The 57,671-nt window shown below is 61.4% G+C and carries 34 protein-coding genes (2 of these 34 running past the window's edge); 10 read left to right on the top strand and 24 right to left on the bottom strand.

The features are described from left to right. The 3 genes from Uis1B_RS01900 to Uis1B_RS01910 form a co-directional block, all read right to left on the bottom strand. Positions 1 to 178 carry the beginning of a DUF2318 domain-containing protein gene (locus tag Uis1B_RS01900; protein ID WP_101615014.1) on the bottom strand. 1,091 nt of this gene lie to the left of the window's left edge, so only the first 178 of its 1,269 coding nucleotides appear in the window; the start codon lies at positions 176 to 178; the stop codon falls past the left edge of the window. Between the two features lie 423 nt (positions 179 to 601). Further along, the gene (locus Uis1B_RS01905) at positions 602 to 1,279 is read right to left on the bottom strand and encodes an iron transporter (protein ID WP_101615016.1); all 678 of its coding nucleotides are present in this window, start codon (positions 1,277 to 1,279) and stop codon (positions 602 to 604) included. Positions 1,280 to 1,424: 145 nt separating this feature from the next. Next, the gene (locus Uis1B_RS01910) at positions 1,425 to 3,161 is read right to left on the bottom strand and encodes an FTR1 family iron permease (RefSeq protein WP_243390218.1); all 1,737 of its coding nucleotides are present in this window, start codon (positions 3,159 to 3,161) and stop codon (positions 1,425 to 1,427) included. A 579-nt stretch (positions 3,162 to 3,740) separates the two neighbouring features. Here Uis1B_RS01910 and Uis1B_RS01920 point away from each other — a divergent pair. Further along, complete coding sequence (locus Uis1B_RS01920) at positions 3,741 to 4,796, top strand: FAD:protein FMN transferase (protein ID WP_243390206.1); 1,056 nt, start codon at positions 3,741 to 3,743, stop codon at positions 4,794 to 4,796. 1,374 nt (positions 4,797 to 6,170) lie between these two features. Here the strand turns inward: Uis1B_RS01920 and Uis1B_RS01925 are convergent. After that, positions 6,171 to 8,291, bottom strand: a complete 2,121-nt coding sequence (locus Uis1B_RS01925) for an InlB B-repeat-containing protein (protein WP_165782678.1) — start codon at positions 8,289 to 8,291, stop codon at positions 6,171 to 6,173. Positions 8,292 to 9,108: 817 nt separating this feature from the next. After that, positions 9,109 to 10,260 carry an alpha/beta fold hydrolase gene (locus Uis1B_RS01930; protein WP_101615026.1) on the bottom strand — a complete coding sequence of 384 codons (1,152 nt, stop codon included), beginning with the start codon at positions 10,258 to 10,260 and terminating at the stop codon, positions 9,109 to 9,111. Between the two features lie 455 nt (positions 10,261 to 10,715). Here Uis1B_RS01930 and Uis1B_RS01935 point away from each other — a divergent pair, with 455 nt between their 5' ends. Next, complete coding sequence (locus Uis1B_RS01935) at positions 10,716 to 12,500, top strand: zinc ribbon domain-containing protein (protein ID WP_101615027.1); 1,785 nt, start codon at positions 10,716 to 10,718, stop codon at positions 12,498 to 12,500. 285 nt (positions 12,501 to 12,785) lie between these two features. Here the strand turns inward: Uis1B_RS01935 and Uis1B_RS01940 are convergent, their stop codons facing one another. From Uis1B_RS01940 to Uis1B_RS01955, 4 genes are all read right to left on the bottom strand, one after another. Next, the gene (locus Uis1B_RS01940) at positions 12,786 to 13,787 is read right to left on the bottom strand and encodes a class C sortase (protein WP_243390207.1); all 1,002 of its coding nucleotides are present in this window, start codon (positions 13,785 to 13,787) and stop codon (positions 12,786 to 12,788) included. Between the two features lie 215 nt (positions 13,788 to 14,002). Then, the gene (locus Uis1B_RS01945; RefSeq protein ID WP_101615030.1) at positions 14,003 to 15,628 is read right to left on the bottom strand and encodes a SpaH/EbpB family LPXTG-anchored major pilin; all 1,626 of its coding nucleotides are present in this window, start codon (positions 15,626 to 15,628) and stop codon (positions 14,003 to 14,005) included. 204 nt (positions 15,629 to 15,832) lie between these two features. Continuing rightward, positions 15,833 to 19,462 (bottom strand): Spy0128 family protein, encoded by a 3,630-nt coding sequence (locus Uis1B_RS01950; protein ID WP_101615032.1) that lies wholly within the window; start codon positions 19,460 to 19,462, stop codon positions 15,833 to 15,835. Positions 19,463 to 20,268: 806 nt separating this feature from the next. Beyond that, positions 20,269 to 21,741 carry an amino acid permease gene (locus tag Uis1B_RS01955; protein WP_101615034.1) on the bottom strand — a complete coding sequence of 491 codons (1,473 nt, stop codon included), beginning with the start codon at positions 21,739 to 21,741 and terminating at the stop codon, positions 20,269 to 20,271. Positions 21,742 to 21,985: 244 nt separating this feature from the next. On the opposite strand from Uis1B_RS01955, the gene Uis1B_RS01960 reads away from it, so the two are divergent. The 5 genes from Uis1B_RS01960 (at position 21,986) to Uis1B_RS12195 (ending at position 30,288) form a co-directional block, all read left to right on the top strand. Continuing rightward, positions 21,986 to 22,450: a MarR family winged helix-turn-helix transcriptional regulator gene (locus Uis1B_RS01960; protein ID WP_101615036.1), complete on the top strand. Its 465-nt coding sequence runs from the start codon at positions 21,986 to 21,988 to the stop codon at positions 22,448 to 22,450. Between the two features lie 750 nt (positions 22,451 to 23,200). Next, entirely contained in the window at positions 23,201 to 24,949 is a 1,749-nt protein-coding gene (locus Uis1B_RS01965; RefSeq protein ID WP_423734847.1) for an ABC transporter ATP-binding protein, read from the top strand. 500 nt (positions 24,950 to 25,449) lie between these two features. Further along, positions 25,450 to 27,279, top strand: a complete 1,830-nt coding sequence (locus Uis1B_RS01970; RefSeq protein ID WP_423734848.1) for an ABC transporter ATP-binding protein — start codon at positions 25,450 to 25,452, stop codon at positions 27,277 to 27,279. A 469-nt stretch (positions 27,280 to 27,748) separates the two neighbouring features. Continuing rightward, complete coding sequence (locus Uis1B_RS01975) at positions 27,749 to 28,771, top strand: aldo/keto reductase (protein WP_101615042.1); 1,023 nt, start codon at positions 27,749 to 27,751, stop codon at positions 28,769 to 28,771. Between the two features lie 23 nt (positions 28,772 to 28,794). After that, positions 28,795 to 30,288 carry an alcohol dehydrogenase catalytic domain-containing protein gene (locus tag Uis1B_RS12195; RefSeq protein ID WP_207763357.1) on the top strand — a complete coding sequence of 498 codons (1,494 nt, stop codon included), beginning with the start codon at positions 28,795 to 28,797 and terminating at the stop codon, positions 30,286 to 30,288. A gap of 180 nt (positions 30,289 to 30,468) precedes the next feature. Here Uis1B_RS12195 and Uis1B_RS01990 read toward each other — a convergent pair whose 3' ends face one another. From Uis1B_RS01990 to Uis1B_RS02015, 7 genes are all read right to left on the bottom strand, one after another. Further along, positions 30,469 to 31,734: an MFS transporter gene (locus tag Uis1B_RS01990; protein ID WP_165782679.1), complete on the bottom strand. Its 1,266-nt coding sequence runs from the start codon at positions 31,732 to 31,734 to the stop codon at positions 30,469 to 30,471. A gap of 110 nt (positions 31,735 to 31,844) precedes the next feature. Further along, entirely contained in the window at positions 31,845 to 34,010 is a 2,166-nt protein-coding gene (locus Uis1B_RS01995; RefSeq protein WP_165782680.1) for a beta-galactosidase, read from the bottom strand. A 1,513-nt stretch (positions 34,011 to 35,523) separates the two neighbouring features. Further along, positions 35,524 to 36,540: a LacI family DNA-binding transcriptional regulator gene (locus tag Uis1B_RS02000; protein WP_101615048.1), complete on the bottom strand. Its 1,017-nt coding sequence runs from the start codon at positions 36,538 to 36,540 to the stop codon at positions 35,524 to 35,526. 235 nt (positions 36,541 to 36,775) lie between these two features. Beyond that, positions 36,776 to 38,245, bottom strand: coding sequence for an amino acid permease (locus Uis1B_RS02005; protein ID WP_101615050.1), 1,470 nt, complete (start codon positions 38,243 to 38,245; stop codon positions 36,776 to 36,778). A 199-nt stretch (positions 38,246 to 38,444) separates the two neighbouring features. Further along, positions 38,445 to 39,509, bottom strand: coding sequence for an ATP-binding protein (locus Uis1B_RS02010; RefSeq protein ID WP_243390208.1), 1,065 nt, complete (start codon positions 39,507 to 39,509; stop codon positions 38,445 to 38,447). A 51-nt stretch (positions 39,510 to 39,560) separates the two neighbouring features. Continuing rightward, the gene (locus Uis1B_RS12265) at positions 39,561 to 39,869 is read right to left on the bottom strand and encodes an AlbA family DNA-binding domain-containing protein (RefSeq protein ID WP_243390209.1); all 309 of its coding nucleotides are present in this window, start codon (positions 39,867 to 39,869) and stop codon (positions 39,561 to 39,563) included. A 304-nt stretch (positions 39,870 to 40,173) separates the two neighbouring features. Then, a complete protein-coding gene (locus Uis1B_RS02015; RefSeq protein ID WP_101615051.1) occupies positions 40,174 to 41,580 on the bottom strand; it encodes an ABC-2 transporter permease in 1,407 nt (468 codons plus the stop codon). 160 nt (positions 41,581 to 41,740) lie between these two features. Between Uis1B_RS02015 and Uis1B_RS02020 the strand changes: the two genes are divergently transcribed. Then, on the top strand, positions 41,741 to 42,544 hold the full coding sequence (locus tag Uis1B_RS02020; RefSeq protein WP_101615053.1) for a TetR/AcrR family transcriptional regulator: 804 nt from the start codon (positions 41,741 to 41,743) through the stop codon (positions 42,542 to 42,544). 41 nt (positions 42,545 to 42,585) lie between these two features. Here the strand turns inward: Uis1B_RS02020 and Uis1B_RS02025 are convergent, their stop codons facing one another. The 3 genes from Uis1B_RS02025 to Uis1B_RS12270 form a co-directional block, all read right to left on the bottom strand. Continuing rightward, positions 42,586 to 45,369, bottom strand: coding sequence for a S9 family peptidase (locus Uis1B_RS02025; RefSeq protein WP_101615098.1), 2,784 nt, complete (start codon positions 45,367 to 45,369; stop codon positions 42,586 to 42,588). Between the two features lie 147 nt (positions 45,370 to 45,516). Continuing rightward, on the bottom strand, positions 45,517 to 46,881 hold the full coding sequence (locus Uis1B_RS02030; protein WP_243390210.1) for a glycerate kinase family protein: 1,365 nt from the start codon (positions 46,879 to 46,881) through the stop codon (positions 45,517 to 45,519). A 327-nt stretch (positions 46,882 to 47,208) separates the two neighbouring features. Continuing rightward, entirely contained in the window at positions 47,209 to 47,505 is a 297-nt protein-coding gene (locus Uis1B_RS12270) for a hypothetical protein (RefSeq protein WP_243390211.1), read from the bottom strand. Between the two features lie 57 nt (positions 47,506 to 47,562). Between Uis1B_RS12270 and Uis1B_RS12275 the strand changes: the two genes are divergently transcribed. Then, positions 47,563 to 48,144: a DUF559 domain-containing protein gene (locus tag Uis1B_RS12275; RefSeq protein WP_243390212.1), complete on the top strand. Its 582-nt coding sequence runs from the start codon at positions 47,563 to 47,565 to the stop codon at positions 48,142 to 48,144. Between the two features lie 382 nt (positions 48,145 to 48,526). Here Uis1B_RS12275 and Uis1B_RS02045 read toward each other — a convergent pair whose 3' ends face one another. The 3 genes from Uis1B_RS02045 to ilvC (Uis1B_RS02055) form a co-directional block, all read right to left on the bottom strand. After that, positions 48,527 to 49,930, bottom strand: a complete 1,404-nt coding sequence (locus Uis1B_RS02045) for a glycosyltransferase family protein (RefSeq protein WP_133124799.1) — start codon at positions 49,928 to 49,930, stop codon at positions 48,527 to 48,529. A gap of 6 nt (positions 49,931 to 49,936) precedes the next feature. Next, the gene (locus Uis1B_RS02050; RefSeq protein WP_101615058.1) at positions 49,937 to 50,941 is read right to left on the bottom strand and encodes a glycosyltransferase family 2 protein; all 1,005 of its coding nucleotides are present in this window, start codon (positions 50,939 to 50,941) and stop codon (positions 49,937 to 49,939) included. Between the two features lie 749 nt (positions 50,942 to 51,690). After that, positions 51,691 to 52,743: a ketol-acid reductoisomerase gene (ilvC, locus tag Uis1B_RS02055; RefSeq protein ID WP_101615060.1), complete on the bottom strand. Its 1,053-nt coding sequence runs from the start codon at positions 52,741 to 52,743 to the stop codon at positions 51,691 to 51,693. Positions 52,744 to 53,457: 714 nt separating this feature from the next. Here ilvC (Uis1B_RS02055) and Uis1B_RS02060 point away from each other — a divergent pair. Further along, positions 53,458 to 54,711, top strand: a complete 1,254-nt coding sequence (locus Uis1B_RS02060) for an ATP-binding protein (RefSeq protein ID WP_243390213.1) — start codon at positions 53,458 to 53,460, stop codon at positions 54,709 to 54,711. Positions 54,712 to 54,890: 179 nt separating this feature from the next. Here Uis1B_RS02060 and ilvC (Uis1B_RS02065) read toward each other — a convergent pair whose 3' ends face one another. Together ilvC (Uis1B_RS02065) and Uis1B_RS02070 are read right to left on the bottom strand one after the other, a co-directional pair. Continuing rightward, positions 54,891 to 55,943, bottom strand: coding sequence for a ketol-acid reductoisomerase (ilvC, locus tag Uis1B_RS02065; RefSeq protein WP_101615062.1), 1,053 nt, complete (start codon positions 55,941 to 55,943; stop codon positions 54,891 to 54,893). 567 nt (positions 55,944 to 56,510) lie between these two features. After that, positions 56,511 to 57,671, bottom strand: the 3' portion of a protein-coding gene (locus tag Uis1B_RS02070) for an MFS transporter (RefSeq protein ID WP_423734846.1). The gene runs 192 nt beyond the window's last position; the window shows 1,161 of its 1,353 coding nt (coding positions 193-1,353); the start codon falls outside the window, past its right edge; it ends in the stop codon at positions 56,511 to 56,513.

Genomic DNA, 57,671 nt, shown 5'->3' on the forward strand with positions numbered 1-57,671 from the left:
AACGCAGCGCGGCGAAGACGACGGCGGCGACGAGACCGATGGAGAACCCCCATAGGCGCCATCGTGAGCTGATGGGTTTGTCCTTGCCCTCGCCGACGGTGAGCATGACGCTCAGGCACATCACCAGCAGCGCTACTGGCAGGGTGCCGGGCATGACCGCCACAAACTGTTTAAGCATTCGATCTCGCTTCTTTCCTAGGCGTTCCCTGGTTGGGCGTTCCCTGTTTCCCTGATTTGCGGTTCCTGATTTCCTGATTCCCGGCCCCGCGCCAAAACACGAAAACCCTTCTGCCCGGAATCACGCCGATTCCAGGCAGAAGGTTTCGCATATCATAGCCTTCCCCTGCGGAGAAGGTGGTCGGCTCGGCCGGACAGCCACCCAATGCCTTCCCCTTAGGCCGAGCCGTGAAGAAAATGCCAGAGGCATTTCCAGGCGAGGGCTCGCCGACAGGCGAGCAGAAAAGCCGCGGCCACAGGCCGTCCACTCTTGCGAAGAAGGTGGCCGACGCAACCGACCAGCACTCAGCAGCCTTCCCCTCCGAGGGGAAGGTGGCCGGCGAAGCCGGACGGATGAGGTGGAGGCGCAGCTCCGATCAGAATCTCACCACTGACGCGGGGTGTAATCCCAGTTGTCGAAGGTGACCTCGATCGGCTCGGTCCAGAACTTGTGGTTCTTCACACCGGTTTCGGGATCGACGTGCAGCATCCAGCCCTTCTTCTCGGGGGACTGGATCGAAAGCTTCAGCTGGTAGGTGCCGGCCTTGTCGAGCTTCACGTTGGCGCCGTAGTGCGGGCCGTCGGAGGCGTTCATCTGCATGAAGGTTCCGGAGGTGGCGGTGCCTTCGACCTGCTTGCCGGTGGCCTTGTCGATGATCTGGTAGTTCACGGTCAGATCGGGGACGAAGTCGCCCTTGCCGTAGCCATAGTCGACGCCTTCCTGGCTGGCGTGGATATCGGCCTCAAGGTGGAAGCTCGCGTCGGCGGCCTTCAGGCCCATGCCGGCGGGCTCCATGTCGATGGGCTGGAAGTACACGGCGCCGACGGTCAGCGGGCCGGCTTCCTTGTCCTGCTCCTCAGCGGTGCCGGACGGGCCCACCGGGACCTCTTCGAAGCCGGCGGTGTCGCCGGGGGCGGCGGCGGAGCTGTCGGACGAAGCGGAGGACGAGCTATCGGACTTGGCGGAGCTGGAGCTCGAAGAGCTGGAGTTGCCGCAGCCGGACAGGGCGAGCGCACCGGAGAGGATGATGGCGGCGAGGGCCATCAGCTTGCTTTTCTTCATTTCTCTATCCTTTTTACTTATTGATTCTTATTGCGGGGGGGGGGTTGGTAAATTTCTTTGCCAAAATCTGTAATGTTCGGTTACCGGAATCGGTGTCGTCTGATCACCGTTGCGATCACTGCCGTCGCGATCATTGCTGTTGCGATCACTGCCCGGCAGCCGCCTCAAGGCGGGCCTTCTCCCGATGCTTCCTGATGAACCCGACCGCGAAGAGCACGATCACGGCGATGGCCGCGATCACCTGAGCCACGATGGATTCAACGTACGGGTAGAGGCCGATCCAATCGTTCGTCGGCACGCCCGGCAGGTACATCGCAGGCAGCAGATCACCCTCGATGAGGGCATGCACGCCACCACCGGCGAACACGACCACCAGCACGGACATCAGAATCGACGTGACCATGAAGAACGGGCCGATCGGGATCTTCACCGACGTGAAGCGGATGATCAGGAAGATGATCACCAGCACGATCGCAGCGGCGATACCGCCGATCCACATGCCCTTCGTATCCTGACTCATCGTGTAGATCGACTGGTAGAAGATCACGGTTTCGGCGCCTTCGCGGAACACGGCGAGGAAGCTCAGCATGGCCAGCGACACCACGGTGCCGAACGCCACATCGTGACCGGCCTCCGCCTGCGACGAGGCGGACGCCACTGCGGATTCGGTTTTGTTGCGGATGTACCTGTTCCAGGCCTCGACGGAGGACTTGTTCAGCATCCAGTTGCTGGTCCACAGCAGCATGCACATGGCGATCAGCGCGCAGATGCCTTCCATGATCTCCTGCTCCTCGCCGGCACCACCGAAGAGGAGCGTGAAGATGATGGCGATCACGCCCGAACCGGCCAGACCGGCGACCACGCCCACGTAGATCCACTTGGTGAACTGCTTGTTGCCGGACTTCACCAGATAGGCGATCACGGCGGCGACGACGAGCAGCGCCTCCAGACCCTCGCGGATCAGAATCAGGAACGCCTGACCGACCGCGCTGGTGAGGAACTTGAGCGCTCCACCCTCCTGATCGGCGGCACCGCCGTCAAGCTTGGCAGCATCGGTGGTGAGCATGGTCTTCAGGTCTTCGACGTACTGCTTCACCTCGGAAGCGGGCTTGCCCGTGTTCATCGAGGAACGGGAAAGCTTGAACTGGTATTCGACCTCCGACACGCGGTTGCCGCTGATCGCGCTCAGCACCGTCTTCTCGAAGCCGAGCTTCTCGTAATGCTGGTAGTAGGCGTCGTTGACCAACGTGGCGCCCTTCGCGGCGTCACCCTGCTCGTAGGCCTTCACGGCATCGTCGAGAATCGGGATCATCGCGTCGGCGACGTCCTTCCACGTCTTGGCCGTGGTCGTGGTCTTCTTCTTTTTCGCATCGAGGGCCTTGCGTTCCTTGGCGGTCTGCTCGGCGCGCGCCTTCGCATAGGCGGCCGGCTTGAGCAGCTTGGCATTGCCGTCGAGCGTGGCGGCCGAGGCGTTCAGATCGGCGGAAAGCCTGCTGATCCTGGAAGCGATGTCCTTCGCATTGCCGGCGGTGTAGGCGCTGGTCTGCAGATCCTGGAACTGCTGGGTCTGGCTCTGATATTTCGCGGCGCCGATGGTATCGTTCACCACCTTGCCGAAGTTCGCGGCCTCGTACACGGACCACTGGGCGGACTGGAACTCCGACGCCGCACCGGCATTATCACCGGACTGGTAGGCCTTCTGCCCGCTGGCCAGCTCATCCTCGATGGCCTTGGCCACGGCGTTCCATGTGGCGTAGTCCGTCGACGACGAACCGGCATCGCCCGACGAGGCCGCCGACGCCATCTGGGCGAACGGCGCCGCGAAGAACGACGCAACCAGCATCAGCAATACGGCGGTCGCCGCACATACGCGTGCCGCCATGCCGAATACCGAAGAACGAACCCTCATAACTTCCTCTCAACGACCTCAATTTTTTTGGAAAAATTCGTATCGAGCCTGTTCCCAGCCGTGTCGCAGAAGAAAATCGAAGAACAAACGAATACCGACCGCTGTACGGCAACCATTCGAAAACCCTTGATTTTCTTGGGTTCGCGGCTTTTCCCAAAGCCATACGTAAACGTAAAGCAGTTTTTTCGAAAAAGAAAGTCTTGATTTTTTCGATAAGTAGTGATAAGCGAAATTTTCATCCCGATATGCGATTCCACCATGCACGACTTCGCCGGACGCGGTCTCGCCCTTTCACCGTGTGCGGTGCGGTTCCTACCTTCCCCTCAGGCTGAGTCCGTCAAGGAAACGCTAGAGGCGTTTCTAGGACTCAGGCTCGCCGACAGGCGAGCGGAAAAGGCGCGGCCGCCGGCCGTCCACTCTTGCGAAGAAGGTGGCCGACCCGACCGGATTCACTTCTTGCCTTCCCCTTGAGGGGAAGGTGGCCGACGAAGTCGGACGGATGAGGTGGAGCAAACGACCAGCCACTTCCCCGCTACCGCTACCATGATCGGTATGTCCACCTCCCCGAACCGATTCTCCCATATCACCGCATTCCCGAACGCCCTGGGCACCGGGATGATCATCTCCAGCTCGCAACCCATCGACGACGGATTGCACGGAACGATGGCGACGGCGATCGAATCCTTCGAAGCCGCTTTCTCCCGTTTCCGTGATGATTCCCTCGTCGGACGCATCGCGCACGCCCGGCACGGAGGCGACTTCGTCTTCCCCGATCCGCAGACGGCGGAATCGCTGTTCACCCTGTACGACCAGCTGTTCGCCGCGTCCGGCGGGGCGATCGACCCGACGGTCGGCGAGGAGCTGACCCGTCTCGGATACGACGCGCGGCTCGTTTTCCGCATGGATCGTGAGCCGGAATACCAGCCGGATCATGACCATCCGGCGGCCGGCACCGCCGTCAGCACCGCGAACCGGAACGCAGACCATGCGGAGGGGGATCGATCCACCTGGGATTCAATTACCCATACGAACGGCACGATCTCCACGACCCGCCCGGTACGGCTGGATTTCGGGGCGGCCGGCAAGGGCATGATGGTTGATCTGCTGGGCCGGATGATCGAGCGGGAACTACCGGATGCCGAATATGTGGTGGATGCCGGCGGGGATCTGCGGGTGCGGGCGGATTCCCCGATTCGCGTGGCGTTGGAGGATCCGGACGATCCGTCGCGAGCGGTCGGGGTTGCCGAAATCGGTTCCGGAGCGTTCTGCGCGTCCGCGCCCAGCCGGAGGCATTGGCGCGTGAGGTTCGCCGAGGGAGCGGTCAACGAAGTACATCATCTGCTCGACGCACGCGACGGACGGCCCGCGAGCGAGGTCAAGGCCACATGGGTGCATGTGCCGACGAAGTCAACGGGATCGTCGGATGAACAACATCCCACCGCATTGGCCGATGGGCTTGCTACGGCATTGTTCGTCACCGATCCTGCGATCTTGGCGGATCGGTTCACAAATGCAGCAGGGACCCTGCGATTCCAATGTGCCCTGATGCAGGCCGACCGCACCGTCGCCGCTTCATCGAATTTCCCCGCCGATTTCTTCACCGCGTAGCCGGCCTTCCCCTTAGGCTGAACCCGTTAAGGAAACGGCAGAGCCGTTTCTAGGGTTCAGGCGAGCGAACAGAACGCGGCCGTAGGCCGTCCACTCTTGCGGGGAAGGTGACCGACGACGTCGGATTCACCCCTCACCTTCCCCTCGAGGGGAAGGTGGCCGACGCAGTCGGTCGAATGAGGTGACTCCGGCGAAGCGCAGTCCGGACCATAATTCTGATGGAACAGGGTGCAAAAAACGCGATATGCGGACTAATCCATCAGACGACGGTTCCTGCGATTTCAGAAACATTGGGATCATGCGGTTTTGAGCATTCGTCGATCATGGTTCCGATGGATTAGACTGCGAATCCGGGATTTTGCGGCTTGGTCCATCGAGATCCGACGGTTTCGGGAACGGAAGCCGCGGAGATCCCACCGAATGAGATCCCAATCCCACCAGACGAGATCCAACGGACGAGATTCCGGATATGGGAACTTCGCTGGCCGCCTCGGGCATTGCTTCCCAGCATTACGACCGAGCTTCGATTACACCACCTCATCAGTCGGCTGCCGCCGACAGCTTCCCCTCAAGGGGAAGCCCAAGAAAGCGGCTCACAGGCGGACGACACGGGGCGCCCCATCAGGCTTCCCCTTCGAGGGAAAGGTGGCCGACGTAGTCGGTCGGATGAGGTGGATGGGAGGGACCGCCAGCCTCCGTATCTGAGGACTCTCCTGCCGCTCGCATTTCACCTACGGGCGGTTCCACAGTACAGGTTGCGTCACCAGGTACAGGAAACGTCACCGGGCACACCCACACCCGGTGACGCCATCCCACGATCCCTGCAATTCCAACGATCCTGAACCACCGTCACCGGGCATACCCATGCCCTGTGACGGTAGGTATGCCCGGTGACGAACCGCAGCCGCGCAATCGGGCTTCCCCTACAAGGGGAAGCTGGCAGCCGAAGGCTGACTGATGAGGCGAACGGGGCAAAACACGCAATCAGGGCTCCGCCCGGAGGAGCTCAGCCCACAGGGGAAAAAACCAAGGAAACTGGTTCACAGACAAGCGACATGGAGCGCACCATCGGGCTTCCCCTTCGAGGGGAAGCTGTCGAGCGAAGCGAGACTGATGAGGTGAACGGGCGAAGCAATGAACTCCGCCCAACCCCCTCATCAGTCGGCTACTCCGACAGCTTCAACCGCAAGAGCGGACGGCCTTACGGCCGCGCCACGTAATCTCGCCTGTCGGCTCGCCTGAGCCCTGGAAACGCCTCCGGCACCCCCTGACGGGCTCAGCCCACAGGGGGAAGCCAAGAAGACCAGCTCACAGGCGTACAACACGAAGTGCGCAATCAGGCTTCCCCTCGGAGGGGAAGGCCTGGAACCGTCGCTACAGGCTCTTCCACGCGACGCCCTCGCCGCGCCAGCCCGCCTTCACCACCGCACGGTACTCGCCGTAGCTCGTCGTGTACACATGCTCGCCACCACCATTGCCACGGCCGTTCGCCGGCTTGTGGTACGGCTTCGGGTTATACAGACGGTACACGTCGCGGCCCGTCGGACTGGTGTACCAGGCGATGCCCTCGTCCCTCCAGCCCAGACGCACCAGCATGTCATGCTCCCGCTTGTTCAGCGTCCAGTTGTGGTTGCCGCTGCGACGGTTGTACTCGCGGTACACCGGCTTCGCGCCCGGCGTGTCCCTCGACACCGTAATGAACGCGGAGCCGCCGCGGTTCTCGTCACGCCAGCCAAGCCGCACCAGCATGTCGTTCTCCGCCTTGTTGATCGTGTAGTGATGCAGACCGGAGTTGCGGTTGTACACGCGGTACACCGGCACCCGCTTCACGGTAGGCTGCGTCGGCTTCGTCGGCGTCTGGCTCTTCGTCCAATGCGCGGTCAGCGTGATGTTCGCGGTCACGCCGCGGTTGAAGTCCCACTTCGCGTTGCCGTAGTACCAGCCCGCGAACGCGTAGCCCGAACGCGTCGGGTTGGCGGGCTGCCTGACCTTGCCGCCGTTGGCCACCCTCTGCGACGCCACCGCGGAGCCGCCAGCCGAATCGAACGCCACCGTACGGTACACCACCGGAACAGCGTTCTTCTTCCACTGCGCGTACAGCGTCATGTTGGTCAGCGGCAGCACGATCGAGGCACCGGGCCTGTAGGTGAGTCCCTTGCCATCGGCCCGGGTGTTCCATGCGGTGAACGTGTATCCGCTGCGCGCGAATCCGTTCGCCGCCACAGTCACCTTCTGTCCGCTCTTACCGGACGTCGTCTTCACCGAACCGGAGGTTGCGCCATTACCGGAGTAGGCCAGAGTCACGGTCTTCGGCACGGCCTTCACGCTCACCGGGAAGCTGAACGTCCTACCCTGATCGGTCACCCGAATGCTCGCCTTGCCCGCGCCCTTCGCGGTCACCTTGCCGCCCGCCGTCACGCTCGCCACGGCCGGGTTCGACGACGTCCACGTTCCACGGAACTCGTACCTGCCGGACATGTACTTCAGCTTGGCCACGGCCTGCACGGACGACCCTTCGACCATCGTGCCGAGGTTCGACGTCACGCCCTGATTCAGCAGCACCGTGGACACGTTGACCTCAACGGTTTTCGCTCCCTGCCAGTTGGTTGCAGCCTGCGTGTAGTTTTCCCACCCCGCCGGGGAGGTTTCGCCGGCGAACGTGGTTCGCCAGTCGGGGCTGGTACCCTGACCGAATCCGTACCACTGGATATTCGGCTGGATCAGCTGCACGTAATGGCCGGTCTGGCCTGCCGGCTTGCCGTTGAGCATGTTAATGTAATCGGCCTTTTCGGAAGCCCACTGGTTGTCGATCGCGTAGGCGATGTCGCTGCCGCCCCACGCGAGAATCTCCCCGTATGACTGCATCCCGTTGTATTCCGCGGTGAAGCAGCTCGTGCCGTTCGGACGGTTGTGGCCCAGTTCGAAGTCGGCGGCCTCCACGGCACGCTGGGTGGCGATGCGTTCCAGTTCGTTCGACCACTTCGGAGAAAGGTATTCCTGCTCGGACATGCCGGTGTGCTTCAGGTAATCACGCACCGTCCAAGTGTGAAGAACGCCGTTGATGCCGAACTGGAGTTTGATGCGACTGTCGTTGAGCGCGTCCTTACGCCATTTGATCACATGATTCAGCGCCGCGGCACGGACGTTCTTCTGATTCAGATTCTCGGTGACGTAGACGGTGACGCCATTGCCGAGCGTTACACCCAGACTGGAGACACCGGCCGTGCTGGCCGAAGCGGAACCGGAAACCGCATTGCCGCTGTTGCTTTTCGCTTCAGCTTGAGTCTGCGTGGCCGCCTCACGGTCGGTCGTGGTGTCGGGAGTGGTATCGGTGGTGGTGTCCGACGCGGTAATGGTCACCGGCTGGGTCGGTGCGGCGGAGGAGCCTTCGGTCTCATCCGCCCACGCGGTGCCGCTCATCGTGATCGCAGCGCCGCCGAGCATGGCCGCCGATACGGCCGCGGCGACGACACGACGCAGTGTTTGTCTGTTCATGATCGCTCCCATCCAGAGTCCGGTATGATCGCCCGGCAACAGGTCGCGCCTCCGCAATGATCGTGGTCCCGAGACTCTTTTGACTTCCACCGTCAGTTTAGACCGCCGCGGTTGCGAACACGATACGAACGCACACGATACGGGTGCATGCGACGCTGTCGGACGCAATACGGATTGCGCAGTGCGGGTTGCGCAGTGCGGCAAGACACGAACCACACAAAATACAGACCGCACAAGGCGCAAGCCACACCAAGACACGCAAAACACAAACCACACAGGTCGCAAACCGCGTGACCGGGTACACAAACCGCGTGACCGGGTACACGTCGTGTCACCGGGCATACCCGCTCCCGGTGACGCAGCCCCACAATCGCTGTATTTTCAACGTTTTTAAAATACCGTGACCGGGTATACCCGTGCCCGGTGACGGTGAGCATGCCCAGTGACGGTGAGCATGCCCAGTGACGGCGGATATGCCCAGTGATAGTGAATATGCCCAGTGACGGCATCGTTCGACAATCGAAACGATTCGCCGGCACCTCATCAGTCGGCTCCGCCGACAGCTTCCCCTACAAGGGGAAGCCCATACAACCCGCTCACAGGCGGACGACACGAAACGCACCAAGCTTCCCCTACGAGGGGAAGCTGTCGCCGCTGCTCCTTGTCGGCTCTTTCCTTGCCGGATCATCAGGCTTCCCCTACGAGGAAAAGCCGTCGAGCGAAGCGAGACCGATAAGGTTGGCTGAACGGAACAATGCAATCAGGGCTCCACTCCGGAGGACTCGCCTGAACGCCAAAAACGGCTCTGCCGTTTTCTTTACGGGTTCAGCCAGAAACCATTCAGACAGCGGGCGAAATCCTCGGGTTGGTCGTCCTGCGCCATATGTTCGGCGTCGGGCATCACCATCGGCGTGATGTCGAGCTCTTCGGCCTCCCGCTCATACACGTCATGCGGCCACACGTCGTCATATTCGCCATACAGCATGGCCATCGGCATGCCGGCCTCCCGCAACCGCTTCAGATCCGGTGTCACGTCGTCGAAATCGGTCATGAACCGCGCCACCGACGCGAGATGATACTTCGACGTTGCGTGCATGCACTGGCGGAACAGTTCGGCCAGCCGATCCTTCTGCGGCAGATCGCGCATCCCCCAGCGAAACACGGGAAACAGCGCCTTCGCCCCTATCGCGCGGATGATCGCCGGCCCGGCCTTGATGATCGGCGTGCTCACCACCGGCACCGCACCGGAATCGAACACGGTGAGCGAGCGAACCATCTCCGGGCAGCGGACGGCCACGCGACGAGCCACCACCCCGCCGAAACTATGCCCCACCAGATCGATCGGATGATCCCGACCACCGAGCCGCTCCAACACCTCGCAGCCATCCGCCACGAAATCCTCCAATTCGTAGGCACCCGGTTCGCGGGGGGCAACGGAATCGCCCTGGCCGCGCTGAGAATAGGCGACGAGCGCGCGGGAGGGCAGTAGTGATGTCGACGTGTCGAGCCCAGACGCACCGGCGCCAGACACAGCCGTGCCAGATCCATCCGTGCCAGATCCAGCTACATCGGTCCCATGAATAACAGCGACATCGTCGGCAGCGGCACCGGTGCCACCGGGCCGATCAGCGTCACCGGAATCACTGGACTCATCGCCGGCCGAGCCGCGCGTCAGCTCATTCCACAGCACCGGAAAGAACGGGATGAAATCCTCCTTGGAACCGGTGAACCCGGGAATGAACAGCGACACATGCTCGACTGTTTCCAGATTCCGCGTACCGAACGCCGTAAGATCACCGACGGCGGTGGGAATCGCGAACGTCCGCAGAAAATCCGGAGTATCGAACGGGCCGAAAGCGGGCGTGCGGCGGAACGGTCCGCGCAACACCGCCTCCGTCCGATCCCCGCGAATCCCCTCGCCGCCCCCGCGAACGGAATCATCATCTGCGATCGACTGCCAAGCTGCCATGATTACGCTCCTCCACTCCTCCGCAATCCGATCCACCGGCCGCGCAGGACCGATACCGTTCTACTGGACCGGTCTCGTTCGCCCCGGTCCCGTCCTACCGTCCCGATCCCGTTCGACCAGTGCCGTCCGGCCGTTCCCGACCGACACCGCACGGCATTGTTTATCCGTTCCCGAACGGCATTGGTTTGTCCGGTTCCGTTATACAGCCGTCATCCTGAGCGTATGCTGCACACGCATCCTGACGTATGCTGCACACGCACATCGCGGAACAGCACACTCCGATCGTTATCGGCATCGTTTAGGATTGACGGCAGTGAGCCATTGGCGGTGCAAGGATCGGACCGTCGAACGGCTCGGCGCAGGGATCGTACGGAAACGCTTTGTGCAGAAACGCTTCGTACAGCAACCCCGCGGAGAGCATCATGCAAAGAGCATCGTGCAGAGAGGGAGACGTTATGCGTTGTCCGCAATGTGGTCAGCCGCTGGAGCCGGAGGATCGATTCTGTCAGAACTGCGGGCATGCACGTCCCGACGAGTCGATCGATCTGCTCAACCTTTACGGTGACACCGGTCTTTACGGCGATTCCTATGAGAGCCCCGAACTTTCCAAGCTGGTGAATTCCGCGGATTCCATAAAATCCATGAATGCGGACGGTAATACGGGCAATGCGGACGGTCAGACGCAGATAATCAACGAAACGACGGCGAAGTCTGGGACGGCATCAACAGCCCCGCAACCGACCGCAGGATCGCAGCCGGCAACAGGATCAGTACCGGCAGCCGGATCGGCATCGCAGTCGGACACCCAGACCGAAACAAATACGCAGACCGGAACAAATACGCAAGCCGAATCGGTCGCACCAACCGAGTCTGCCGCGCAAACCGAGCCGACCGCGCAAACCGACGACGCGAATCCGTCATCCCCGATGTTCAACGACATCGTCAACACGGCGATCTTCGATCCGGCCAGCATGAGCAAGGCCGGATTCAACCCGATTCTGCCCAACGCCAACGTGACCGAGAAATTCCGCGCCACGCCCCAATCCCAGTCACAGACGTCCCAGGCCCAAGACCATGCCGGCGCCAACGCCGGCTTCGACCCCGGCGAGGGTACCAGGGGGAATCATACGGTATCCAATACCGCATCGCCCGGCGGCCGACTCGTGGCTTCCGGCAACGGCGAGTCCTCCAGCGGCCTACCCATCTGGAACGTCGCTGAAATCGAACCCCGCGGAGCGAACAAAGTCACCGCGGCAGACGGAGGCGCTGCGGCGGCTCGCGGCAACGGCACCGCCGCCGCGAGCCGCAACGGTCGGTTCCGCCTGCCGCTGATCGCAGCAATCGCCGCGCTGATCGTCGTGGCGCTCGGCGTCGGCGCCTTCATGGCGTTCCGCGGCCACGGCAATGACTCCAATCCGGCCGATCAGCTCGTCACCGTGCCGATGATTCAGGCCGAGCAGGCCGACGATGCCGTCCGGCAACTCAAGGACGCCGGGTTCACCGTCAAGATCAGGACGGAGCATAACAACCTCGACAAAGGCGCCTACGTCGGCCTGTTCGGCGTGGAGTCGGGCGAACGGCTCGCCAAGGGGTCCACCGTGACCATCATCGAATCGCTTGGTCCCGAGGAGACCAGCCCATCCCCCACGGAGACGCCGTCCCAGACCCCATCCGCCACCCCTTCGCAGACGACGTCGGCGGAACCGCAATCCGCACCGGCGGAACCCTACTCGTCGGGGGCCCAGTCGTCGGGGGCCCAGTCGTCCGCGCCGTCATCCGGCACGAATTCCGGCACGACGACGAACACCACCGAGACCAACGATCCTTCGGTGCCGCCGTCGTCCACCTTCCGCACCTATACGGATGCCGCGAACGGCATTCGGGTGTCGCTGCCCGGCAACTTCCGGCAGGTCGCCGTCACGGATGCCGCCACACAGGGCCGCTACGTCGGCTCCGGTATCGAAGTGACCACATGGAGCAAGTCGAACGCTCAGGGTCTTTCCACGAGCAGCGAGCTGGGCGTGCGCAAGGCCGCGGCCGGCGTGCCGGTGGCATACGAACTGGTCGCCGGACCGTCGCTGTATGTGAGCTATGAGAAGAACGGCTATATCTACTACGAGCGCGAGGTCGTGTCGAACGGCCGGATCGTCGGCGTGCAGCTCAAGTATCCGACGAGCATCCGCGGCACCGGCGACCCGCTCACCGCAACCATCCCCCCAACTCTGAAGAATCTGGGCTGAACATGTCATAGCCTTCCCCTCGAAGGGGAAGGTGGCCGACGCAGTCGGACGGATGAAGTGGAGTGAAGGAAACACGGATCCGCTCGCTTCGCCCGACCCCTCATCAGTCAGCCTCCGGCTGCCAGCTTCCCCCACCGGGGGAAGCCCACAACACCGCCGCACAGCCACATCGCCGCACAGCCACATCGCCGCACAGCCACACCGCCGCACAGCCACACCGCCGCACAGCCACATCGTCCGCACAGCCACAACACCTTCGTGCGGCCCACACGGCCGCACGGCTGGTCAGCTGCGGTGGCGCATTCTCACCACGCGGTTGATCCGGCGGGCGACTCCGACGCCGATGCCCCCGGCGAGCAGCGCCCCGCCCACGCTCCACAGCAATATCATCCGCGGATCCTTCCCGGACTGCTCCGGCTCGGGAATCTGACGGGGAATCGCCGCGCGCACGCCGGAGACGAGCAGCCGGTGGGTGTTGATGCCGTAGGGCGTGCAGGTCATCAGCGTGACACGGTCCTCCCCCGGCTTGATTCGGAACTGGCTGAGATCATTGGGCTCGATCACGGTGATCCGGTCGACCTTGTATCCGATCTGCTCGCCCATGACCTTGATGTAGAACGTGTCGCCGAGCTTCATCTCATCGAGGCGGGTGAACATCATCGCCTGCACGAGGCCGCGATGCCCCGTCAGCACGGAGTGCGTGGACGGCCCACCGACCGGCAGACTGGTGCCGTACAGGTGCCCGGAACCGGCGGCCAGCGCCGCGTCGGTCGTACCGTGATAGATGGGCAGGTTGACGCTGATCTTCGGGATCAGCACCGAGCCCATCACGCCGTCGCCCACGTTGAGCAGACTCATGTATTCGTCGTCCTTCTCCGACGCGGATTCGCCGCCGGTCGTATTGGTCGAGCTGACGCCGGGCGCGCTGGAGAACGGATCGGTCGCCTCGCCGAGCGTGCGGTTGCCGCTGGCGGCGAGTTTGCGATTGTAGAGCTGCGCGGCCTTGATGGCGTTTTCGGCCTGCGGGTAGGGCCAGCCGTTGACGGTGTTTTCGGTCTGGGTCACGACGGCGTTGTCGTGAAGACCGCTTTGGATGCGCAGGATCACCGGATAGCCGATCGAGCACAGGCCGGCGATGATTACGGCCAGTCCGAATGCCAGCAACAGGATCGAGCGGCGACGCGCCTGACGGTATCTGGCGGTGAGACGCATGGTTTCCTGATCCAGGCCGAGGATGAGGTCGGTGAATGATGGCATGGGTTCCGGCTCGGCGGCGGCCGTCGTCATGGGTGGGGCTCCTCTGGAATTGGTGGCTGGTCACGGATTGGTGGCCGTGCGGAATGCACGGCGAAGAATGAATGAACGTATGAATGGATACGGCGGAATCCCGGTGACCGATCAAGCGATATCGTGATCGGTCGCCGGGATTCACCGTGATGTCGGGGATTCACCGAAATGTGTGATCAGCGCGCTCATTCGGTGGCACCCGTTGTCGATCGGACTCAGGCGATGCGGGCAAGACCCTTGCGGGACTTGAGCACGATGAGCGAGCCACCGCCGATCAGCAGCGCGCCGACGACGACGAGCAGAGCGATGCCGGCGGCACCGGTGTTCGGCAGCTGATCCTTGCGCTGGATGTTGGTGACGGTCCAAGTGCCGTTGACGTCCTTGGCCAGACCGTAGTCGGCGAGGGCATTGTCCTTGGCGAAGGTGGCGGTGAAGGTCACGTTGCCGTTCTTGTCGGTCTGAGCGGCGGCGAGAGTCACCTTGAAACCGGGCTGGTAGGCGGCGAGGTAGCCGTTGGGGGTGGCGGTTTCCTTGACGTAGTAGGTGCCGGCCTTGAGGCCGTCGAACTTCACGGTGCCGTCGTTGCCCGACGTGGCGGTGGCGATGGCGTTCTGGCCCTTGCCGTTGTTGGCGTTGGCATCGACAGCGGAGGCGTACAGACCGAAGGTTGCGCCGGCGAGGCCATCGACGTCGGCTTGCGCGACGCCGACCTTCTTGAAGGTGAAGGAGCCTTCCTGAACGCGGACGGTGTCGCCTTCGGAGACGACGCCGTTGTCGGTGACGGTGACGGTGTTGGTGATCGGGTCGGTGGTGGCGGCGTCGTTCACCTTGGCGGTGTAGGACAGGGCGATCACGTCGTTGGCCTTGATCTTCTTGAGACCGGCTTCGGTGAAGGTGACGGTCAGCTGGTCGGTGCCGTTGCCGGTGAGCGGCAGCTCAGCGTCCTTACCATTGACGACGGTCTTGACGGTGTAGTCGTCGCCAGCGGTGAAGACGACCTTGTTGTCGGTCTGGTCGGTCACCGTGAGGGTGGTGTCGGCCGGGATGGTCAGGCCGGTGCTCGGGGTATCGGCGAAGACGAAGCTGGTCGGAGCGTCCTTGGTGGCGGTGTAGGTGATCTGGTAGGTCAGCGTGTCACCCTTGGCGACCGAACCGTTGGTGGCGCCGTTGGTGATGGTCTTGTTCGGCTTGTTGGCGGCGGCGTTCTTGATGGCGATGGTGCCGGCGCCGAACTGGTCGTTGGCGGTCTTGGTGCCGATCAGGATAGCAAGCGAAGTGCTGGCGTGCACACCGGCGGTGGCGGTCACGTCCTTGAGCAGGTACAGGCCGGGGTCGGCGGGCGTGTAGGTGTAGGCGCCGGCCTTGGCGGCTTCGGCGTCGATGGTGAACGTCGGCTCGTCCTTGCTGACCTTGGTCAGCGCCGGCTTGGCGTCGGCCGCGGTGGCGGCTTCGAGCTTGTCGGCCAGGGTACGGGCGGCGGCGGAGTTGGCTTCGAGCTTGCCCTGGTTGATCGCGTAGTCGAGCACGTCGGCGTCGCCGATGCCGTCGAAGAAGCCCTTGTCGGTGACGGTGGCCTTGACGGCGGCGTCCACGGCGGCCTTGTTGGTGGCGTCGGTGGTCACGCCGGTGATCGCCTTGTTGGCGTCGGTGTTGTAGCCGGCGATCTTGTAGACGTCGAACTGACGGCCGTTGAGCTGGGCTTCGGAGCCGGTCAGCTGGATGCTGCCCTCCGCGGGCTCGGCCGGGGCGGCGGTGGCGGCACCGGCGCCGAATGCCAGACCGGCGAGCGTGGCGATGGCGGCCACACCGGCGGCGATGGTCTTGGTGAAGGTTCCCTTCATGATTTCTCTCCTTAGTGGGAGTGGTTTGCTTTCCTCCGAAGAGGGCCTGATGGTTCCGACTGCTCGGCGTTCGGCCCGGCGACGGATGCCGGACTCGAATGCCGCTCCGGGTTCAGGCCCCCGGAAGTCTGGATGGTCCGCGTCGCAGTCGGGTCGGAGCCGACGGCGGCGCGGGGTTGGATTAGGTGATCGGGAAGCGTGCGGTCAGCCGATGAGCTGGTCTTCCGGCCGGCGCATCAGGTTGGATCGTCCAACGGCCAGACCGCCGGCGAAGAACAGCAGGCCGGTGATCAGCCCGGCGAGCATGTTGGTGCCCGCGGCGCCGGTGAACGGCAGCTTGTCGATCGGCTTGACGTATTCGTTGGTGAAGATCATCGATTCGCCGACGATATCCTTCGCCGCGGCGTTGCCGGTGTCGCCGGTCGCACGGTCGATGGTCGTCGCGGCCTTCAGCGTGTTCGTCGTCGCATCGTCGCTCACCGTGATGGTGACGTGGTACACGGCCTTGGAGTAGTTGAACGTGCCGGTGTCGCCTCTCGCGTTTTCGGTCACCGTGTAGTACCAGGTGCCGGCCTTGTCGAAGCTGATCGTGCCGAGCGGCGCGGTCTTGCCCTTGTAGTCGGTGGTCGGCGAGGAGTCGGCGTTCACGGTCACCGTGCAGGCGGTGGCCTTGCCGTCGATGGGCGTGCAGTGCGCGCCGTCGGGCAGCTTGGCGTCGGCGTCCGCAGCCACGGTGGTGAAGTCGGCACCGGTCTGCTGGACGGTGAAGGCGAATCCGTTGCCGATCGCCTTCGCGCCGACCGAGTCGCCGCTCCACGCCGGAGCCTGGAACTGCGGGATGATCTTGGTGACCGCGAGGTTGGCTTCCTGCCCGCCGGCCGGCGGGATCGACGCCTGATAGACGTTGGTGAACGTCGGGCCGGAGTCGCTGAGCGTCTGATCCACCTCGGTGCCGCAGCCGGTGGTCTTGTTATAAGCGGCGAAGCCTTTGACCACCAGCTCGCCATGGGTGGTGCCCGCGTTGGCCGTCACGACCACGCACACGTCCTTGGGCGTATTGTCGTACGTCCAACCCTTGGCCGTAGTGGTCGAGGTCTCCGCGGCGGTCAGGTGGTAAACGCCTCTTTCCTTGAACGTGATCTGCGGGAACTTGCCGGTGTGCGAGGCAGACTTGGTGCCGGCGTCCATCGTGAACTTGGCGGTGATGGTCTGGGTCACGTTGGTTGCGGCCGCGGTGTCGCCGAACTGGATGTCCTTGGTTTCGTCCGCGGCCTTGGTCAGGCTGAAGTCGAAGTCGTCGTCGGTGTCGAGGCCTTTGACGGTTTTGACGAACGGCACCTGATACTGCGCGGGCGTGGGCTCCGGCGTGACCGGCGTCTGGTCGGATGTGTTGGTGATGGTGACCATGCCGGGCGCACCGTTGACGCTGTTGATGACGAAGGTCTCCGGCTTGCCGTCGTTGTCGTCGTCCTGCGTCTGACCGGTTCGCGCCGCGGTGGCGATCGTGGTGGTCCACTTGACGGTGTCGCCGTTCGGCTGGCGCACCGTTTCGGTGATCTTGTAGGAGTGGCCGACCTCCACGTTGGAGAACTGGCCTGCCCAGTCGTCGCTGGCGTCGTCGGCCGTGGCCGAACCGTCGGTGAGCGTGATCTTGCCGACGGTCTTGCCGCCGTTGCCGGCATTCGGATCCTGCGTAAGCGTCACGTCGACGGTGGTTCCTTTGGCCGGGGTTGCGTTGCTGCTACCGGGGAAGCCAGCGCTTCCACCGGCGCTCTTCGCCTTCCACTCTTTCTTGACGGGGATGTCGACGATGCTGGTCGGCTGATCCGGATTCGGCACCTGCACCTCAATGTATCCGCGGTACAGGGAGTGACCGGCCTGCGCGTTCGCGCCGACGACTCCCTGCTCGGAGCCGACGCCGTCGTCCGTCCAGTAGACGGGCTTATACCATTTGCCCGGATCCACATCGTCGGCGGTGCTATAGGGGGCACGCTTCTTGAGGTCGGAACCCTTGATCTTCTCCGCGTCCGACGACATGGCGAAGCCTTCGGCGTTCATCGGCTGAATGTTGTAGGTGCCGTTCCTGCCTTCGGGGGTCTTGTACACGTCGGTGACGGTGAACGCGCCGTTCTGGATGGTCATGTAGGCCACCTTGCTCATGCCGCCGGCCTGATAGTCCTTGCCGTCGGCGGTGAGTCCGGCGCCGCCGCAGGTGTTGTCGCAGGAGAACACGACGCGATCGTGCGCGGAATCGTAGAAGAGGTCGGCCACCGTCATCGCCTTGCCGTAGGTCTTGCCGTCGGCCGCGATCTGCAGGGCTTCACGGGCGGACTGCGGAAGCTTGATCTCCTGGAGGATGGTGCCGGTACCGTTCTCGTCCAGCTCCATCAGGTACATGTTGCCGGTCTGCTCCAAGCCGGCGAGGAAGAGGCCGCCGTAGTGGGCGGTGCCGCTCGGCTGGTATGTGTTGCCGTCGATCTGGTACTGGTGGGCGACGAGGTACGAATCGGGCAGGAAGGTGATGCCTTCGAAGCCGAGGTTCGCGTTCCTGTCCTTCTCGGCGTCGCCAAGCGTGTTCTTGCCGAACCGCACGTCCACACCGTACTTCTGGCTCAACTGATCGTTGAACTGGTATTCGTGGACGGCGGTCAGATCCTTGGCCACGTCGGTCGCCGCGCCGGTCTTGTTGTCTCCGGCCTGATCCTTGAGATTCGTCTTCGCGGTTTCGGCCGAATCAAGGTTGTAGACAAGAATCGAATAGCGGGGCACGTTCTTCGGCTTCTCGCTCTCGCCGTTGCCGTACTCGACCTTTTCCTCGCCGTTGTCTCGCTCGGCCGCGGCGAAGGCGTACTTCTGACCGTCGGTGGCATTGCGCACCAGCGTGATGCCTTCGGTATCCGGGCCGGACTGATGCGTGCCGTCCGAGGCGTTGAGCTTGCCGTTGCTGTCGATGCCCGGGTATCGCAACTGCTTGCCGCCGTGGGTCTCGCCGCCCACTTTGAACGTCCAGTCGTCGTTCGGATCCTGCTGCCAGCCGGGGTTGGCCGCACTGTAATCGCTCTTCGGCACCCACTTGCTGATGGCGCCCGGCCCCTTGAACTCGGTGCTGTCCATCGTCGGGTTCAGATCGTTGTCGATGGCCCACAGGGTGCCGGCGCTGCCGTCCATGCTCGGCTCGTAGGCAAGACCGGAAAGGTTGCCGTCCTTGTGGTCGCCCTTGGTGGAACCGCCGCCCTGACCGTACTCGTCCACGGCGTCGAGGGCTTCGGTCTCCTTCGGGCCGGGCCATTCCTGAAGCTTGGCTGCAGTGGACGGGATCTCGGTGCCGCCGCCTTCGGTGCCACCCTGCTGGTTGCCGTTGTCGGTGGGCGAAGGCGCGCCGTTCTTCCATGAGCCGGCGCCCTTGTCGCGATGCCAGGTCTCGCCGTCGCCGGCCTTCTTCGTCCAAGTGTACGAATCGTTGCTGCCGCTCAGCGTCACGGAGTCGCCTCCGTTGCCGAGACCGTCCGCGTCGAATGTGCGGTATTTGCCGGGGGCGATGTATCCGCTCAGCGTGGCGGCGGTATTGCCCTTGTCATCCGTGACCTTCCAGCCGCTCAGGTCAACGGTCTGCGAGCCTTTGTTGTAGATCTCGATCCAATCGGTCGAGTATCCGCTTGCGCCGCACCCGTTGTCCGCGCACACCTCGCTGAAGACGACATCACTGTCGGCGGCACTCGCCTGATCGGAGGGGCCCACGGCTCCCAACGCCAATGTGGTGAGGACGCCTACGGCCACACTGGCCGCAAGCAGCTTCCCTCCCCCTCTTTCAACTGCTTTGAAGGCAACGCGCATAACCGGTCCTCTCGCAAACTCCCACAACCCTTACGGAAGATCACGGTAGGTAGCCGAAACCATCCAAACGCCCACCCAGAAACAACCGGAGATGAACGCCAGTGAACATTCGACGCTGGTGACGTAACTACCTGTGTGCGCTACTGAACAGTCAATCGGTTGAAGTGCCGATGCTGCCGATTCGCGGTGGCTGACGGATATCGTGGACGCCCTACTGGGACAAAGCTCCGGCATCGCGCCGATGGGCCTGTTCACCGAAACGCTACCCAAGCGTCCGATATCACGGAACATACGGAAGATTCGCAGTATGTTAGCGTTCACAGAACTATAAATCCCCGTGTGTGGGGGGGCTTCCCGGCAAGCGAATTCCCACCGTCCGACCACTCGGCTTCCCCTTCGAGGGGAAGCTGGCAGCCGAAGGCTGACTGATGAGGTGGTGTAAACGGTCCTGCATTGAATCCGTATTGGTTGGTGTTGTGTTCGGGGCACCTCATCCGACCGACTCCGTCGGCCACCTTCCCCTCAAGGGGAAGGCAGGGGACCCGTTGTTTCAGCTGACGTCGACCTCGCAGCGGTCGCCACCTTCCCCGCACGAGTGGACGGCCTAAGGCCGACCAGCGAGGTATAGCGTCACTTGGACCAGATACCGTCACCCGGTTCACCCATACCATGTGACGCAGTCCCAGAATCGTTGCAATTTCAACAGTTCTTCAGGCGCGTCACTTGGACCACCTAGCCCGCGTGACGCACCCTAGCCCGCGTGACGCCCGGCCCTATCCGCGTGACGCACCCCGGCCCGTCACTCGCTACTTCCGCCCGTGCGCGATCTGGGAGGCGACGAACAGCACGATCAGCCAGATCACGCCGGCGATCACGGCCACCCGGTAGCTCGGCGAGAAGCACATCAGCACCACCACGAGCGCGAGGAACGCCAGCACCACCCACGGGGTCACCTTGGCGAACGGCAGTTTGAAGTGGATCGCGTCGATCGCCTGCCGCCCGGAAAGCCCGGCCAGCGCGGAGTCGGACGGGGAATCACCGGCGAAGGCCACGCGGCGGAACTTCATTTCGGTGATCATGATCATCGTCCAGTTGATGATGCCGGCGATGGTGGCGATCGACATCAGATAGTTGAACGCGAACTCGGGCCATACGAACACCACCACCACGGCGATCGCGGTGATCACGGCGGAGGTGAGTACGCCGGCCACCGGCACGCCGCGCCTGTCGAGCCTGCCGAGGTAGGCGGGGGCGTTGCCCTGCTTGGCCAGCGAGTAGAGCATGCGGGAGTTGGCGTACAGGCCGGAGTTGTACACGCTCATCACGGCGGTGAGGCACACGAAGTTCAGGATGCCGGCCGCCGCGTGAATGCCCACGGAGTCGAAGATCTGCACGAACGGGCTGGTTTTGCCGTCGATGGTGTTCCACGGCACCACGGCCATGATCACGCCGAGCGCACCGATGTAGAACACGAGGATTCGCCAGATGATGTCGTTGGTGGCGCGCGGGATCGTACGCCGCGGGTCTTCGGTTTCGCCGGCGGTGATGCCGATGAGCTCGGTGCCGCCGAAACTGAACATCACCACGACCAGGGCCATGAGCAGACCGGTCCATGAGCCGTCGGAGGCTTGGCTCATCAGCCCGTTGGGGAGGAATCCGCCGCCCACGGTGAACCAGTTGGCGAAGCTCGCGCGCACGCCGGACGCGGTGGGCAGATTCAGGATCAGCACCGCAAGGCCGCCGACGATCATGGCGATCACGGCCACGATCTTGATGATGGCGAACCAGAATTCGAATTCGCCGAACTTGCTCACGCCCATCAGATTGCCGGCGCAGATCACCACGAGGAACACCGCGGCGGAAACCCAGGTGGGGATGTTCGGGAACCAGTAGTTGACGAAGCTGCCCACCACGGCGAGCTCCACCATCGAGACGAGGATGTAGTTGAACCAGTAGTTCCAGCCGCTGATGAAGCCGGCCCGCTTCGACCAGTAGCGGGTGGCGTAGTAGCTGAACGCGCCGGCCTTCGGGTCCTCCACCGACATTTCGCTCAGCGCGCGCACGATCATGAAGATCGCCAGACCGCCCACCACGTAGGCCAGCAGAATCGACGGGCCGGCGAGCGCGATGGATTCGCTGGAACCGTAGAACAGGCCGGTGCCGATGGCCCCGCCCAGTGCGATCAGCTGGATATGACGGTTCTTCAGTTGCTTGCGCAGCGTTGCGGGTACCGGCACATCGTCGGTTTCGCGCGGTTTCGCGGAGGTGTTTTCAGCCATGCTGACTTCCTTCTTCGTCCTTGCTCTTCTTCGTTCTCTGGTTTGTTTGGGTTTCGACCGGCTTTGCTTCGGTTCCGCCCAACCGAATACGAGCGTAGCCGCAAGACCGGTCCATTGCCGGCATTCACCATCGTTCGGTGGCCGGCCCTCCGCAATCGCCAATATTTGACAGTATGAACTATTGGTAGTAGAAATTATTTGCGGGGCCGATGGGTATCGCCACCGTTCCCGGAAAGGAGCCGTCATGACGTTTGCGGAGGACGCCACCGATGAGATGTTCGCCATGGCGATGAACAGCCACGGCAAGACCTTCGAGAAGGTGAACCGCGGTTCACGCGGCGAGCACCCGGCATTGCACATGCTGGCCATGTCCGGCGAACCGCTGACGCCGGGACGGATCTCGGACGCCTTGGGTGTGAGTCCCGGCCGGGTTTCCGCGATTCTGGATCGTCTGGAAAAGAAGGGGCTGGTGGTGAGGGAAACCGATCCATCCAACCGTCGCAATGTGCTGGTGACGATCACCGACGACGGACGCGAACAGGAACGTCGGCTGTTCGAGGAGATCCGCAGCCGATTCATCCATGTCTTCGAACATATGGGAGAGGAGCATACGCGTCAGTTCATCGAACGATGCAAGGAGTTCGGCATGTACATGAGGGACGAAGGTCTTCCCGCACCGCCGGTCGGACCGCCCTGCAAGACGCCGTAGCCGACCCCCGCTCCCGCCAGCGGGAGCTGTCAGGCGCGGCCTGGCTGAGGGTGGCCCCGCGCCCAGCCGCACTCAGCCGCACTCGCCCGACCAGCCGTACTCGCCTGACCACCCCCAGTCTGACCACACTAGCCTGACCACACTAACCTGACCACACTAGCCTGACCACACTAGCCTGACCACACTAGCCTGACCACACTAGCCTGACCACCCCCAGTCTGACTACACTAGCCTGACCACACTAGCCTGACCACCCCCAGTCTGCCTGCGGCAGCCAGCCCCCGCCAGCGGGGGCAAGTCCTTCGAGAAACCGCACGAGCCCGACACCGAGCGAGCCAGACCCCGCCAGCGGGGGCACAGGGACGCACCCCGGATTCCCGTACACAAATATCACCATGCCCAATACCGATACGACCGATATTTAGGCATAACCGATATTGAACACCATTCATGATGAGCGGTGCAAACAATTGCAGACAACAGACAACAACCAACAACCAGACAAACAACAAACGATCAAACAATTATGAACGACCATTCATTACGAGCAATCACCGATACCCGTTGGTCAATAGATAACCGTTAACCAAGAAAACCATTAGTCAATATCAGTGCGAATCAATACGCGTAAGGGGAATATCCATGATTCGAATAGCTAAATACATTACCAAAGCCGAATGGGGGCAACTGTTCGTCGGCCTGCTGCTCATCATCGCGCAGATCTGGTTCAATCTGGAGCTGCCGGACTACATGGCCGACATCACCCGTCTGGTCGAAACCCCCGGCAGCGAGATGCACGACGTCTGGGTGGCCGGCGGCAAGATGCTCGCCGTCTCCCTCGGCGCCGTGATCTGCATGTCGCTCACCGGTCTGATCACCGCCCGCGTGGGCGCCTCGTTCAGCCAGCGGCTACGCTCCCTGGAATTCGCCCGCGTGGAGTCCTTCGGGCCGGCGGAGATGAACCGATTCTCCACCGCCAGCCTGATCACCCGATCCACCAACGACATCACACAGATTCAGATGTTCATGACGATGGGCCTGATGCTGCTCCTGCAGTCGCCGATCATGGCCGTGTGGGCGGTGTTCAAGATCGCCGGCAAGGGCTTCGAATGGACGGTGGCGACCGGCGTGGCCGTGGTGATCCTGCTGGCGGCCGTGGCGGTGCTGATGGCGATGGTCATGCCGAAGTTCAAGGCCATGCAGGCCCTCACCGACAACATCAACCGCGTGGCCCGCGAGAACCTGACCGGCCTGCGTGTGGTGCGCGCCTACAACGCCGAACGGTATCAGGAACGCAAGTTCGACCATGCGAACGACGAACTCACCGGCACGCAGCTGTTCACCAACCGTGCGATGAGCGTGATGATGCCGCTGATGAACACGGTGATGAACGGTCTGATGCTCGCCGTGTACTGGATCGGCGCGTATCTGATCAATGCGGCCGGGCTGATGGACAAGCTCACGCTGTTCTCGAACATGGTGGTGTTCTCCAGCTACTCGGTGCAGGTGATCATGAGCTTCCTGATGATGAGCATGGTGTTCGTGCTGTGGCCGCGAGCCGACGTTTCCGCCAAGCGCATTCTCGAAGTGCTCGACACCAAGCCAACCGTGACCGACGGCGAGCGCGCCGAGGGAGACCGCGACGAAGCCGGCAACGAGCTGCGCGGCGAGGTGGAGTTCCGCGACGTGAGCTTCACCTACCCGGATTCGCGCGAGCCGATGCTCGAACATGTGAGCTTCAAGGCCGAACGCGGGCAGACCGTGGCGTTCATCGGATCGACCGGTTCCGGCAAGTCGACGCTGGTGAATCTGGTGCCGCGGTTCTACGACGCCACCGAAGGCCAGGTGCTGGTGGATGGCGTGGACGTGCGCGACTATACGCTCACCTCCCTGCGCGACCGAATCGGCTACGTGCCGCAGCGGTCCGTGATGTTCAAGGGCACGGTGGCGAGCAACGTGGCGTACGGCGACAAGACCGCCGTTACCGATTCCGGTAATGAAAGCACCCTCAAAACCGGTAATGCCGTTACCGATTCCGGTGTCGTTGATGCTGCCGACATCAGTAAACCCGACGAAGCCGGCGTGAAGGCCGCCTGCGATGTGGCGCAGGCCACCGAGTTCGTGGAGAAGATGCCGCGCGGCATCGACTCGGACATCGCGCAGGGAGGTTCGAATGTTTCCGGCGGGCAGAAGCAGCGGCTTTCCATCGCCCGCGCGGTATGGCGGCATCCGGAGATCCTGGTGTTCGACGACTCGTTCTCGGCACTCGATTTCCGTACCGACCGCGAGGTGAGGGATGCGCTGGCCCGCGAATGCGCGGATTCCACGAAGCTGATCGTGGCGCAGCGCATCGGCACGATCATGAACGCCGATCAGATCATCGTGCTCGACGACGGCCGCGTGGTCGGTCACGGCACCCACCGCGAGCTGCTGGAGACCTGTGATGTCTACCGCCAGATAGCCGAAAGCCAGCTCAGCGAATCCGAACTCGCCGCGTAGAGAAACTTCGCTCCCCCTCATCCGACCGACTGCGTCGGCCACCTTCCCCCAAGGGGGAAGGCAGAGAACCCACCACGGCAGGGTCGGGCTTTGCCACCTTCCCTTTGAGAGGAAGGCAGAGAACCAAGGCCATCGCCTTCCCCTTGAGGGGAAGGTGGCCGGTTTCACCGGCCGGATGAGGTGACGAACGACGCACCATTCGGGGACTCCCGCCAGCCAACCACCCCCGGTCAGAACCAGTCTGACCACCCCCGGTCAGAACCCGGTCAGAACCAGTCTGACCACCCCCAGTCAGAACCCGGTCAGAACCAGTCTGACCACCCCCAGACTGCCTACGGCAGCCAGCCCCCGCCAGCCAACCACCCACAGTCAGAACCAGTCTGACCACCCCCAGTCAGAACCCGGCCAGACCCCAGTCTGACCACCCCCAGACTGCCTACGGCAGCCAGCCCCCGCCAGCGGGGGCACGTACGAAAGGACTTTGAATCATGCCAGGACCTATGGGTCGCAATCGCGCGGCCGAAAAACCACAGGATTTCGGTAAAGTCATGGGTAAACTCGTCCGCTTCTGCAAGCGGTATCTGCCCGCGATGATCGTCGCGCTGATCCTCGGCGCGATCGGCACGGTCTGCCAGATCATCGGACCGGACAAACTCAAGGACGTCACCAACGAGATCACGAAGGGTCTGCCCGCCATGGTGCAGGGCCGTCCGGTCGCCGGGTCGATCGACCTCGACGCCGTCACGCGCATCTGCATCACACTGGTGCTGCTGTACGTCGGATACGCACTGCTCACCTACGTGCAAAGCTGGATCATGGCGTCCGTCACCCAGCGCACCGCACAGCGTCTGCGCGACGCAATCTCCAGGAAGATCAACCGTCTGCCGCTCAAATACTTCGACAAGACCAGCTACGGCGACGTGCTCAGCCGCATCACCAACGATGTGGACGCAATCGGCCAGACGCTGGGCCAGTCCCTCGGTGCGCTGATCACCTCGGCCACCCTGTTCGTCGGCTCGCTGATCATGATGTTCTACAACAATGTGGTAATGACCGTTACCGCAATCGGCGTGAGCATTATCGGTTTGGTGATCATGCTGATCATCATGAAGGCTTCGCAGAAGTACTTCACGCTGCAGCAGCTCGCACTCGGCGAGGTCAACGGTCATGTGGAGGAGATGTACGCCGGCCATACGATCGTCAAGGCGTATTCCGGCGAAGCCGATTCGATCGCCCAGTTCGAGCGGTACAACGAGCGGCTGTACGTCTCCGGCTGGAAATCGCAGTTCCTGTCCGGCCTGATGATGCCGATCATGCAGTTCGTCGGCAATCTCGGCTATGTGGCCGTCTGCGTGGTGGGTGCGATTCTGGCCATGAACGGAACGATCGAATTCGGCGTGATCGTGGCGTTCATGATGTACATCCGCCTCTACACCCAGCCGCTTTCCCAGTTCGCGCAGGCGTTCCAGAATCTGCAGCGTTGCGCCGCGGCCTCGGAGCGCGTGTTCGGATTCCTTGAGGAGCCGGAGATGAGCGACGAAACCGCGCTGGAGGGGCGCAGTATCACCGATGCGGCGGGCGACGGCAATGGGCTGCGCGGCGACGTGGAATTCGATCATGTGCGGTTCGGCTACGAGCCGGGCAAGCCCGTGATCCACGATTTCAGTGCCACGGTGAAGGCCGGTCAGAAGGTGGCGATCGTCGGCCCGACCGGCGCCGGCAAAACCACGATGGTGAATCTGCTGATGCGCTTCTACGATCTCGACGGCGGAGACATTCGCATCGACGGCGTTTCCACGAAGTCGGTGCCGCGCAGCGAGGTGCACAACCAGTTCGCCATGGTGCTGCAGGATACGTGGACGTTCGAGGGCACGATCCGCGAGAACATCGTGTACGACAAGCCGGGCGTCACCGACGAGCAGGTGCGCGAGGCGTGCCGTGCGGTGGGACTCGACCGGTTCATCCGCTCCCTGCCGGACGGCTACGACACCGTGCTCAACGACAACACGAGTCTTTCGGCCGGCCAGAAGCAGCTGCTCACCATCGCCCGCGCGATGATCCAGGACGCGCCGATCCTGATTCTCGATGAGGCCACCTCGTCGGTCGACACCCGCACCGAGGAGCTGATTCAGAAGGCGATGGACCAGCTGACCGTGGGACGCACGAGTTTCGTCATCGCCCACCGGCTGTCCACGATCAAGAACGCCGACATGATTCTGGTGATGAAGGACGGCGACATCATCGAACGCGGCACGCACGACGAACTGCTGCAGGCCGGCGGATTCTACGCCGACCTGTACAACAGCCAGTTCGCCACCCTCGCCGCATAACGAACCCCGCAATCCGGGGCTCCCATATCGCATGTTGGGCTTCCCCTTGAGGGGAAGCTGTCGAGCGAAGCGAGACTGATGAGGTGAATCAGGCGAAGCACCCGGCACATTCCAACCGATGCCTTGCTCACAACCCCTCATCAGTCGGCTACGCCGACAGCTTCCCCCACCGGGGGAAGCCCCGGGATGCCATATCGCATGATGGGCTTCCCCTATGTTGGGCTTCCCCTTGAGGGGAAGCTGGCAGCCGAAAGCTGACTGATGAGGTGAACCCGGCGAAGCACCATCAGACTTCACGCCGGCGAGCTTTCCTGTCGGCCCGCATTCCACCTACAGGCGGTCCACACCACATAGTCCACCACCACATACCCCGCCGCCGTACCGCTCCGTTGCATCTCCTGCCATACCCTATGCTGAATATGACATATGGCCGATATACACCGGCACATCGCGGCGGAAAGGAATCGATATGGCACGACTGGCGGGATTCGAAATGCCACGGCTGGGCATGGGGACGATGGCACTGGCCATCGAGGGGCGTCCGGAGAGCCTTTCCGAGGCGATCGACACGATCCACGCCGGTCTGGACGCCGGCGTGCGATATCTCGATACCGCATGGTCGTATTATCTGCCGACCCGCCCCCCGTTCGGCACGTCCGACGACTTCGGCTATGGCGAGTGGCTGGTGTCCCAGGCGCTGCATAGCTGGGACGGCCCGCGGGACGAGATCCTGATCGCCACCAAAACCGGATTCTGGCGGTCCTGCGATATTTCCGGAACGGCACGACTCCCCCGAAACGCCACCGAAACCACCGACGCCACCAACGCCACCAACGCCGCTACCGATTCCCGACCGATCTTCCGGGCCGAGGGCAGCCGGTACGGCTGGGTGCCCGACGGCCGGCCGGAAACCATCGCCCGGCAGGCCCGCGAATCGGCCCGACGTCTCGGCGTGGACACCCTCGACCTGATCTACTCGCACGGCCCGGACCCCCAGGTGCCCTACGAGGAGCAAATGGAGGCGTTCCGTCAGCTGATCGACGACGGCGTGACCCGATACGTCGGCGTCTCCCGCGTGAACAACGAACAGATCAACATCGCACGGTCGGTACTGGGCGATTCGCTGATCGCCGTACAGAACCAGTTCTCCCCCTCCTACCCGGATCCGGATCGCACGATGGCACACTGCCGCGAACTCGGCCTGGCATTCGTCTGCTGGAGTCCGCTCGGCGGGTTCCTCGATCCGGTCGATCAGCGGGCGTACGACCGATTCCGTGATGTGGCCGCCGAACGCGACTGCTCGTATCAGCGGGTGGTGCTCGCCTGGGAGATGACGCGCTACGATCGACTGTTCACCATCCCCAGCGCCCGCAATCCTCATGAGATCAAGGATTCGTTCGCCGCGACCGCGCTGAGTCTCAGCGATGACGAACTGCGATATCTCACCCCCTCCCGCCCAGCCTATGTTCAGCACCCGCGAACAGACTGTTAGGACTGAGGCATACAGTTGGAACCATGAGTGACACGATGCATGCATGGCGAGTACAGGGGCAGCCGGGGCCGATCGAGGACGAACCGTTGGAATGGGTGGAAGCCCCGATTCCGCAACCCGGACCGGGTGAGGCGTTGATCCATGTACTGGCCTGTGGCGTATGCCGTACCGATCTGCATGTTTCGGAAGGCGATCTGCCGGCGCATCTGCGTCATGTGACGCCGGGCCATGAGATCGTAGGCGAAATCGTCGCACTGGGCGGCACGTCGGCAAACGGTCGCGATGGCCGCAACGGTCATCGCGCGATCCCAGACGATGCCGTCGATGCCCGGAATCTTCGTCTGCCCGGCTCGGGACATCACTCCTCCGGCAACTCCTACAACGCCTTCGGAGACCCCGACACGAAAAACCAGTTCCGCATCGGCGAGCGCGTTGGTGTGGCGTGGCTGCGACACACCTGCGGCCACTGCGAATTCTGCCGGGCCGGCAAGGAGAACCTCTGCCCGAATTCGCAGTACACCGGCTGGGACGCCAACGGCGGATACGCGCAGTACACGGTGGCACCCGTCGACTATCTGTACTCCGTGGAAGGTCTGCTGCCGCCGTCGGGCTCCCGTTCGTCGCGCCGTCATTCGAATGCGACGGTGTTCGGCCCGCGATACACGGTGGAAACGGTGGCTCCGCTGCTGTGTGCGGGCATCATCGGGTATCGTGCCCTTCGTCGCACCGGTCTGCTTGACGGTGTGAGCGCGCATGAGATCACGGCTCGGTCCACCACGCTTAGTGTGCCGTCGCTGCCGAAATCGATTGATGTGCCGCAGCTGCGCCGTGGTTCCGCCACCTCCCCGGCGAGCGTGCATGGTCGTCATGGAGGCTCGGCCAACCGTCTGGCAGGTAACCGCCTGACCAGTGGCGGCGATTCGTTCGGCGGCGATTCGTTCAGCGGCGATTTCTCCAGCCCCACGCAGATCAGCACCTCCCCCGCCGCACAGCATATCGCCGCCCGTCTGGGCCATACCCCGGTACTGGGCCTGTATGGTTTCGGCGGTTCGGCGCATATCACCGCGCAGGTGGCGTTGGCGCTGGGCATGCGCGTGCATGTGCTCACCCGCGGCCAGGAGGCGCGCGATCTGGCTCTGGAGCTTGGCTGCGCGTCGGCGGCGGGCGCGTACGACATGCCCCCTGAGCCGTTGGATGCGGCGATCATCTTCGCTCCGGTTGGCGATATCGTGCTCCCGGCGTTGGAGGCGTTGCGCCCTGGCGGTGTGCTGTCGCTGGCAGGCATCCATATGAGCGACATCCCCCCGTTGAACTATGAGCGTCATGTGTTCCACGAGAAGGAGATCCGTTCCGTGGAGTCGAATACGCGCGACGACGGCCGGGAGTTTCTGGCGTTCGCTGCCGCGCATTTCATCGCCATCGACGCCCACCCCTATCCGCTGGATCAGGCTCAGCGGGCGCTGCAGGATCTCAAGGCCGGCCGTTTCGCCGGCGCCGCCGTACTGGTCAACCGATAGGCCGAGTCGGCCAAGGCTGATCGGACGCCGAACCGGTCGGCGGCACACACAGTTATTTGGCAGAACCGCTCATTTACGGGCCGTTTTCAGGGCCCTTATGAGCGGTTCTGCCAAGGAACGGTTCTTAATGAGTGGTTCGACCAAGCACCGACCGGCCGCATTGGCCGAGGGCGGACCGGCCTACTTCACCTTCCTGATGAAGCTCACCAGCACGATGCCAAGCAGCGCAAGTCCGGCCGCCAGCGGGAACACCGCGTGGTATCCGACGGCATTGATCACGATGGAGGCGAAGATCGGGCCGAACACCTGGCCGCCGTTGTTCGCGATGTTGAGCAGACCAAGATCCTTGGCTGCGGTCTTCGGATCCGGCAGCACCTCGATGTTCAGCGCCTGATCCACCGAGTTGAACATACCCATGCCGATGCCGACCACCACCGCGTAGACCAGCATGATGAACGCCTGCGAGGTGAACATCGGCACCAGGGAGCCGATCGTGATCAGAATGCCGGCGATGACCACCGGCAGCTTGCGTCTGCCGATCTTGTCGGAGACCGGACCGGCGAAGAAGCACATCACGATGGCGGTGGCCATCATGATCATCGAGATCATGGTCACGTACCCCTGCAGCTTGCCGCCGCTGAGCTTGATGTAGTCGGTGAGGATGTACAGCTGGTATCCGGAGATGGCGAACGACGAGGTGATGATGCACATCTTGCCGATCATGGCGAGGTAGAAGTCGCGCGCGCCCTTGGTGGGGAAGGCGAAGTTGTCGGAGAAGGTCTGCAGCGTGATCTTTTCCACCGGCATGTCCTTGGTGGACTTCTCGCGCAGGAACAGCGCCGCCACCGGACCGGAGAACAGCACCATCACGGCCATCACGATGAAGCCGGTGTCGGGCACGGGCAGGAACAGCGAGGCGAACGCCTGTCCGCCGTACTGGCCGATGCAGGTGCCGAGCGCGTAGACGCCGGACATCGTACCACGGTATTTCGGCGCGGTGCGGTCGGCGATCACCGCGATCAGCGGGGCGACGATCATGTTCAGGAAGATCATGTACACGGAATCGGCCAGCACCACATGCCATACTTCGGTGCAGTGCGCCCACGCCAGAATGCACAGGCAGGAGCCAATCGAACCGGCGATGATCCAAGGGGTACGACGTCCCCACCGGGAACGGGTTCGGTCGGAGAGCGCGCCTTCCACGATGTTCGCGATGGTGGAAACGATCATCGCGACCGTGCTCATCAACGCAATGGCACTGGTTTTCTGATCGGGGGCGATCTCGGCCACCTGCTGCGGCACCAGCACGCCCACCAATCCCAGATATGATCCCAGCCACAGCAGCACGCCGACCGCCAACGCGATGGCGGTGGGAATCGGAATCTTCTTCTGTTGTTCATCGGTCGGCGTGGTCCACGCCATGGCCTTATCGACGATTTCACCCATTATCATTACCTCGTATCTCTAAGTCCTCTGTGTTCTCTATGTCATCTATGCCCTTTGCGGGCCTGGGCGAGCATTCACACGCCCAAGCCTGCGACGCACAGCGGAACGACTCAGTCGCGCTCCACCAGCAGAGTCACGCCCCATGCACCAAGATCGACATGCCGCACCGGACCGCTTTCCGCGTCGTCGGTGCCGTCGGCTCCGGCAAGCAGCGGAGTGCAGGCCACCGGCAGATCCACACCCACCGGATCCCAGTTCCAGTTGAACAGGAAGTGAATACGCTCCCCCTTCGCATTCACGGCGGAGGAATGCGAAACCGTGGGGTGCCCGGTGACCCATCCGGCCTCCGGGCCGAGGGCGTAGTCATACACCGATGCGGCAAGCGCTGCGTTCGGTACGGTGCCGACGATGGTCACACGCCCCTTGCCGGATGCCGCGGTGGTGACCAGCGGGAAGTTGCGGTAGTGCGGATGGTCCGCGGCCACCAGCGTCTGCGCGCCCTGGGGAATCAGGCAGTCGATCCAGTCGGTTGCGGCGGCTCCGTCCCGCAGGGGAAGTGCGGTTCCGCCGTTGCCGTCCGCCACTTCGACGGCGGACACGTCATGCCGCAGATTGCAGAATTCCTGATACGCGGCGCCGGATTCGTCGCTCAGACGTGCCGGCTTGACGTCCAGACGCGGACGAGCCAGCAGGTCGGCGTAGGTGGAACGGGGACCAAGGATCAGATGACCGCCGACCGTCACGTAGTCACGCAGCCAAGTCAGCATCTCGTCGGAGGTCACGTAGGCGCCGGCGACCAGCAGCACTGGATTATCGGCTGCGAAAACGTCGGCCGGCTGCAGCACCTCGTGGGTTTCGGGATCGATGATCTGTTCGTCCTGCACCAGTCGCATCTGCCGGCCGGAAACGTATGCGCCCTTGTAGAATGCGGTCAGCATGTCATCGTATGCCTGCGGATTGCGGACCCTGTGCGGATCGGTGTCTCCGGTGGGAGAGACGTGCGGCTCGTAGGCGAGTGCCCACCGCGATTCGACCGAATACAGAACGGTGATGTCGGCGTCGGGAGTGAGTCCGACCACGGAGTCCCCGGCAGCCTCCAGATCACGACCCAGATCGGCCACCTGCTCGAATACGCGACCCGGTTTGCGGTCATGCGGCAGGATGCCGCCCCAATACGTTTCGGTGCCATAGTGCAGTTGCTGCCAATGCCAGTATTCGATCATTTCGGCACCGCGCGAGATGAACTGCCAGGCGGCCTGCTTCCACTGACCGTCGTATCCGGGACGGTTCTCCGCCGCACCGCCGATCGGCCCACCGTTGTTCTCCAGCACGAAGTACGGTTGCTGCTTAAGCGAATAGGTGCGGTCTCCCATCAGGGCGAGCGACCACGGTCCGGCAGCATGCCAGGAGTGTTCGGGCAGATCTGGATCCGGCAGTCGCAGTCCGTCCTGCATCTCGAAGTACGGATCGCTGCCGGCGACGTCAAGGGTCCGAGAGGCGGTTACCTCGTTGGTGGAGTCACGGCCGAGCGCATGGTTGACGGTGATGAACTGGCCTTCGGGGCATAGGCTCGTGATCAGATCGCGCTGCCAGCCGAGCATTTCGTCGGTGAGCTCGGCCTGGTACCGCCGCCATTCGATGTCGTACTGCGGCTGCGCGTTGCCTTCCGGCTTCCACAGATCGTCCCAGGTGCTCAGTTCGTGTGCCCAGAAGACCAACCCCCATTCCTTGTTGAGCTTTTCCACGGTTCCGTAGCGGTGGCGCAGCCAGTCCTTGAAGCCTTCGAAGGCGTCGTGCGAATAGTTGATCCATAGTCCCGGTTCGTTGTGCAGCTGCCAGCCGATCACCGAGGGGTGGTTCGCATACCGCTCCACCATCTTGCGGATCACCCGTTCCGCGTAGAAGCGGAAGACCGGATGGCTGAGGCTGTGCTCCTCACGGCCGCCGAAGAATCGCTTATGGCCGTGCTCGTCGGTGAGCGCCACCTCGGGGTACTTGCGGACGAGCCACTGAGGAATGGCGAAGGTCGGCACGCCGATGATCACGTCGATGCCGGTTTCCTGAGCCTTGTCGAGCACGGGCTGGAGCCAGTCGAGTTCGAAACGACCGTCTTCCGGCTCCCAATGCGACCAGCTGCCCTCGCCCACGCGGATCACGTTCATATGGGCCGCCTTGAGCAGGCGGAAATCCTCTTCAAGATTGTCGGTCGGCTGGTATTCCTCGTAGAATGCCGGGCCGAACAGAATCGACTTCGGGGTGTACGAACGATCGGTCATGATTATCCTCCCTTGGCTCACTGACCTATTCGCGGAATGTACGATTCGGTTGCGCGGATTCATCCGGGTATCTTCGTCGGCCGATTCGGACAACCAGAATGTGTACGTTCACATTTTTTGTATCGGAACATCACATGGCTTTAAGTCTTTGGCTTTTCAACGATTTATCAGCTTCTTTGCTTGTTCCGATTGATACCATTATGCACGTTAACATTTTTGTTTGTCAAGATTGCGCAAAACAACTGGTATGCACCGCTCAAAAATCCACAAATATCAACGATCAGACTGCGACACACCGCGGCCGAATAGCGGATGTGAACGTACACAAAAATACAATCGGGATCAGGGACAAACACCGGCGACTCCTTCGATTTCGATGTGCGCGACGCACCTCCGCAACGGCTTGAGCGCGTTCGCCGCACCGACACACGACGCGCCAATCGGTACTGCATGTCGATCGGTATTGCGTGCCAACCGGTACCGCATACCACCCGCGTACGGGATGCCACCACAGGTAGTTTGAGACGGTTTTTTTGGGGGAGGTGTTCCTGTGTTTTTGTCAACCTTGTGAAGGGTTGATGCGTCGTGTCCGGGTTGGTTGCGGTAGACGTGCTTCGCCTTAGCGTTGGCGGTTCTTTGCCATGGCCCGTGTCCGTCGGTTTCAGGCGGCGAGGCGTTGTTCCTGATAGAGGGTGCGGATGTTTTTTGGACGGCCAGGATGCCAAGTCCAAAGTATTTGCAGTATTGCACCGGGCGCATCGCTCAGGCCGCTATGCACCATCACACGGGCCGGTTTGCACCATCACACGGGCCGGTTTGCACCGTCACACGGTCCAGACCTCCATCACGCAGGACAAGTACCGTCACTTGGGGCAGGTCGCCGTCACACGGTTCAGATGCCGTCACACGGTTCACCCGCTCCGAGTGACGCAGCGGTCAAACCCTTGAAATTCCAACCTTCCTACGGATGCGTCACACGGTTCACCCATACCCCGTGACGCAAGATGGCCCGCGTGACGCGTGAACCCAAACCATGTGACGCAAAACATGCCCCGTGACACAAAACGCCAATATGATGCAGAATGCATCCGTGACGCCACTCGATCCAAATACCATCAAACATTCCCCGTGACGAGCTCATCACCGCCATCAGGAACATCGAAGACCGGCGAAAGTTCACTCATGCAATCCCAGCGCACGCACAATCCCAACGCGCATAGCAAAGGGAACCCAAACAGCCCATACCTGCCATGGACCAAGACGCATTCGGCGCGAAATGCAGCCTAGTCCTTCCGAAGAGCGAATCCGACAAACCGAAAACCGCATGATTGCAAGGGTCCCGAAAACATGAAGACCAAATCCCGATGGATCAGACTGCATATCGCGGCTTTTGCAACCTAATCCTTCAGAACCAGCCGATTACGTAGCCCGGCAACTGCGCCGCCCACGATTGCGCAGTCCCAGCACCTAACAGCCTACGGAACTCACCTTTTCCGAAAAACCTATCCGCCGACTACTCGTTCACACGCTTCGTGGATGATTCCCGGATGATCAGCCGCGGATGCGTATACACGAATCGCGGCTGCTGCCCGTTCAGCATGGACACCGCCTGCTGCACGGCAAGCCGCCCGAGTTCGTCGAAATCCTGGTCCACCGTGGTGAGCGAGGGAATCGTGTACGCCCCCAGTGCGATGTTGTCGTATCCCACCACCTTCACATCCTCCGGCACCCGGATGCCGTGCTCATGAAGCGAGCGAATCAATCCCAACGCCATCTGATCATTGCCGGCGAACACCGCGGAAGGCAGATCCATCGCAACTTGCGAACCGAAATGATAGCCCGATGACTCGGTCCAGTCGCCACGATACAGATGCCCCGCCGTCAACGAATAGTCAGCCTGCGCGGCACGCCACCCGGCAAGACGGGCGTCGGCGGAATACAACCCTTCCTGACCGGCGATATGGTCGATTCGCGTGGCACCTTCGTCGCGCAGATGCCGCATCAGCGCACGCACGCCCTCGGCCTGATCGATGTCCACCGCGCTGATGCCGGAAATACTCGGTTCCGCACAGCCGACGTCCACGATCGGCAGATCCACGCTTACCCGCACGGCCGGCTCCACCCACGATTCAGCCGCGCAGATGAAGATCAACGCCACTTCGCTGGCCAGCAGACGATCGATCGCCGTATTGATCGCCGATTCGCTGCGACCGGAAAGCAACGACAGCTTCACCGAATAGCCGGCGTCCGCAGCCGCACGCTCGATCGCCCACAGAATCTCCGTGGGGCCGTGCTGCGTGGTTGAGGGAACGAGGATGCCCAGCGTGTTCGGCACTCCGCTTTTCAGGGCCCGGGCGTTCTCATTGCGGCGATACCCGGTTTTGGCGATGGCGTCCTCCACAGCCCGGCGGGTTTTTTCGCGCACCTTTTCGGGATTGTTAAGCACACGGGACACGGTCTGATGCGAAACCCCGGCCATTCTGGCCACGTCGATCATCGACACCGATCGGCGTCTCGGGGAATGACTCATAGGGTTTCCGGCAGGCACAGACTTCCTCCTTGTCTTACCCGTCCCAGTGTACCCGTCTGGACCCGCCCGTTAGTCCGTTCGGCAGAACAACCCTTGGCCAAACAACTCATTAAGAATCGTTCCTTGGCAGAACCGCTCATAAGGACCCCGAAAACGGCCCGCAAATGAGCGGTTCTGCCAAATAACCGATTCGGCCAAGCACCGGCCGGCCGCATTGGCCGAACCGGCACCCCCGCTACTTGCGCAGCGCGTGCTTGAGGTCGCGGTCCTCCAAACGCTGGCGCCACAGGCAGAAGCCGCCGAACACCACGAGCCACACGAGGCCGGCGATGGCCGAGCCACGGGTGTCGGCGGAGATGAACAGCGTGCCGTACACGAACACGAAGAACACGATGGCCAGCGTGTTGGTGAGGCGCCAGGCGGGCATCACGTAGCCGTCGGCGATGAAGTCGGCGCTGGCACGGTAGCGACGGTGGGCGATCATCGTCAGCACGTAGATGAAGATGATCACGGCCGACGACGCGGACGAGAACAGCACGAACGCACTCGACATGCGCGGGAAGGCGTTGATGATCGGCGAGAGCAGGATCATCGCGGCGGAGACCAGGATCGCGCGGGCCGGCACATGATGGCTGGAGACCACGCCGAGACGCTGCATGGCGGGCGACGGCGAGTCCTGGGCCAGCTGATACAGGTGGCGACCGGCCGAGTAAAGCAGCGAGTTGAGCGCCGACGACGCGGCGGTGATCACCACGAAGAACACGAGCGCGGCGGCCCAGTCAAGACCGGCGTATTTGAACACCATGATGAACGGGGATGCGAACGATCCGTCGGAGTTCGGCTGGAAGTTGCGCCACGGCACGATCACCATGATCGCCAGCAGCGCGCCCACGTAGAAGATCAGCACGCGCAGGATGATCTCGTTGATCGCCTTGGGCAGCACCTTGCGCGGATTTTCGGTCTCGGAGACGGTGACGCCGATGAATTCGATCATCTGATAGGCGAAGAACACCATCTGGAAGCTCATCAGCAGGGCGAGCCAGCCGTTCGGTGCAAGCGAGAAGCCGTCGGTGAGGTTGGTCAGGCTCACAGCACCGGCCGGACTGACATGGTCGGCGCCGGTGATCTGCACGGCCGGATAATGGTATCCGATCACCAGCATCACCACGGCGGTGACGATCATGCCGCAGATCAGCGTGATCTTGATCATCGAGAACCAGAATTCCGCTTCGCCGAACACCTTGACGGCGATCAGGTTGATGCCGGCGAGCGCGACGAGGAAGCATAGTTCGATCAGCCATTTCCAGCCGCTCAGGTCGATGCCGAACGTGTCGAAGAACGTGACGAAGTAGGTGGAGACGGCGGTGATCTCGCTCATGCCGATGAGCACGAGCACGATCCAGTACGTCCAGCCGGCGAAATGCCCCCAGCCGCGGCCGAGGTACCGGGTGATGAAGTTGATGAAGGTGTGCTGGCTGGGATCGCGGTACATCATTTCGCCGATGGCCCGCATCAGCAGGAACATGATGATGCCGACGAGAATGTAGACGAAGACGATGCTCGGGCCGGTGAGCGAGATCGACTTTCCGGACCCCAGGAACAGTCCGGTTCCGATGGTGCCGCCGATGGCGATGAACTGTACGTGACGGTTCTTCAGTCCTCGGCTCATCTGATTGTCGGTGTCGAGCTCTTCGACTTCCTGCATATACGTCCTCACTCCCGCCGCGTCTGATCACTGATTGCTTCGGCGATCAGACGCGACTGTGCACGACGGAGCGCCACAACGAATGCGGCAATTGCACTAGCCTACAAAACCTGCGGGAATTTCGCGTAATAATGGACGATCCGTCTCACATCGCAATCACATCGAACCGTCAGAACCGGCGGATTCGCATCGGCGCATGTTACATTCTGCGATACCGTCGTCCTCTGGTCCGACCTTCGACAGCCAATTCCCCCTGATCGACCAAACGATTGAGGAATGCCCGCACCGTCCTCACATCAAATCCGGATATACGCGCGATCTGAGGGGCGGTAATGATCGTATGCCGCTGCAATTCATCATCGATGATTTGCGCCAACCGCTCATGATAAGAAGGTTCTACCGTTGGTCGCTTCGCAGCATCGTGACTTCTCTGCGTTGCTTCGGAAGCATCGTAACCGACAGCAGTGGGCACCATCGCTCTGAATAGATCGCCGTCGCTGAATTCCGGCTCCCGCCCAGTGTATAGTTCGGACGCTTTGATGAGATTGTGTAGGCCACTGCCCAGTTTTTCTGCCAATCCCGTTTGCACAAACACATCCGCAATGATCGGATTCTTCGGCATCGACGTAAAATCACCAAGCCGCATGCGTCCTTCGAAAAAAGATCTCGAAGCATTAATCGTTCGTATCGATTCCCGATCCATCACGATCCGAGCGATCACCGGACTGGAGTATTCGCGATGCATCAGACTGTTGGACACTAATTCGCGAGCAATGATGTCACGAGGGCTGGTTCGCTTCCCGGAATCCAAGGCAAAGCGATCCGGAAGATTGCGCTGGACAAAGTCGACCAAATGTTCATATGAGTCGAATAGATTGGTCCGCGCCATCAGTCGATCGTCGTATCGGTCCACGTCATTTCGTTGGACGATCGCATCGGTGACATAGGCGGGGCAAACCGAAGAGATCACATCGTCCTTACCGAGCAACAACACCGCAGCCAGATTGAATCCCTCTTCGCCGGTCACGTAATCCCGATTATAGAGTTTCGCGCTACGGAACATTTCATCGTCGGACATACGGCCCCACGGATGGCCGGAGCGTTGAGTAGCCGCCATTTTGCGCATATTCGCAATGAGATCCGACCGCAGGTCAAAGGGTGTGACGTAGCGGAAGATTCGCCGTTCGGAGTAGTAGTTTTGCTTGCGTATATACATTTGGCTGATTTGTATGTCACTTTCCATACGAGTGTCTACATCAGCCACACGGTCATACACCACTCCTTTGAAACGAATCACCGAAGAGCTGGGCGCCACTCATACGCGAATGACCGTCTTGCCTTGATGCATTATCCGCTCGGTTTCCACCATTGGAGCAGGAATGAATAATTTGCGATTCGACGTCACGTTGACGATGTTGCGCTCTATTTCGACAGCTCGGGAAGCATCTACCCCTGTGACTTCACCATCATCGTCAACACCGAGATAGATGTCTCCCCCGGAACGATTGGCGAACGAACAAACCGTTTCAAACGTATCGGGGTGCGGCATATCACCGCATCGTTTGAATTCGACCACCGACGACTCGCCGGACTGGATCACCTGTATAAATTCGTCATCAGTCATGGCCCGCTCCTCACATCCCACCTTTATTAGAACATTTATAGCGTATTGATGATGCTGTCAATGATTAAATCAAATGATCTGGTCATCAATACAGACATAATTTATGCATTAATACATACATAGCTCACTAAGCACAGTCCACAGGCAGAGTTCGCACATCCAATGCAAATTACGAATTGACCATGCGCGGCGGAAGACGGACAGAAACCGCTGAAATCCCCTTTATCGGACGGCTTCGCCGGCAGCTTCCCTTGTCGGGAGACCACCGGCGAAATCCCGATTCGCGAGCGAATCGTCGGTTGCCTCAGCGGGAGGAGTGACCGGCCTGGGACTTGGCGCGATTCAGCGGCAGCACGCCGGCGATCACCACGATCACCAGACCGATGCCGACCATGACCCATAGCGGGCCCGTGGCGGAGTTCCACCAGCCGTCACCGTTGTAGAGCACCGCCCTGGCGCCCTCACCGATGAAGCGCTGCGGCACCCAGCCGTACACCCAGTTGCGCCAGAAGTCGGGCAGCAGCTCGTACGGGAAGATGCCGGTGGTCATGCCCAGGCCGAGCGTCAGGATGCCGGTCAGCACGCCGAGCGGCAGAGCGATGTTCAGCAGGCCGAACATCACCGTCATGACGGCGAAGCCGGCGAGCCACAGGAACGAGATCATCGTCCAGTCGAGCCATCCCGCGCCGATCATGGCGTGCAGGCAGTCGGCGCCGAGGGCCACGAGCAGCGAGTAGACGGCGGCCATGCCGAGCTGCACGCCGAGCATCTTCCACCGCTGGGCCTTGTCGTCGTAGGATTTCGGGCCGAGCACGACGCAGACGATCGCCACGACCATCGACATCATGAACGTGGGCATGATGATCATGTTGGTCCCCATCATCGTGGCGGTGGGCAGCGCGTTCGACTTCGTGTTCGAGGTGTCGCCCTCGTTGATCACCTTGGTTTCCACGGTCGCGCCGGTCTTCCCCAACACGGTCGGCAGGCTCTGCTTGAGCAGGTTGGCGACCAGCGGGCTCTTGCCGTTGTCGATGGTGACGGTGACTGTCGGCGCTTCGGCGTCATCGGCATCTTCGGACCGAGTGGACTGCTCAGACTGCTCAGACTGCGCGGTTTGCGCCGATTGCGCCGCGGCCTTCTGCACCGCACCCTGCACGGCTTTCTGCACATACTGTTGCACGAACCCCTGCGCCGCCGTGCCGGTCAGCCCCTGCGCCTGGGCCTGTGCCATCGCCGTCTGCTGGGCCTCGGTCTGAGCCTTGACCATCACCTGGGCCAGAGCGGTCGACTCGGAGATCTTCTGCTTCATCGCCGTCTGCTGCTTGGCCACCTGCCGTTCGGTGAAATCCTCCGGAATGGTGATTGCGGCATAGTATTCGTGATCGGCAAGACCGCGGTCCAGTTCGTCCTGCGTCTTCACCTCATGCCAGTCCATCGGCGATTCGTCGGTATCAGCGTCATCATCGCCCGAGCCGGCATCGTCGGAGGCGGCTCCCGTCAGCTTCTCCACCATGGTGTCGCCGACGTTCATCGCCTTGCCCTGCACGGTCGCCCCCTTGTCCAGCGAGAGGATCGCCACGGGCAGCTCCCGTAGACCGGCATTCATCATCGGATAGAACATCAGTGCCATCAGACACGAGATGGCGACGATCACCCCTACGGGCAGGCAGTATCTTCTCAGTGTTTCGGCGGTCGAGCTGCTCGCTTTCATGATTGCTCTCCTTGCATTCCCTTCGTATTCGGTTCCGAAATCAGCTCCGGAATCCTTGCACCCATCACTTTATTAAACACGCCGTTGAATAAAAATCCCCATTATTAGATACACTGTTTAATAAGTTTTGGGAGACCACACCGACCACGAAGGACCTCAGATGCCACGACCACGAACCAGCGAGAAATCCGCGAAGACGAAAATGCAGGAATCGTTCTGGAAACTGCTCGAAACCAAGCAATACGACCGCATCACCGTCAACGACATCACCCGGGCCAGCGGGCTGAATCGAGGATCGTTCTACTACCATTACGGCAACATCACCGAACTGGCCGAAGACGCCATCGCCTCGATCTACGAAACCACCGGAATCGCACTGTTCCTATCACGGTTCGTGCAGCGGTCGACGATCGACCCCAACGACGTCGAGTTCATCACTATGCTCGAACGACCCGATTTCCGGATCAACGCGCACCGCATCGCACTGATTCTAGGTCCGCACGGCTCCCCCGGACTGGTCCGGCAGTTCAAGGATTTCGTCATCGGCATATGGGCGCAGCTGTTCCACCTTGATCTGAACCATCTCGACACCGCGCAGCAGATCACACTGGAATTCATCATCAGCGGACTGGCCGGCGTCTTCGAAAAACTGTCGACCGCCGTACTCGTCGAGAACAACCGGGAGATGATCAGCCACCTGATGATCCCGACGATCATCATCCAGACGCTGGAATCATTGCAGGACGACGGCACAGGCGAAGAATCCGACGGCGACGAAATCGGCAGGGCAGCAAACACCGACAGAGTCGCCAGCGTCAGCAAAGGCATCGACACCACGGCCCTGTTCCGAATACTGTCGCCGTCGCATTCCGTAGCCGTCCCACCACTGACGGCATACTCGGAATACCGACCCTCATCGCGCACAGGCGATAGGCCTTCCGGCGACCGGCTTCCCGCCGATTGATTCTCCGCCGATCATTCGCCCATCGACCGATCGGCGGAGAATCAATCGGCGAGCGCCTTCCTCAGAAAATCCCGCTGGAAGAGCAGCAGGTTCTCGGCCACCGTCTCGTCATTGGTCATATGCGTGATGCCGGTGAGCGGCAGCACGGTGTGTTCGCGACCGGCCGCAAGCAGCGCGGAACTGAGCCGCAGCGTATTCGCCACGGTGACGTTGTCGTCGGCGAATCCGTGGATCAGCAGCAGCGGACGACGCAGATTCGGCGCGTCGGCGATGATGCTGTTGCGCTCGTACACCACCGGGTTGAGACCGAGATAGCGTTCGGTGTAATGCGTGTCGTACAGCGTCCAGTCGGTGGGCGGAGCGCCGGCGCAGGCCGCATGGAACACGTCGGGCTCGCGCAGCACCGACAGCGCGGACAGGAATCCGCCGTACGACCATCCGATCATCGCCACACGGTCGAGATCGGGCTGCGGAACCGTAAGATTCGCGTCACCATCATCTCCGTGCACATCATCGCCTCCCGGCATGGCATCGCGGAAGTCCGCCACAACGAGGTCGCTCATCACCCCCGGCAGCGCCTGCACGGCATCGACCTGATCCTGCAGCGAAACCTCGGCGAACCGCTCGAAGATCTCGTGATCCCACCTGAGCCCCCGGGCCCCCGTGCCGCGCCCATCGGCCGCGACCACGATGAACCCCTGATCGGCCCACCACTGCGAATCCCAGTACATCGACTGACTGAACATCACCTCACGGTGCATCGGCCCGCCATACGGCTTCATCAGCACCGGCAGCTTCTCCGCATTCGCATACGGGCTGCCCGCGCTCGGCAGCGTGATCGTGGCGTGAATCCGCCGCTCGCCAAGCCTCACGAACTTCACGTTCGGCACGAATCCCGGCGTTTCGGCATGATTCGCGATCTTCGCGCGGAACCTCGGGCCCCCGTCACACAGCGTGCCGAACGTATGAATCATCACGCTTTCCGCCGAGGACATCGTCCGCCCGAACAGCACCAGTCCATCGCCGTTACGAGACGCGGACCACACACCCGGCTCCGGGTTCAGCACGATCGGCCGGGGCGAACCACCGGCCGCGCCATCGCCGTTCCCGTCGGCCGCGAAGCTGTTGCCGAAACCGCCGGAGATACGGGCTCCGCCATGACCTTCCGAATTCACCTCCTGCCAGTACGAGCCGAGAAGCTCCTGCTCGTCGTCCGGCAGCGGGAAGCTGACCACGTCCACGCCGCGCGCATCGCAGGTAGCGCGGGCCAGCACGTCATGGTCGGTCACGTCAAGCACGTCAAGCACCTGCCATCCGGCCGGAGTGAACGCGTGACCGTTCACCGCCAGACGCATCGTGTCGGTCTCCTCGTCGGGCATGGCGGTGATCAGCTGACCATTCGGAGTCCATGCCGGGCAGCCGTGAATCAAATCAAGCCAGAACCGGCTGCCCGTCACCGTAAGCGTGGTGGTCGGCAGCCAGCGGTGACGCGACTCCTCCGCAGCCAAGGCACCCCCGTCCGCCTCCAACGCGAATCCGTCGAGCACACCACGCTGGGACGCATATCCGACGTTGGGATTGCTCCCCTCCTCATCGATCCTCAACACCTGATCGGCGGTCTGACGCCGGTTCTGCACCAGCAGGATCGGGTCGCCGCCGCGGCTCCAATGCACGTCGGCCAAGTACTCGTAGCCGTGGCGATCCCACCACACCTCAGGCAGATCAAGCACGCTCGCATAAGCCATGCTGCCGCCGCGACGCGACGCCGAACCGATGTCGAACCGGAACAGCCGCACCTCGGCGTTCCTCGTCAACGCCTGCGGATAATGCCGCGGCTGCGCGGGTTTCGTCGGATCGGACGGGTCAGCGATATACCAGACCGGTTCCGGGGATTCGTCGGCGCATTCGATCAGCAGACTGCGCGAGTCCGGCGACCACCAGAACCCCTCGTAGCGATCCATCTCCTCGCCGGCCGCGAATTCAGCCAGACCAACCGTCATATTGGGTTTGTCGGCGATGCCGCATACCGACCGCTCGTCGTCGGGCCGGCCGTTCTCGCCGATCACCACCAGATTGATCATGCGACCGGTGGTGTAGGCCACCAGTTTGCCGTCAGGGGAGATACGGGGGTTCAGCACCGGGCGGAACAGGCGACCGGGATGACCGCTGTACTTCATGGCGGACACATACCAGGTGTCGCCGAGTTCGCGGGTGATGGCATGCAGTTCACCGTCGCGGACGGTGACGGATACCGGAGCGGCCTCCGGGCGGGCCGCAGTGCCGGGGCCGCTGCCGGAACCATCGGAGCCGGCGGATCCGCCTGACGTCCCGTCGCCGTCGGCCGGGTTCTCCTCGTCGCCGATCATCGTAAGCCACAATCTGCCTCCGACCGTGAACACCACACGATCACCGGACTCATCAACGCTATACGACACAATGCCTTCCGCGGATTCGCGGGCGCGTTCGCGGCGGGCCTTCTCCTCGTCGGGGACACCGTTCGACCGACCCTCCGCATCCGAACCGGCCCTAGCCAGCAGGTCACGCGGATCGGCAAGCAGCGTTTCATGATGTTCGCCGATCGCATCGAACCAGCTCACCCACAGACAGGTGGTGGCGTCTTCCGGGCCGCGGGATCGCAGGAACAATGCGCGCATGCCGTCCCCGGCCACGTCCGGGGTGCGGGGAGCACCGAGGGAGAACCGCTGCGTCCGAGCCTTCAAACGGGGGTATCGCGCAATCGCGTCGGCATGGTTTTCGGTATCGGATTCAATGCCGGTCGCGGTGTTGGAATCGTCGTCGGGATCGCTGTATTCATTCGCGGTCATATTCGGCTGATCCGGTTGCATCATCATTCGTCCGTCCCCATTCACTGCATTTGCGGCCGACGCGCCTGCACTATCAATCCAAATCACATACCTTACCCGAACTTCGGCAAGAACGCGAGATCATCGGTTGCCCGTGCGACGCGGAGACTACGCGCGGGTTCGCCGGCGCGAGGCCAGCATCAGCAACCGCCCGACGTTCTCAGCCGTGCGGGTGAGATTGGCCGATCCTTCGGCGAGCGCACGCTCAAGCGTGGTGGCGGCGGGAACGATGCCGAACACCGCGTCGATCCCGAGATCGTACAGCCGATCGATGCCCTCGCCCACGTAGCCGGCCAGGGCGATCACCCCGATTCCGGGATTGCTTCGCCTCACGGCCCGTGCCACACCCATCGGGGTTTTGCCGTACTGCGTCTGGAAGTCGATGCCGCCTTCGCCGGTGAAACAGTAGTCGGCATTGCGGGCAAGGTCGGCCAGATGCACTGCGTTCGCCACGGTTTCGACCCCGGAACGCATGGTGGCGCCGGTGAAGGCGAGCAGCCCGGCGCCAAGACCTCCCGCGCCGCCTGCACCGGGCGTGTGGGCGACGTCGATGCCGAGCGTCTGGTTGATGATGGCGGCATAGTGGGCGAGATCGGCATCGAGTCGTTCGACCATCCGAGGCGTCGCGCCCTTCTGCGGGCCGAATACGGCGGACGCTCCGTTCGGACCGACCAGCGGATTGGTGACGTCGGCTGCGACGATGATCGTCGTGTCGGCGATACGGGGATCGATGCCGGAAGCGTCGATGGTGGCGAGTCGCTCGAGACTGCCGCCGCCGCGAGGGATCGGATCACCATTCGCGTCGAGGAACCGTACGCCCAACGCTTCGGCCATGCCGGCGCCGCCATCGTTGGTTGCGGAGCCACCGATGCCGATGATGATGGTTCTTGCGCCGTCGTCCAGTGCGGCGCGGATCAGCTGCCCGGTGCCGTAGGTGGTGGCGACCAGCGGGTTGCGGGTTTCCTCGTTGACGAACTGGATGCCGCTGGCCGCGGCCATTTCGATCACCGCGGTTGGGCCGGGGTTGGTTGGGACGATGGCGGTTGGGTCGGGGTTGGTTGGGACGATGGCGGTTGGGTCGGGGTTGGTTGGGGCGATGGCGGCGGTATCGGTACTGGCCGCTGCGTTGGCACTGGCGTCTGCGTTGGTACTGGCCGCTGCGTCGGGGACGGCCGCCATGCCGGGGTCGGCGCCACCGACGTGCGACTCAGGCGCGGAAGCAGACTCATTGCCAAGCAATCCGTATTCCGCGAAGACCGGACGCTGCAGCGGATCGAGCACCCGCGCCCGACGCACCTGTCCGCCGGTGGCGTCGATCAGCGACCGAACCGTGCCTTCGCCGCCGTCCGCCATCGGCACCATCACGTATTCGGCGTCGGGGAACACCCGGGAAAGTCCCGTACGAATGGCTTCAGCCGCCTGCTTCGCCGTCATGCACCCCTTGAACGAATCCGGTGCGATAACGAATTTCATGATGATCTCCTTCGATTACACGGTACGTCTGCCTGCACGAGCCTGCCTACACGATATACGTGTGCGGTCTCTCGATGCCTGCAATCAGGCGATCGATAGCGTGGAGCCAACACACTCGCATTCTTCATATCCGACCGCCACGCGCATTTCCAAAGTTATCCACAATATCCTCGCCGGATTCCGAATCCATCCCGGTTATCCACATTGTTCACGGACCGGTGGCGGAATTCGGCCAATCACTATACGTTCGCGATTATGAACAGTTATCAGCAGCAACGTCCACCCTCGTCCAACAGCAAAACCGTGGCACGCAATTATCTCGCCCGTTCACTCGTTCGCCGTCAAACCGCGGAACTCCAACGGTGTTGCGATCATATCCGACGCAGCATCGTTCATCATGACATGGTCTACACCGGTTTGACGGCGCTCGCGCTCTGCCGCATCGAACTCCCCTGGTGCCCGGCAATACGCAGCGACACCGTTCATGTTCTCTACGATGACCGAGGCCAGCGTCCAACACGTAACGGCACGCAATATCTTCCATGGCATTGCAACGGCATACGACAAGGACAGCTCAGCGATATCCGATATACCTACGGCGATACGACCATCATCTGCACGCACCCGCTGCTGACCTGGGCCATACTGTCACGGCATCTCAGCCAAACGGAAACGATCGTATTGCTTGACTCCCTGATACGTGGAACAGCATGCCGACTGCCCGTTACCGTTCGCGACGCCACCGCATTGATCAGCCAGACGCCCGCCTTCGCGGGACGGCAGCGATGCCTTGCAGCTCTGCCGTTTCTCGACACCGTCAGCGATTCTCCGATGGAGGCTCGCGCACTGCTGGCGATACTGCGTTATGGACTTGGCAAACCTCAATTGCAGTGGCGAATCTACATCCCCGAACTCGATTGGACGGCCACCGTCGATATGGCGTACCCCGAACAGCGCGTGATCATCGAATACGACGGCGATGCGCATCGCGTCGACAAGCGGCAATATCGCTGGGATGAGCGCAAGCGGCAAGCATTACGCGCGATGGGATTCATCGTGATCGTCGTGTTCGCCGACGATGTATTGACCGCCGAGGGGAGAACCGCATTTGCGAAGAAAGTCGCCAGCGCGTTAGGCACCACGATATCGGGCAGGCCACTGCCTCAATACCGCGTATTGCTTGACGATGACCGTCGTGAGATGCATCGGGATCGGCAACGGCGATATCGACTACGGCAGCGAGCGCAGGGAAGGAACGTGTGAATGCGACGTGCGCGTCACACGGGCCGGGTCTTGTCACACGGGCCGGACGGACCATGTGACACACATACGGAACCATTGAAATACCAACGTTTCCACCACCCCGTCACGCGGGCCGGGCGGACCACGTGACGACAGCCGGCCCGCGTGACGGCATAACCCGGCCCACGTGACGGCCGATGGTTCACATGATGACAGGACGCCCACATCACGGACTCCTCGCATTGTGGCGCGTAAAGGCCGACAGTCCGCATCACGACAAACCCACCGTACAACAAACAGGTCTAAACAGGTCTCACAACAAACAGGTCCCACGGCGGACAGACCGCACAACAGAGCAACCTGGCAACAGGGCAACCCGCACAACGCAAAACCGCCGCCCCGTCTACAAAGCACCTTTCCAGTGAATGCCGCTCCACCCATAGCGCATAACAGCCGATTGGAAGAACCAGATATCCATGATCGCATACACGATCAAACCGACGATAACCGCCGCCATGATCGTTCTTGAGTCCAATCGGAACGCATCGACGAACCCGACGACCATCGCGATCACCAACGGAATAAGTAGATAAATGATGTACCGGCCCTGCGGCTGATAGTCGGTATGAACCGTATAGTACAGGAACAGCGCCAGCGTGATGGAGGAGGCGATGCCCCATCCGACCGCCATCATGCGGAATCCGGCGCTGCGCCACAGCCGGGGAAACTGTGCAAGCGCCAGAATCATCCCAACAACCACGCCGGCACGATATATCAGACTCAGTTTCAACGGCATGACCACCGACATGTATCCGAGTCTTCCAATAAAGGAGTCGACCGTCGATTCCACGAAATCCGTCTTCAGCAGCAAATCAAAGATTCCATGCCGATACGGATGCTGCAGCACAAGCCCTCCGCCATTCAGCCACGCCTCATAACGATTGTGGAACGTGGTCATACCGATCAAATCATCATACCGAACCAGATTCACCATAAACCACGGCAGGATCAACACCGCCGACAGCCCGGCTGCGGTACCGATGATCTTCGCCAAAGCCATGGCGTTCCCACGATTCTGCATACACACTGAAATCAGAAATATGATCACTGCCATGAGAATAAATCCGTAGGAGTTCCAGTATCCCAAGCCACACAGCACTATTCCGATCGCCAAAACCACTGCACTGCGAACTGTCCAACGGTTCTTCAAACCGGAGACCAGCGCATAGGTCAGCACCGCAACCCCCGACAGCGCCACGATATCGTTGTTCATGTAGGAGCTGAGAAAGGCAAATTGCGGCCAAAATCCAAGAAGCACCGTAGCGATGCAACGAATCAACACAATGTTATTACGCCGCGCATAGATAATGCCGATGGTCCTATTCAACGCAAATACGGCCAGCAGGCCGAAACACACGCTGGCGATGCGTCCACTCATATAGACGATGCTCGCCGATGCTCCCAGTACTTTCGCCACGGCCATGAACGCGGCGCTGAAATACCCTCCAAGCATCTGCGGATAAAACGCATACGACCAGTTGCCAAGATGATAGATGGCACAGTGATCATAGCCAGAAGGCAGAAGATTGCCGTTAATTATGCATCGGGGAATAAGGGACCGCATACCCTCGTCAGGTCCGCCGCCGGTCCCCGATTCCAGAACGAAAGCCCCGTAAAGGTAATACATCGCAAGCACGATGAACACCAACGGCTCGATGGCGGAGACCAATCGATGGCGGATCGGAGCCGATGATCGTTCCGATCTCGATGAAGAAACGGCGCAGGCCGTGGTATCTGCATGTTTCATATGAATCTATTTACCGGCTCCGTTGTTGTCTTTGCTGTCTATGTTGCCCATGCTATCTATGCGACCATGCCGCTCCTGAACGAGATAGTTGGGCCGATTCTTCGTCTGCATGAAAATACGACCGAGATATTCCCCGATGATGCCCAGACTCAGCAACTGCACCCCGCCGAGGAGCAGTATCACTACCATCATCGAAGCGTACCCGGGAACATCGATGCCCGTCGTCACCGTTTTCACGAAAATCTCAATCGCATAGAACACGGCGACCAACGAAACCAGTGCACCGACCATCGTGGCCATCTTCAACGGCGCCGTGGTGAAACTGGTGATGCCGTCGACCGCCAGATGGACCAACTTCAGATAATTCCATTTCGTTGTTCCTGCAACGCGGGGGTCGCGATCATACAGGAACTCTATCTTCCTGAATCCTATCCAGCTGAATAGCGCCTTCGAATTGCGCTCGGACTCGGTGATCCTCTTCAAAGCATCGACGCATTTGCGATCAAGCAGACGAAAATCTCCGGTATCCTTCTGGATCTCGATTCCCGAAACCTTCTGCAACAACGCGTAATACCAGCGACTGGTGGCTCGTTTCAGCCAGCTCTCCCCCGCTCTGCTGCGCCGCCGCGCGTAGACATCGTCGTATCCGTTTCTCCACAGCTCCGCCATCTGAGGAATCAGTTCCGGAGGATCCTGCAAATCCGCGTCGATGATCACCAGACCATCGGTATCCACATTGTCGATACCGGCGAACATGGCCTTTTCCTTGCCGAAGTTACGCGACAAAAACAGGTATTCCACATAGCGATGTGTGGACGCGAAGTCCCGGATCAATTGTCTGGTATTGTCACGAGATCCATCGTCCACGAACATCAACGTATATCGGATGTCGAAAGACCCTTGGATAAGGGTGTCCATTCGATCGAACAGCCGCGGCAGAGCCTCCTGCTCGTTATAGCAGGGAACAAGCACGGTGATCGATTGCCGTTGCCCAGAACTACTGCCGCTCATCGATGTCTTCTTCTCTTGACCGAACTCATCACAGCAAGGATACGCCTCTGCTCCATCAATAAAAAAAACATGGGGGCATTACACGTTAGCCTCGGCACAATCATCGGAGATTAGGGAATATAGGCAACGGACGCAAAAACAGCAAGCACTGCATACGTCCACGGCATACATGGTACGTATGGCGCACATGATAGCGCGTCACACGGGCCGGGTTTGCGCGTCACACGGGCCGGGTCTTGTCACACGGGCCGGACGGACCATGTGACACACATACGGAACCATTGAAATACCAACGTTTCCACCACCCCGTCACGCGGGCCGGGCGGACCACGTGACGACAGCCGGCCCGCGTGACGGCATAACCCGGCCCACGTGACGGCCGATGGTTCACATAATGACATGATGCCCGCATCACAAGCTCTACGCATTGTGGTGCGCAGGGGCCGACAGACCGCACAACGACAGACAACCCACACAACAGACAGATCTCACGACAGACAGACCGCATCACGGCCGCTACCCCATATCACGGCCGATATCCCGCCAACAGGACGAACATCGCGACAGACAGATCTCACGACAACCCGTACAACGTAAAACCGCCGCCCCGAACATGCCGGAAGCGGCGGTTTTACAATACGTAGGTCAGCAGCAAGTCACTAAACAGCGTTTCTGGGCAGCGATCGCTCACTGCACGGCATTTCCGGTCAGCAGCAAGTCACTGAACAGTATTTTCAGTCAGCGATCGCTCACTGAACCTGGGCGCGGGCGATCTTGCCGGTGAAGGAGTTGGCCTCGTCGGCATCCTTCACGCCGTCCTTGTTCCAGGAGAACATGGCGCGCAGCTTCGGACCAACGGTCTCGATGCGCTCGTTGGAGTACTTCTCCTGAAGCTCCTTGAAGTGCGGAGCGCCAGCATCCTGATCGTCGATGAACTCCTTGGCGAAGGATCCATCCTGGATGCGACCCAGGTGGTACTCCATGCGCTTGCGGCAGTCCTCGTTGATCACGGTGTTGGTGTAGTCGCCGTACTGGGCGGTATCGGAGCAGGACCAACGGGCCTTGTTCAGACCACCCTCGTTCATCAGGTCGACGAGCATCTTCAGCTCGTGGCACACCTCGAAGTAGGCGATCTCCGGCTGGTAACCGGCGTCGGTGAGCACCTCGAAGCCCATTTCGACGAGCTTGTTCACGCCGCCCATGAGCACGTTCTGCTCGCCGAACAGATCGGTCTCGGTCTCCTCCTTGAAGGTGGTCTTGATGGCGCCGGCGCGCAGAGCACCGAGGGCCTTGGCATAGGCGAGGGTCAGCGCCCAGCCGTCGCCGCGGGGATCCTGCTCGACGGCCACCACGACCGGGACGCCGCGGCCGGCGGCGTACTCACGACGCACGATGTGGCCCGGGCCCTTCGGGGCGACCATGAACACCGGGTGATCCTCGGTGGGCTTGATGTAGCCGTAGTGGATGTTGAAGCCGTGGGCGAAGGCGACGGCGGCACCCGGCTTGATGTTGGGCTCGATGTCGTTGGCCCAGATCGTACGCTGATACTGGTCGGGAGCGAGGATCATGATCACGTCGGCTTCGGCGGACGCCTCGGCCACGGACTTGACCTCAAGGCCCTGCTCCTTGGCGAACTGAACCGACTTGGAGGTCGGACGCAGGCCGACGACCACGTCGACGCCCGAGTCACGCAGGTTCAGCGCGTGGGCATGACCCTGGGAACCGTAGCCGATGATGGCAACCTTCTTGCCCTGCAGAACGGAGAGATCACCGTCGTTTTCATACCAGATCTGTGCAGCCATTAAGCACTCCTTTAACTTGCGTACCGATACCGGTCGCCTGTCGGCGAATCGGCAACGGCACACGGTGTTGTGTGGTTGCGCATTATGCATTGCATTCGTTGTGTGTACGGCACGCATGTTGCGCGTTTGGGAGTCCGAGCACCGGCCCGGACGTTCTCAAGCGTGGCGAGATTGTGTCCCGCAAACTGCCTGTGTCCCGCAAACTGCCAACCATCCTACCGAGAATGTCGGGTACGTCACATCCGCGTCCACAACGTGGGCGTTTTCCTGAGCCCGCCGAGCTCAGGTTATCGAAGGAGATCGCAGGGAGCTCGCCGCACGAGGAAAACACAGCCCGGAAAACACAGTCCGCCCGAATACAGCCGCAAATAAAAAAAAACGTCGCCGCCCGACATGCAATGCACATCGGACGGCGACATTCGCCGTTTCAACAGATCATCGCGGCACTACGGTCACGATTGACAATCACTGAACCTGGGTACGAGCGATCTTGCCGTTGAAGGACTCGGCCTCGTCCTGATCCTTGGCCGGGCCGTCGTTCCAGGAGAACATGGCGCGCAGCTTCGCATTTCACCTTCCTGATATTTTAAAAAAAGTCACTATGTGCATATTTTTCAAAATACAATCGTTGCGTATCTTCGGAGAGCCTGCGATTGACTATCTTCATGCTTTAGGAAAGTTGTCAAAACGTTTATTTCATAAAACAGTGAGGCGATGATGGAACCATTACCACGTAGCACATACCTGCAACGCATCATTGAACGCAAGCATAATGGATTGGTCAAAGTCATCACCGGTATTCGCCGTTGCGGCAAGTCCTACCTTCTTTTCAATCTGTTCAGACAGCATTTGCGTGACTCAGGCGTTCCGGAGAACCATATTATTGCCATCGCGCTCGACGACCGAGCCAACAAAGCACTCCGCGACCCCGACGCCTGCTACCGATATGTTCGTAATCTCATTACCGACGACGGTCAATACTATGTATTGCTGGACGAAGTCCAGCTTATGGACGAATTCGAAGACGTCCTAAACGGATTCCTTCACATGTCCAACGTCGACACGTATGTGACCGGCAGCAATTCACATTTCCTATCCACCGATATCATCACCGAATTCCGCGGAAGAGGCGATGAAATCCGCGTCCATCCCCTGAGCTTCACCGAATATTATGCGGCAGTCGGAGGAGACTGGACCGACGCGTGGAATGACTACATGACGTTTGGCGGCCTGCCCCAGATCCTCATGCAACCGAACGAAGCCGCCAAAACCAACTATCTTGACCGACTGATTACCGAGATCTATCTTCGCGACATCATTGACCATAACCGGATACGAAATGAGGCGGGGTTCAATGAGCTTGTGGATATTCTGGCCTCCGGCATTGGATCGCTAACCAATCCAACACGATTGGAGCACACCTTCACGAGCGCCGCCAAACTCAAGCTGTCACAGCCCACCATCGTAAAGTTCATCAGCTACCTTGAGGACGCCTTCCTTATCGAAAAGGCTCAGCGGTATGACATTAAGGGCCGCAGGCATATTGGTGCCTTATCGAAATACTATTTCGAGGACGTCGGACTAAGGAATGCGCGACTCAACTTCAGACAACAGGAGGAGACGCACATCATGGAAAATGTCATATATAACGAGCTGAGACTACGCGGATACTCCGTAGACGTGGGTATCGTAGATCTGCCGCGAACCTCCAAAGAGCACAGTCCTCGTCGTGTCGAAATCGATTTCGTTGCGAATCTCGGCAGCAATCGATATTACCTGCAGTCCGCCTTCGCGCTGCCAGATGCCGACAAGCGAGAACAGGAACTCCGTCCTCTGCTGAACATCGGTGATTCGTTCAGAAAAATCATTGTCACCGGAGGCAACACCAAGGTCAGCCATGACGAGAACGGCATCACCACTATGGGACTCAAACAGTTTCTGCTTGACGATAATAGTTTGAATCTCTAGAAGCCGCATCGCCTACAGAGACATGATAAAACCGCCATTCCAAGCACGAGTGTGCAAGAAATGGCGGTTTTGTCGACTAGGCGTCGCTCACACGGCCAGACTCAGGGCCGTGCCCAGATCATCGAACCGTTTTCCGGTCAGCGATAAATCACTGAACCGTATTGCTGGTCAGTGACAAGTCACTGAACCTGGGTACGAGCGATCTTGCCGTTGAAGGACTCGGCCTCGTCCTGATCCTTGGCCGGGCCGTTGTTCCAGGAGAACATGGCGCGCAGCTTCGGACCAACGGTCTCCAGGTGCGGGTGGGAGAACTCTTCCTGCAGCTTCTTGAACTTCGGAGCGCCGGCGGCCTGATCGTCCATGAACTCCTTGGCGAAGGAGCCGTCCTGAATGCGCTTCAGCTGGTACTGCATGCGCTTCTTGGTCTCGTCGGTGATCACGGTGGAGGTGTAGTCGCCGTACTGGGCGGTGTCGGAGCAGGACCAACGGGCCTTGTTCAGACCACCCTCGTTGGCGAGGTCGACCAGCATCTTCAGCTCGTGGAACACCTCGAAGTAGGCGATCTCCGGCTGGTAGCCAGCCTCGGTCAGCACGTCGAAGCCGAGGTCGCACAGGTGGTTGATGCCGCCCATGAGGACGTCCTGCTCGCCGAACAGATCGGTCTCGGTCTCCTCGGTGAAGGTCGTCTTGATGGCGCCGGCGCGCAGGGCGCCCAGAGCCTTGGCGTAGGCCAGGGTGATGGCCCAGCCGTCACCACGGGGATCCTGCTCGACGGCCACGACCACCGGGACGCCGCGGCCGGCGGCGTACTCACGACGCACAATGTGGCCCGGGCCCTTCGGAGCGACCATGAACACCGGGTGATCCTCGGTGGGCTTGATGTAGCCGTAGTGAATGTTGAAGCCGTGGGCGAAGGCCAGAGCGGCACCCGGCTTCAGGTTCGGCTCGACGTCCTTCTTGTACACGGCGGCCTGGTACTGATCAGGCAGCAGGATCATGACGATGTCGGCCTCAGCGACGGCTTCCGGCACGGACTTGACCTCAAGGCCCTGCTCCTTGGCGAACTCCACGGACTTGGAGGTGGGGCGCAGGCCGACAACGACGTCGACACCGGAATCGCGCAGGTTCAGCGCATGGGCGTGGCCCTGGGAACCGTAGCCGAGGATGGCCACCTTCTTGCCTTCGAGCACGGACAGATCGGCGTCCTTCTCGTACCAGATAGTTGCTGCCATAATTGGCACTCCTTTATGTTGGGTGATTGCCGGACGCGGACGTCTGGCAATCGGTTGAGATTGCTGACGGCCTTCGGCGCGAAGGATTGTGTCCTCGACGTTGAAAGTCATCGATCACTGGGAACTAGTTCTAGTCCTCCAGTGACTGACGCGGAAATCCGCGTCCAAATATTGAATATTGGGTTTTCGCATTGCGGATGGCGGCCGAAAGGGGTCGGCATCCGCGTGGCGTTCGCCGTGTCCATTCGACCACCGCCGGATGAACACGGGCTGAATTCCACCAGAGAAATCGGTGAACTCCGCCGGAGTCGGGGGCCGAGACCCCTCTGGCGATTGACTCCCCTCAGACCGCTTTCGGCGGCCAGCTCCCCTCAGTGAGGGGAGCCCCACATGCACCGAAGCCGAAGCCGATGCGAGCGCGACGGCGCGAGGAGGAGACTTGGGACTCGGCTTCACTTGGTGAAGTCGACGTCCTTAGCTGAGGCTTCTCAAAGGGAACAGTCCAGCGAACTGTTCCCGAAGCCGAAGCGAGCGCGACAGCGCGAGGATGAGACTTGGGACTCGGCTTCACTTGGTGAAGTCGACGTCCTTAGTCTCATGGCACGACAGCACCGCCACGAGGCAGCACACGGCCATCACGCCGAGGTACAGGCCCACCGAGTGCACGCCGAAGTGCGAGCTCAGCCAGGTGGCGATGGTCGGCACGAAGGCCGCGCCGACGATGGCGGCGAGGTTGTAGCCGATGCCAGAGCCGGAGTAGCGCACGTTGGCGTCGAACAGTTCGGGCAGGAATGCGCCGATCGGGCCGAATGCGGTGCCCATCAGGGCGAAGCCGATGCACAGGAAGGCCATGTTGGCCACGAAGTTACGGGTGCCGACGATCTGACCGTTGAGCAGGAACGGGAACAGCGCGGCGAACACGACGAGCAGCACGGAGGAGGTGACGATCACGCGCTTGCGGCCGAACTTGTCGGCGTTCACGCAGGAGATCACGATGAAGGCGGCGAACACGCAGATGGCGATCATCAGCATGAGCAGGTACTCCTGGTTGGTGAAGCCGAGACCGCCGCCGCCCTCACCCTGAGCCTTGGTGCCCCAGGCGAGCGACCAAGTGGCCAGCGTGTAGAACAGCGTGTAGGTGACGGCGACGAGGAACGTGGCCTGCAGGACCTGCCTCCAGCTCTTGCGGAATACCTCGGTGAGCGGGGACTTGACGACCTTCTTCTGCTCCTGGGCCATGCGGAAGATCGGGGTCTCCTCCATGTGGACTCGCACGACGAGGCCGACGATCACGAGGATGGCGCTCAGCAGGAACGGCACGCGCCAGCCCCAGGCCAGCATTGCGGCGGAATCGTTGAAGGATTCAAGCACGAAGTAGGTGCCGTTGGAGAGGAAGAAGCCGATCGGGGCGCCGAGCTCCGGGAAGGAGCCGTACAGGGCGCGCTTGTCTTCGGGGGCATTCTCGGTGGCGACCAGCGCCGCGCCGGACCATTCGCCGCCCAGACCGATGCCCTGGATGAAGCGCAGGAGGCACAGGATCGCCACGGCGGCGATGCCCCAGGTGTTGTAGGTCGGCAGGCAGCCGATCAGGAAGGTGCCGACACCCATGGTGAGCAGGGAGACCACCAGCGTGGTCTTGCGGCCCATGCGATCGCCGAAGTGGCCGAACACCAGCGAGCCGAGCGGGCGGGCGATGAACGCGATGGCGAAGGTGAGCAGGCTCATCAG

Origin of the sequence: Bifidobacterium margollesii (assembly GCF_002860355.1) — a bacterium.
Taxonomy (GTDB): Bacteria; Actinomycetota; Actinomycetes; order Actinomycetales; family Bifidobacteriaceae; genus Galliscardovia; species Galliscardovia margollesii.

Bases quoted from the DNA above. Each gene is read 5' to 3' on its own strand.
- Uis1B_RS02005 (WP_101615050.1), bottom strand. From the start codon at position 38,245: ATGCAGGAAGTCGAAGAGCTCGACACCGACAATCAGATGAGCCGAGGA.
- Uis1B_RS01935 (WP_101615027.1), top strand. From the start codon at position 10,716: ATGCGTTGTCCGCAATGTGGTCAGCCGCTGGAGCCGGAGGATCGATTC.
- Uis1B_RS02060 (WP_243390213.1), top strand. From the start codon at position 53,458: ATGATGGAACCATTACCACGTAGCACATACCTGCAACGCATCATTGAA.
- Uis1B_RS02000 (WP_101615048.1), bottom strand. From the start codon at position 36,540: ATGAGTCATTCCCCGAGACGCCGATCGGTGTCGATGATCGACGTGGCC.
- Uis1B_RS02020 (WP_101615053.1), top strand. From the start codon at position 41,741: ATGCCACGACCACGAACCAGCGAGAAATCCGCGAAGACGAAAATGCAG.
- Uis1B_RS01955 (WP_101615034.1), bottom strand. From the start codon at position 21,741: ATGGCTGAAAACACCTCCGCGAAACCGCGCGAAACCGACGATGTGCCG.
- ilvC (WP_101615060.1), bottom strand. From the start codon at position 52,743: ATGGCTGCACAGATCTGGTATGAAAACGACGGTGATCTCTCCGTTCTG.
- Uis1B_RS01995 (WP_165782680.1), bottom strand. From the start codon at position 34,010: ATGACCGATCGTTCGTACACCCCGAAGTCGATTCTGTTCGGCCCGGCA.
- ilvC (WP_101615062.1), bottom strand. From the start codon at position 55,943: ATGGCAGCAACTATCTGGTACGAGAAGGACGCCGATCTGTCCGTGCTC.
- Uis1B_RS01905 (WP_101615016.1), bottom strand. From the start codon at position 1,279: ATGAAGAAAAGCAAGCTGATGGCCCTCGCCGCCATCATCCTCTCCGGT.
- Uis1B_RS01945 (WP_101615030.1), bottom strand. From the start codon at position 15,628: ATGAAGGGAACCTTCACCAAGACCATCGCCGCCGGTGTGGCCGCCATC.
- Uis1B_RS02015 (WP_101615051.1), bottom strand. From the start codon at position 41,580: ATGAAAGCGAGCAGCTCGACCGCCGAAACACTGAGAAGATACTGCCTG.
- Uis1B_RS01975 (WP_101615042.1), top strand. From the start codon at position 27,749: ATGGCACGACTGGCGGGATTCGAAATGCCACGGCTGGGCATGGGGACG.
- Uis1B_RS01910 (WP_243390218.1), bottom strand. From the start codon at position 3,161: ATGGCGGCACGCGTATGTGCGGCGACCGCCGTATTGCTGATGCTGGTT.
- Uis1B_RS02050 (WP_101615058.1), bottom strand. From the start codon at position 50,941: ATGAGCGGCAGTAGTTCTGGGCAACGGCAATCGATCACCGTGCTTGTT.
- Uis1B_RS02030 (WP_243390210.1), bottom strand. From the start codon at position 46,881: ATGAAATTCGTTATCGCACCGGATTCGTTCAAGGGGTGCATGACGGCG.
- Uis1B_RS12195 (WP_207763357.1), top strand. From the start codon at position 28,795: ATGAGTGACACGATGCATGCATGGCGAGTACAGGGGCAGCCGGGGCCG.
- Uis1B_RS01990 (WP_165782679.1), bottom strand. From the start codon at position 31,734: ATGGGTGAAATCGTCGATAAGGCCATGGCGTGGACCACGCCGACCGAT.
- Uis1B_RS01960 (WP_101615036.1), top strand. From the start codon at position 21,986: ATGACGTTTGCGGAGGACGCCACCGATGAGATGTTCGCCATGGCGATG.
- Uis1B_RS01930 (WP_101615026.1), bottom strand. From the start codon at position 10,260: ATGGCAGCTTGGCAGTCGATCGCAGATGATGATTCCGTTCGCGGGGGC.
- Uis1B_RS01925 (WP_165782678.1), bottom strand. From the start codon at position 8,291: ATGAACAGACAAACACTGCGTCGTGTCGTCGCCGCGGCCGTATCGGCG.
- Uis1B_RS01965 (WP_423734847.1), top strand. From the start codon at position 23,201: ATGGCCGACATCACCCGTCTGGTCGAAACCCCCGGCAGCGAGATGCAC.
- Uis1B_RS01970 (WP_423734848.1), top strand. From the start codon at position 25,450: ATGGGTCGCAATCGCGCGGCCGAAAAACCACAGGATTTCGGTAAAGTC.
- Uis1B_RS02045 (WP_133124799.1), bottom strand. From the start codon at position 49,930: ATGAAACATGCAGATACCACGGCCTGCGCCGTTTCTTCATCGAGATCG.
- Uis1B_RS12265 (WP_243390209.1), bottom strand. From the start codon at position 39,869: ATGACTGATGACGAATTTATACAGGTGATCCAGTCCGGCGAGTCGTCG.
- Uis1B_RS02025 (WP_101615098.1), bottom strand. From the start codon at position 45,369: ATGACCGCGAATGAATACAGCGATCCCGACGACGATTCCAACACCGCG.
- Uis1B_RS01920 (WP_243390206.1), top strand. From the start codon at position 3,741: ATGTCCACCTCCCCGAACCGATTCTCCCATATCACCGCATTCCCGAAC.
- Uis1B_RS01940 (WP_243390207.1), bottom strand. From the start codon at position 13,787: ATGACGACGGCCGCCGCCGAGCCGGAACCCATGCCATCATTCACCGAC.
- Uis1B_RS01950 (WP_101615032.1), bottom strand. From the start codon at position 19,462: ATGCGCGTTGCCTTCAAAGCAGTTGAAAGAGGGGGAGGGAAGCTGCTT.